We start from the raw sequence: 55,620 nt of genomic DNA on the forward strand, positions 1-55,620 counted from the left end.
AACTCCTTGCTCAATAATTCTTTGGGAATCTCCATAAAATTTACATTTTTCAAATTTAATAAATAAAAAAAACTACAAGTAACAATACCTGTAGTTTTTCATTTACACAATTTTATGGACAGTGTCGTCGGCTGTTTTTATTATATAGGTATTAAGCCTTTTATTTTATATTTTCCAGTGCTTCTTGCGCCGTAGCATTTGACGGATCGATTGACAATATCTTATTCCAGTATGATTTGGAACTGTCCATATCCTGTTTAAGATAATAGTAATAAGCCAGATAGCGATAAGATTCTGTTAATTCATTCCGATATTTGTCTTTATTTTTTTCCAGCATAGGAATACAGGTCTCATAATAGGGTTTAGCTAATCCCTGTTCTGTTTCCGGATCCAGTTGAGATTGTGTTCGCGCTTGCCATAAACTACCTAGATGACTGTCTGGTACACGTTTTTTTACTATGGCAAACAAGCTATCTGCTTTCGCTAAGTACTTACTGGCTTCTACGCTATCTTTTGTTGCTGCAGAATAATAGTATTTACCTAGTTGGTAATAATCGGCCGCTTCCGATTCTTTGCCTAATGACTCTATATATTGTGTATAGGCATTAATCGCCTCAGAATCCTTTTCACTATTACTGTATACTTCAGCAAGGTCTTTGTATATTTCTGTGTGAGCCGGGTTTTCTTTTATTGCTTTTAGCAATGCTTCTGCTGCTTTATCGTACTGTTTGTCTTTGTTGAGTAAACGACCGTAGTATAAGTAATCCTGCCATATGTATTTAGCATCCGGATCATTGAAGAAAGTACTGATTTCTTCAAGCCCTTTTTCATATGCCTTTGTTTCATAGTTATTATAAATGCATAGACGTTTCAACAGGAAATTATTGGGGTCGATTGCCTGACCTTCATTGATCACCTGACTTGCTTCTGCATATTGTTTGTTGAAGAATAGAGCAGATGCATAATGAATCAGGTTGTCAATAGAGTAAAGACCTCCTGCCATATATGTTTTATATGCAGCTACCGCTTTGGAGTATGTCCCCTGTAATGAATAAATATTGCCAAGTGCATTATAGGCGGGAAGATAATCCGGATAGTTTGTAATTACTTTTTGGAGCATTTCTATGGATAATGCCGGCTGGACACCTTGGTAAACATTTGCATATTTGAGATAGGCCTCTTTACAGGAGGGATCGAAGTGAAGGGCCTGTTCATATCTCCCGGCCGCATCCCCCGGCTTATCTTCGCTGATCAACATATCGCCTTCGTATATGTAAATTGCCGGATCATTGATTTTATACTTTTTGGCATTATCGAGGGCAGCCTTTGATTCGGAGTTCATACCATAGCTTGAATAGGCTCTGGCAATGGCTACATAAATCCGTACATTTTTTTTATCCACTTTGATTGCTGTCTCAAAGGCTTTTTGGGCTGCCGACTTGTCTGTTTTCAGTAATACTTTCCCTTCTCCCACCTTATTATATGCGTAATCGGAAGAAACAGCCCAACCTTTTTGATAGTTTGCCAGGGCATCGGTTGTTTTTCCGGCGTCGAAGGCTATTTCTCCCAGGTAATAGAGCGCTTCTGCCTGTTCTGCGGGAGAACCGTTTAACTGTTTATTGAAAAGCTGGCTTGCAATCGTCGGTTCACCGGCTTTATAGTAAGCAATTCCTTGTTGGTTATCAGCGTGGGTAGCTATCGCTACCAGGCTTAATATGAATATATATAAATTCTTTATCATAATGATTGATGTTTATAGGGTTTATAATTGATCTCTGACATTGACCAACCGGACAGGTTGTGTAGCCGGAAGAATTCCGGATTTGAGAATGATCCGTTGTCCCCGGTCACTGGTGATAAAGGTGGTAAAACCGGAAGCCAGTCCCATACGCGGTTCTGACAGGATCAGGTAAACAGACCTTGTCATCGGATATTCCTTTAGGGCTATGTATGCCTGATACGGTTTAAAGCTATTGGTAGCGGTCGCATTTCTATAACGACTGACTGCCATTACTTTTATATCGTCCAGAAAACTCATACACGTTGAATCCTGTGGGTTACTGATCCAGTTTACTCCAATGATACCCAGTGCTCCCGGAGTTGTGGATACATAATTCATAACCTGCCTGTTATCTTTCATAGCATGAAGATTACCACTTAACGGTTCTCCGCCGCAGATTGAATCGATAGCGTAACGAACAGTTCCTGAATTCGGATTGTCGAATACCACTTCTATTTTTCCAGACTTATTATCCGTAGTAAACTCATCCCAATCCTTGATCTTGCCTGTCAGTATATCTTTTAATACCGGAATGCCGATCAGAGAGTCTGTATTTTGTCTGTTTGTGATTAAAGCGATAGCATCGGTTGCGATATGAATACTTTTGGGAAATAGCTTTCTGCCGTTCATATATTCAGTTTCTTCCTGGGTCAGCGGTCGTGAAGCGATTGCCAACCGTGTACTGTCATGTAATAAGCGGTTGATCGTTTCGGTTTCACCGGAGAAGTAGGGAACTATACCAGCTTCTTTATAAAGACTTTCAAATACGGCGATCTCTTCTTCTATGATCGGAGTAAAGCAACCGTCGGAGGCAATTGCTATTACACCGCTCGTAGGAGTATCATCCGGCGAATTGCTATTCTTGCCGTTGCATGAAGCTAACACCGTTATACATATTATTATATACAATAGATTTTTCATCGTTTATTGTCTTTTACCAGCCTATATCCTCTGAATATTGTGTAACAAAAGAATAAGACACCAAATATCATCCGCATATAGAATGACATATTCTCGTTGAACAAGTTCGTGAAGATTAGAAGAAAAGACATGCCGAGGTATATCACAATCATGGATATACCCCAAACAAGCCTTGTATTTATACACTTTACCTCCATATTATTGCAACCTGAAGCGTACCGGGACTGTGAAATAGACCGGTACAGGTTTACCATTTTGTTTTCCCGGAACCCATTGCGGAAGAGACTTGATAACACGTATCGCCTCTTTGTCGCAGGATGGATCCAACTGTCTTAGGATTTCCACCTTGGTGACTTCGCCTGTCGGACTGACAACAAAACGGAGTGTGACTGTTCCTTCGATACCATTTTCAGCAGCGATTACCGGATACTTTAAATGGGTACTGATGTATTTCAGCAGTGCTTCGTTCCCACCGGGGAATTGCGGCATCTGTTCAACAGCTACGTAAGGAGTCGTTTCCTCCTCGATCACTTCTTTGTTATCTTTCAGGTCGGCGATGTCGATTGCATCTTCACTATCAGAACCTTTTACATCGGCGACAGAGATAGCCAACTTGGATGTAGTCAGCTCTTCCTGTGTTTTGATCTCCTCTTCATCCCTTACATCTTTGTCCGCTTTGATGACAGGCGGAGTAAATTTGATCGTACTTTTCAGTACGGGAGGAGGAGGGGCCTCGATATTACGAATTTGATTTTCTTCCGGCACCTTCGTTTCCATCTGCAGGTTAGAGAGTGTTGTAACTTCCAGTACCTGCTCTTTGGTATGTTGCGGGATGACAGATTTGATTAAAGACGGAACAGTCATTACCAGGATTGCTCCGATGGCAACGATTATCAGGGCACGAACATGTCTGCGGGAAGAATTTTTGCGTAGCTCGTAAGCTCCGTATTCTTTATTCTTTCCCTTGAAGATCAAATCGGTCCATTCCGGTGAGTTTAGATTTATATTATTAATATTAATCATGATCGTCATTTTTTATTCGCCTGGGCGATCTCCTTGGAAAGTTCGCCCCCGCTTTTTAGATTATCAACCAGGAATTTGTCTCCGTCAGTGATATCGACAATAGCATATTTGCCTATGTTACAAATCTGCATTTCGTCGAGTGCATCCACCAGGTCTTTGTAAGAAGCATCGTCAGTAGCTTTGATCAGTACGACCGGTGCGTCTTTACCTCCTTTTATTTCAGCGGCTTGCTTTTTGAACTCATCTTCGGAGATTTCTTTATTCAGCTTTTTTACCTTCAGTTCCGTGATCTTCTGTACGGCATCGGCGTTACGTTCCAAAAGAATGTTACGTAATCCGGTGGGAGAGAAGTCGGTAGTCTGCAGCGATTCAACATGTTCGTAATCCGGTTCGCCGAAATAGTAATACACCTTGCTGTCTTCACCCAATATAAGAGTGATGGCTTTGGAGGCTTTTACTTTCGTCTGTTCGGCTTCCGTCACATGGTCTTTCGACGGCATACTGATCTCCATGGTCTGCGGTTTGCTGAGCGAAGTACAGAGCATGAAGAAAGTAATCAGCAACATGTTCATATCCACCATCGGAGTAAAGTCCACACGGATATTCACCTTTTTCTGTTTACCTTTCTTGCCGTCGCCTTTACCTTTATCTGTATTTACTTCTGCCATAACGTTTGTTGTTTAGGCATTGTCAGGTACATTTTTGAGAGTGGTAATCAGGTTATACCTGTTTTCCCTCAAGTCCTGCAATGTGTTCATAATGTTCTTAATCTTCGGATAAGGAGTCTGTTGATCGGCTTTAATGGCAATCACCAGGTCACGGTTTACTTCGCGGGCATGTTGAACCCACGCTTTAAACTGGTTGTTGGTACTGTCGGCCGGGATTCCGTAGTTGACAATTAACCGGTCTTGTTCGGATCCCGGGAGATTCAGAAACTCCTGCATATTCTGGATAGGAACACCGAAGGAAGGAAGCAGACTGAAGTCATATATTTCTTTGTCGGTAAAGTCAATGCCATAATCTTTTCCCAGCATCTTCAATACATTTGCCTTGTCTTCCTGTTTATCCAGGCTCATAAATACTTTCCCGTCCGGGTCTACCAGGATTGAAAGAATATTAGTTTCCGGTATTTTGATTTCGGAAACAGACCCCGGTGTCGTTACCATAACCGGTTCTTTCTGAATAAAGGTAGATGTCAGCATAAAGAAAGTAAGCAGCAATACCGTTACGTCACTCATTGCCGTCATGTCAATGAATGTACTCTTGCGTTTTACTATGATCTTAGGCATATGCTTCAGTGTTTAGCGGCGAATGTCTGTACGATAGAGAAACCTATCTCGTCAATAGCATAGGTAATATTATCTATTTTACTGGTGAAATAGTTGTATGAGATGATGGCCATGGCACCGGTGGCGATACCTAAAGCCGTATTAACCAGTGCTTCAGAGATACCGGTAGACAAAGCGACGGAGTCGGGAGCACCCGCATTAGCCAAAGCGGCAAACGAACGGATCATACCTAATACTGTTCCCAACAATCCGAACAAGGTACCTAACGTTGAGATCGTAGCGATGACAGGCAGGTTCTGTTCCATAGTCGGTAACTCCAGCGCCGTACTTTCTTCAATCTCTTTCTGAATGATGACCATCTTTTGTTCTTTTGTCTGGTCTGCCCTTTGTTCTACATCCGCATAGCGTGTCAGTGCCGCATTTACGACATTGGCAACAGAACCCTGCTGTTCTTTGCAGGCCGCTTTTGCTGCATCCAGATTACCTTCTTCGAGGTCTTTCTTTATGGTTTGTACGAACCCCATCAATCCTTTTTTCCCTTTGGAGCGGCTGATAGCGATGAAACGTTCTACACTTAATGTAATAACAGTCAATAGAAGAGTGATTACAACAGGAACTATATAACCACCTTTGTAGATCGTACCTGCATAATTTCCGGGAAGCGGATGGTTGTCCGGATTATTATCCATGAAGTTTGATGGATTACCCAGGACGAATTCAAAGAAACATACTGCCAGGATAAAGCAAACGATAATAACGATACCGGCTGATACGCCGTTGGATGTTTTTAATATAACAGATTTATTTGTTTTCATAATTTTGATATTATATTGGAGATAATAAACAGAAAATAATAGTGTTAGTGCACAAATAAGGGAATGTGCATCCGGATCATACCTTACAAAAAAGATATAACCTGCGATTACAGTTGTTTAATCTATAATATCAAATAATGAGTTTTCGTAAAACGTAGATCCAAAGATTTCCACATTTACGAAGCGAAGAGTAGTTTATGGTTTGAATAGTAGATAAAGTTTCCGATACTTTATATTGTATAGCTTGCCCTTTCAGGTGTAAAAGGAGAAGGTTTTTATTGTTGTTCGATAATTTGAACAGTCGTTCGTAGTTATCAGAAGCCGGTTTAGTACGGGCTGTTATATCATAAGATTCAAGGGGAATTTTTCCTAATTCAAACCTCTTAAGCTCTTTATTCAGAGAAGAGGTGCTTGTGTTGTCATTTGCGCTACCTTGTTGAACTGTAATTCCACTATCTGCATTGAAGGCAACCTCCTGACCGATAAGGACCAGAATGAAGAGTGTCAATATGGATAGAATCTTTTTCATAACTCAACAAAACAAGACTTTTTATGTTAAAACACCTCGAAGAGGTAAATGGTTGAAACTTTTTAGGAAAAAATGTCAACCGTTACGAGTCGCAAATTTAGATAAAATATTGACTTGAAAAAGAAACTCTTCTATTTATTCATAGAAAAACTCTATAAGGACCTGGCAACAATCGGTGTGTAAACTTTGTTATATTTGTACTGAGTGAAAAATAATAAAGTACTAAATATTTAGGTTATGAAAATTGAAAAAGTAGTAGGTAGAGAGATTCTTGATTCCCGTGGAAACCCGACAGTAGAAGTGGATGTACTTCTTGAATGTGGTGCATTTGGCCGTGCAGCCGTTCCTTCCGGTGCTTCAACCGGTGAAAACGAAGCTATCGAACTTCGTGATGGCGATAAAAAGCGTTATAGCGGCAAAGGTGTTCTGAAAGCCGTAGATAATGTGAACAAAATTATCGCACCGGCAATTATCGGTATGAGTGCTTTGAACCAGCGTGAGATCGACCATAAACTGATCGCTTTGGACGGAACAAAGACAAAGTCGAAGTTGGGAGCCAATGCAATGCTGGGTGTTTCGCTTGCCGTGGCTAAAGCTGCCGCCAATTATCTTGACCAACCGCTTTACCGCTATATCGGCGGAACGAATGCTTATGTATTGCCTGTTCCGATGATGAATATTATCAATGGTGGTTCGCACTCCGATGCCCCGATTGCATTCCAGGAATTCATGATCCGTCCGGTAGGTGCGAAGAGTTTCCGTGAAGGCTTACGTATGGGAGCTGAAGTATTCCACGCATTGAAGAAAGTGCTGCACGACCGTGGCTTGAGTACCGCTGTTGGTGACGAAGGTGGTTTTGCTCCCGCTCTTAACGGTACAGAGGATGCACTGGGTTCTATTATGGCTGCAATTAAAGCTGCCGGATACGAACCGGGAAAGGATGTAACGATCGCTATGGACTGCGCCTCTTCTGAATTCTACGACAAGAAAGGTACTTACGATTATACCAAGTTTGAAGGTCCGAATGGTGCAAAACGTACAGCAACAGAACAGGTGTTGTATCTGACTGAATTAGTGAATAAATATCCGATCGACTCCATTGAAGACGGTATGGATGAAAACGACTGGGAAGGTTGGAAGAAACTTACCAAGGCTTTGGGCGACCGTATCCAGCTGGTTGGTGACGACCTGTTCGTAACTAACGTTGAATTCCTGAAGAAGGGGATCGAAGAAGGCTGTGCCAACTCTATCCTGATCAAAGTAAACCAGATCGGAACATTGACCGAGACACTGGATGCAATCGAAATGGCTCATCGTAACGGATATACTTCTGTTACTTCACATCGTTCGGGTGAGACGGAAGATGCGACAATAGCCGATATCGCAGTTGCTACTAACAGTGGACAGATCAAGACCGGTTCATTGAGCCGTTCAGACCGTATGGCTAAATACAACCAGTTGCTTCGTATCGAGGAAGAATTGGGTGACCTGGCAGTTTATGGTTACAAGACTTATAAGAAATAAGATAAACTCCATTAGGTGTGGTTTAAAATGACGAGAGGCCGTTCTGTAAAGGATGGCCTTTTGTGTTTTGTATCTGCTGTGCTGAGTGTTTTTTCATGCCGGGATCTAAGTCTTTTCATGCTGTATATTAAGGGAAAAGATGCCGATGTTTAAGCATTTTAGTCCTGATGTTTTTAAATGCAAGGCCTGCCTTGCTAAAAAGTAAGGCCAGCCTTACATTTATGTAGAGCTAGCCTTGCATATTTGTACTGCCTGCCTTTCGTTTTCCAAAGTCCAGACAAAAAAGTTTAATCTTAGTGAGATAAATCCTTATAAGTAAGGAGGTAGTTACTTACTCCTCCAGTTTAAACCATTCGCGTATGGCATCGATCAATACCTGATTCTCTGCTGTTGTCTGGGTAGACAGGCGGAAATAGGTTTCATCCAACCCGCGGAAGTTGGAAGCATCACGGATCAGGATACCGTAATTATTCCACAAGTATGTCTTCAGGTCGGCAGCTGTCCCTTTTTTCAGGCGGACGAGGAAGAAAGTTGTCGACGAAGGAATCACTTCGAGGTTGTCGAATTTATTCAATTGGTAGATCAGTTCGGCTGTTTCGCGTTGCCACTTGCGGATTGGCAATGTGAATTGTGCCGGATGGATCAGGATATATTTGCTCGCTTCCAGCGCGATAGCATTGATAGACCAGGGGATGATATATTTGTTTATCTCGTTTACAATTTCCGGAGAAGCAACGAGATAACCGATACGCAGTCCCGGGATGTTGTATGCTTTTGAAATAGACTGTATAAGGATCAGGTTAGGATGATTCTTAACGTCCGCAGGTTTCAGCATATCTTCGGTGGTAAAGGCAACATACGCCTGGTCAATGATGAATTTAGTGTTGCGATTGGCAGTGAGCAATCCCAGTATTTCCGTACGGTGAAGCAGTTTGCCGTCCGGGTTGTTCGGGTTGCATATCCAGCAGAAATCCTGTCCTTCCAAAGATAGTTCCGAAAGGTCGTCGGAGGTAGAGAAGAAGCTGATTTCGTGTTCATGCAAGCGACAGGCATCTTCGTATTCGGAGAAAGAGGGAACTGCTATCATCGACTTGGCCCCTTTCCATGCCTGTGCAAGCAGGTAGAAGGCGGTAATAGAACCGTTGGTTACCACTACATTCTCTTCTTTTATTTCATATCGACGGGCAAGTAACCGCTTGAGTGAAGCGGCATCCGGTTCCGGATAACGTGTCAGTTTACTGAATTGCTCGTTGAGATGTACCTGAAGCTTTTCAAGGTTGGCGCCGTGCCATACATTGGAGCTGAAGTTTATCTTTACTTCGTTTTGTGAGTTGTAAAAGTCGTCACCGTGTCCGAATAGCATACTTTATTTGTTTTAGTAATTAATGTTATTATAATAAGGTGTTGCAAAAGTACTAATCTTTTTGGCTTTTTCTATCAATTGCTTTATAGATTGCGTCTTGTATACGGGTTCGTATGTCCAGTGCTCCCAATTTACTGTTGGCTCGCGATGGGTTGACCCGGTTGCAAAGGAAGATGTAAAGCAGTTGATTATCGGGGTCTACCCAGAAACAAGTGCCGGTAAATCCTGTATGGCCGTAGACGGAAGGTGGTGTCAGGCTTCCACAGGGTGAGCCTTTATGCGTGCCGACGGCAGGTTTGTCGAAACCCAGTCCGCGACGGCTTGTCGGACTTTTGCTTTGAGTGAAGAGCCGGCAAGTTTCTGTCGACAAGTATTGTTCGTTACCGTATTTCCCCTGATTGAGGAACAGTTGCAACACTTTTGCCAGATCGTTGGCATTTGAAAATAATCCGGCATTGCCGGAGACACCTCCCTGAAAGGCGGCTGCCTCGTCGTGCACATATCCGCGAACCAGCTGGCGACGTACGAACCGGTCGTCTTCTGTGGGGACAATCTGTAACGTATCCATCACTTTCAATGGATTGTAAGTGGTATGGTGTGCTCCGAGACGACTGTAAAAGTTATTGTGGAGCAGTTGGTCCATCGGTTGCTTCATCAGGTTTTCCACCATCATCTTCAACATGATGAAGTTGACGCAACTGTACACATATTTACCGCGTGTACCGAGGCGCGAGTCTTTTATATCCTGTATGATACTGTCTTTGAAGGAGTCGTGCAGGTAGAAGTTGCGGGCCACTTCGGTGGTGAAGCCGGGTTTCTTTTTATCGGATACGAGGTCGGGCAGATACTTGAAATCGTTGCGGACGAAGGTCTTTGCATCGAAGCGTACCGGATGGGTAGCGTTCTTTTCGCGGCTGTAAAGACTTCCTTTATAACTGTCTTTGTCGATAGCATCCAGGTAAAAGTTGATTGTAGAGACAACGCCCGACTGGTGATAAAGCATTTCCTTTATATTCAGGTCTTTTTTATTAGAGCCTTTCAGTTCCGGGATATACTCCGATATCTTATTGTTGAGCGTGAACTTCTTTTCGTCATAAGCTTTCATGACGGCCAATAATGTTCCGGCTGCCTTTGAAGCGGAAGCCAGGTCGTAGACTGAATTTTCCTGTACCGGCTGACTTTGACTGTAATCGAAATAGCCGAACGATTTGTCATAAATAACCATACCGTCTTTGGCTACAAGCACCTGGCAGCCAGGGTAGGCATTCTCTTCCAGTCCTTCTTCAACAATAGAGTCGATCACTTCAAGGCGTATGGGGTTGGCTCCGACTTCTTCCGGCTCATGATATCCCAACCGGGTTTTTTCAGTAAAGAGACCGGTTCCCGCATAATAAAGTCCGGGGATGGTAACAGGTAATTTCCCTTTCGCTGCAATACCTCCGAATATTAACTGGGCTGCGTATTCCTGTGCAAGAGGAGTCGCTTCGTATCCCATCACGACTGCTTTCGCTTTCTGTATCGAGTTCTTATAATCCTTACAGAAATAGGGCAGGGTGAAAAAGGCGTACACCAGTTCTTTCTTTGTCGCCAACTGGCGGAGCAACTGACTTTCGGGAATACGTACTGTGTGTATGCTGCAAATAATAACATCATATTTCTCCAACTGTTTGTAAACCTGTTGTACCTGTGCGGCCGTAGAGCTGCGGCTGATACTGAAGTTTGCCACAGAGTCGTAACGGTTCAGCATCTTCTGGAAATCGTTTCCTACGGGAGAACCGATCGACAGGGCGGCTATCTTCTTTTTATCCAGTTGTTTGAGTGGAATGAAGTCTGCTTCATTCTTTAATAAAGTGATCGCTTCCGCATTCAGTTTGGCTGCCAGCCATTCTGCATGCGGTGAGTTCAGACGCTCACTTAAGCCTTTGATCTCTATTGGTTTGTAATTGTTTAGTCCGGTAATATATTTGTACTGAAGTATCTTTATACACTTGGCTTCCACCTCTTCAATATTAAGTATGCCTTCGTCTATGGCCTCTTTCACGGCTGTGAAGTCATTGATCGGGGCGGCAGGAGCCAATAGTATGTCATTTCCGGCCAGTAATGCTTTTACCGAAGGGTTATCCGATTTACTGGTGGTGGCACCTTTCATGGCCAGTGCATCGGTGAAACATAATCCTCTAAAGCCCAGTTTGTCTTTTAATAATCCGGTTACTATCGGGCGGGAGAAGGAAGAGGGCAGGTTCCGGGTCTTATCGAGTGCCGGGACATAGAGGTGTCCTGTCATAACCCCGGCGTATCCATCATATATATATCGTTTAAAAGGATATAGTTCCACACTGTCGAGACGGGCCAGATCATGATGGACGGAAGGTAGTGTGTTGTGTGAGTCTTCCGCGGTATCTCCATGTCCGGGGAAATGCTTGGAAACAGAGATAATGCCTTCCCCTTCCAGGCCACGGGCATAAGCGAGGCCTTTTTCTGCTACTGCCTGCGGATTCTCTCCGAAGGAACGTAATCCGATTATAGGGTTGTCGGTGTTACTGTTTACATCTATGTCGGGGGCAAAGTTGATCTGTATCCCCATCTCTTTACATTGACGGGCTACTTCTTTGCCATATTCGGTGATTAATCGATTGTCTTCTATCGCCCCTAGCATCATATTCTTGGGGAAACGAGTCGTACCGCTCAGACGCATCGACAATCCCCATTCTCCATCCAACGAGACGAACATGGGAACACGGGATGCTTTCTGCAACCGGTTGGTGACTTCTGCCTGTGTGACAGGATTTCCTTTATGGAAAAGAATTCCTCCGATCTTTATCTCATTCACATACCGCATGAGTCGTTGCATATTGCGGTTGTCCGATTTAGGGTCGGCTATTACCATAAAAAGTTGCCCGATCCGTTCATCGTAAGTCATCGAGTCGAATACCGAATCCACCCAGTGGTTCATTTTTGTCTGATCGACGTTACGGTACAAATTGGGAATAGTCTGTGCTTTGGCAGTTAATAAACACACACAGCAAAACAGCATTGTAAGTATCTTCCTCATCTTCACGTTGTCATTATTATCCACCAAAAATAGGAAAATAAGTTGAAAAGTCTAATACTATGCAGACTTTTATTACCTAAACTACTTGCGTATAAAATAAATCTTTCGTTACTTTGCATCCGCTTTGCGTAATCTCTGTCGGGAGAAGTAGCCCGTTATATTGCGTTTCGTTTAAAATTACAATTAAAAAGCTATAAAACAATGGATTTAATTAAGATTGCAGAAGAAGCGTTTGCTACAAAGAAGGAATATCCTAAATTCCAGAGTGGTGACACTATTACAGTAGCTTACCGTATTAAAGAAGGTAACAAGGAACGTATCCAGCAGTACAGAGGTGTAGTTATCCGTATCTCAGGACACGGTGACAAAAAACGTTTCACAGTTCGTAAGATGTCTGAAAATGTAGGTGTAGAGAGAATTTTCCCGATGGAATCTCCGTTCATCGACAGCATCACTGTAAACAAACTTGGTAAAGTACGTCGCGCTAAATTGTATTACCTGCGTGCTCTTACTGGTAAGAAAGCAAGAATCAAAGAAAGAAGATTCTAATCCTTTGGGATTTAATTACCATAAAAAAAGGTTACTCATTGCGGGTAACCTTTTTTTATGTCCTTTTGTCTGCTGCCCGTAAAATGTTCGATGAATAAGACAGGCGTTTCGCCGATGTTTTTGTCCGTTTCGTCGGTTTATATACTTTTGACTTCCTGGGATACTTATCTTTGTAGTCACTAAATAAATCCTTTATGCGACATTCCGTAAAGAACGATCTATTGATTGGCTTCATCGTATCGGCATTGTTGAGTCTGTTTGTCAACTTCTCGATGCTGATGCGTAAGTATGATTATTTATTCTATTTTCCGCTTGTGTGGTTCTTTCTGTTTGCTTTCCTTCTTTTCATTGTAAATATGCAGATGTATAAACTGGGGGATAAGATATTTAAGCAAAGGGAATATAAAGTAGCGATATTTGCCGGTGGAGTAAGTGTGATGGTGGGATTGGGACTGCTGGCTGTATATCCGATCGTGCAGAAAGCAATATTTGAAGTCGCTGAAGTTCCCACTGTTCATGAAACCGTGATTATGGAAAGGCGCTCGGATAAGATCATTCCTGGATATGGAAGGCCTATATCCAAAGCCAGAAAAAATATGGAGGTGCGACCGGATCGACCGGAGGGGGATATTCTCCTATCCAGATCTATTGCTTTTCATCCGCAGATGACGGAACATCTGTTTGTCCTGTTAACCGTGCTGCTCAGTGTGTTACTGATACGTTTGATAAGCGGCAAACAACAAATGATGCTAGAGTATGAAAAACTAAAAACGGAGAAACTGCAAACTTCCTATAATGCCCTGATGGGGCAGATCAATCCCCATTTCTTCTTTAACTCACTCAACGGACTCAATTCTCTGATCCGTAACGGAGAAAAGGAACATACATTGACATACTTGGATGAACTGTCGAATGTTTTCCGGTATATCCTCCAGAGTAACAAGAAGGAAATGGTCACTTTAGCAGAGGAGTTACAGTTTGTAAAGGCCTATACTTATCTGCTTGGTGTGCGTTATGAAGGCAAACTTTTTTTCTCTATACAGGCCGAACCGAGACTGTTACTCTGGTCTTTGCCTATCCTTAGTGTATTGCCATTAATTGAAAATGCAGTAAAACATAATGTAATCAGTAAGCAGTATCCACTACAAATTGACATTTATACTACAAAGGAGAACACTTTGGTGGTATCCAACAAAGTACATCCGAAGGTAGAGGAGGGGCATAGCAGCGGTATCGGACTTAAAAATCTTTGGGGACGTTATCGTTTGCTCACTGGAAAAGATATCAATATATCCAACCGGAAAGAATATTTTAAAGTCTCCCTTCCGCTGTCCGATCTGTCCGTTTAGGTCTAATTTAATTGTCAATTAATTAATTATCCGTATGAATGCTGTAATTATTGAAGATGAAACTGCTGCGGTAAGCTCCTTGAAAGCGATACTGGCACAGAATACGATTATACCGATCGAGGTAATAGCCGAACTGGAGAGTATAGAGGAAAGTGTAGCCTACTTCCGTTCCTTCCCTCATCCGGATGTTATTTTTATGGATATTCATCTGGCAGACGGTAGCGCTTTTAAGATATTCGAGCAGGTTGAGGTTGAAGCCCCGGTCGTTTTTACAACGGCTTATGATGAGTATGCGCTGCAGGCCTTTCAGGTTAGCAGTATCGATTATCTATTGAAACCGGTCACAGTGACCTCTTTGGAACGGGCGTTGAGTAAGTTGCGGCTGTTCAGTCCGGAAGAGCGGCTGGCACATATCCGTCAGACGAACGATACGATACAAAAGCGGCATGTCATCAAAAGCCTGCTTATCATGCTCAGTGATAAGTTCTACCCTTTGCAGGTAGATGATATCCTTTATTTCTATACGGCAAACGAGAGAGTAACGGCTTATACCTCCGATGGCAAACAGCATCCGGTGGACCGTACGCTTGATACCTTAGGCGACCAACTTGACGGAAAAGACTTTTTTCGTGCCAACCGTCAATTTATCATTGCCCGTAAAGCCATAAAGGATATCGACCTTTGGTTTGGCAGCCGTTTGTCGGTTAATCTGACTTTACCGGTTCCGGAGCGTATTATCATCAGTAAGACAAAAACACCGGTATTCAAGAAATGGATACTGATGGAATAGCGACCTGGCGAAAATACTGCATCCGGAAAGCAAGTTTTTTCACCCTGCCTCCTAAGGCGATTCACCGATCAAGTTGTACCATTTGTCGGTGGTTAACTTTTGTTCACCGAATATTCTTATTTATTTGTAGTGTAAACTAAAAAGAGACTCTAGTATGTTGAAATGCATTACTTTCGATGGAGATGCTTCTACGTTGAACACCCTGATGGGGTATTTTGAGAAGTTGGATAAAGCACTCGCTGATGTGCATGAAGTCTTGCACAAGGAACAAACTGAACAACCTGTTTTTGTTCGGGAAGGAAGTAAGATCATTCGCCTTCGCAGGGAGGAAATACTTTTTCTGGAAGGCTATGGCGATTACGTCAAGATCCATCGCACCACGGGGAAGCCGCTGCTCTCGCAGGTCAGCCTGAAGCGGTTTGAAGAAAATCTCACCAACGGGTTATTCTGTCGTGTGCACCGTTCTTATATCGTTGCCCTTTCCCATATCAGTTATATTGAACGGAAAAGGATACGTATCGGCGATGAACTGATTCCTATCAGCGATTCGTATCTACCGGTTCTTATGGGGAGGTTGGCTTTACAGGAATAAGTTGATCCTACTCCTGATAACTAAAAAGATTCTATAAAAATCTAATTAAAGGAACAAAGCCGTAATTCTGTCTGTTTGGTTGAAAACTTAAAGCAAATAGACTATGAATTACGGCATTAGTGTTTTATTCAGGGCGATCCCACTATTGATGGCTCTGTTCTGTTTCAGTTATGGTTTATTCGTTTATGAATATGGAACAGACCCTGGCAAATTTGTGGCGGGCCCGGTTGTTTTTTCCCTGGGGATGATCTGTATTGCACTCTTTTCCACGGCGGCAACGATTATCCGGCAGATCATAAATACTTTCGGGATGGTGAGTCGGTACGCACTGCCGGCACTCGGTTACTTATCGGCACTTCTGACTGTGATAATCGGAGTCCACATAATGGAGTCGCCTGATTCGGCTTCGTTCGTAGCCGGGCATGTTATCTGTGGAGTTGGACTTATTACCGCATGTGTAGCAACTACAGCAACATCTTCTACCCGTTTCACGATGATCACGGTTAATTCGAAGAAAACAGACCATGATGTTCCTCCCGAAGCATTTACACGGGCACAGGGGCTGACTCTAATTGCCATTGCCGGAGGAATAGCATTGGTTGCCTGGATATGGGCATTTTGGTTATTAGCGAATGAAGACCATAGTTCCAAATATTTTGTAGCTGGACATGTGATGATTGGGTTGGCTTGTATCTGTACCAGTCTGATAGCGTTGGTTGCTACCATTGCCCGTCAGATCCGGAATATATTTTCTCCTAACGAACGTTTTATATGGCCGGTTATGGTGTTGATCATGGGAAGTTTATGTGTCATTTGGGGAGTTATTCTTATTTTTGGGACAATTAATCCGGCCAATGGTGTTACAGGTTATATCATGATCGGGTTAGGGTTGGTTTGTTATAGCATATCCAGTAAGGTGATCCTGCTTTCAAAAATATGGCGGCATGAGTTTAAGTTGTCTAACCGTATTCCGTTGATACCGATCTTCACGGCATTGACTTGCCTGTTCCTTTCGGCTTTTCTGTTTGAGCTGGGTTCCGTTCATGATTACTACTTTGTCCCGGCACGTGTCCTGGCCGGATTAGGCGGCATTTGTTTTACATTGTTTTCTATTGTGAGTATTCTGGAGAGCGGAACGTCTTCTAAGTAAATGATTTATATCCTTGATGTATTGTAGGGACAGGTTTCTTCAATCTGTCCTTTTTTATGAACTATCAGTTTTTATCAAAAGTTCTCAATTCTCTTCTTATTAAGTCCGATACGAATTAAGTATACTAAATATTTTTGTTTGTCGATTAGTTTCTGATTATTTCGTTACCGGACATGTGTTGATTTAAATTACCTTTTATCCATTGGCTGCCCAAGAAACAATTTGACAGGATTCTACATCTCTTAGGAAAAGATTGGGCTACGGGTGACTATATGAACCTACTCACTCAAAAGCAAATTATTTCCATTTGTAAAGAAGCAGGAGCAACAAATTGCTCTGTCAAATGTAACTGGTTTTTCGGATTCGTAATGGACTTTTCAGTCATTATTCGTAAGTAAAGAAAACGTCTGCACTGATTAATAGAGTGCAGACGTTCGTTTTTTATCATTAACCATTTACAATTTCATCTTATAAAGTAACTCGCTTAACGTATAAGTAACCGTTATCCCTGTAACGTCTTTTTGGAAAGTATTGTTCTTCAGTTGTGTCCGTTCATGGAAAATGGCAGTGTTGAAATGTCCGTTCAGAACAGGTAATCCCATACCTATGCTTGCCCGCCACGAAAGGCCGGATTGTCCGCTTATGTTCATATAGGGAGTCGAGACGTTGATACCAGCCTTGTAAGACATTCGTTTCCAGTAGCTACTGGAAGAATATCCGTTCGGAAAATAACAGACTCCGGCACGTACTTCGTGTGCATCTTTAAATGTAACCCTGCTGTCGCCCGATGACAGAGAGCTGTATTGCTGAAACTTATAGTCGAGGGCATACGTCCATTTTTGATAGATCAATGATCCCCCGATCCCCATGTATTGAGGTAGATGTTGGGAGGAACTCTTTTCGTTCTGCTCTGTCTCCACATTACCGTTTGTTATGATAATGGAATTGTCCATTTTCAAACGTTGCTTGTATCCATAGACTGCTCCAATCGTAATCGATTTGTCCCTGGCCAGATTCCGGTGATACTGAATTCCGAAGTCTGCATAGAAAGCATTTGTGTACATTTTGTTTTCAACGGTCATGCTGCCTTGATTTTCTGTCGATTTTATATTTCCGAATATATAATTCAGATTGACCCCAATCGATAAATAGGAGGAAAGCATGAAAGCATTCGACAGATACACTTTTGAGAGTCCGCCATATCCTTCGAAGGTACTGGTATAGTAGGAACCGGGTGAACCTTCGAGCGGCTGTGTGCTCTGAAAGTAATAACCGACCGAAGAGTAAGGAGTGAGACCGGCCGCCATATACCAGCGGGGCATGATTCGTCCGGCTAATGTAAAGGCCGATATATTTCCGGAGAACGCGTTGCTACTTCCACTCTTCGACTTATAAGATTCGCCTTTTGCGAAAGCAGAAGCTTCGGCAAAGAGCCTGCATGAGTCGAGTCCCGAAAGTCCGGCCGGATTTTCCATGTTTATCAACCATGAATTTCGCATTCCGGTGGAAACGCCCCCCATGGCTGAATTGGAACCATATAGTCCGGTTACGATCTCGCCGATACCAAACATCGAATAAGGTGAAGAGGTCATGATGTTTTGTGCGTCCGCTACTGTTGCTGTCAACAAGAGAGAGGAAAATATATACTTAATAACTTTCATATATTTTGTAGATTAGCTGTAAAACGATGGGTGACTTGCTTTGCCTGTCGCCGAAAGTCATATTTTTGAATGTTTTGGTGTAGCTGTCTTCGTTCAGAACCAGTTGCAGGTTGTGTTTATTTATCCCGATTGTGCCGAGTTCCTGCTGCATGAAATCGGTGACATCGAAATAGTAATAAGTATTTTCATTGAATACATCGTCTTTTACAAGTGTACCGCCTTGTACCTGTGTGCCGAGGTAATCCGTTACAGCATCGGTAACGACATTGTTCTCGTCGGCAATGTAAAGATAGACACTGTCGGGAAGTGCATTTGTTTCCGAATAAGTACCGAGTTCCGGATATAGTTTGAGCATGGCCGATTCTATGACCACTCTTTCCCCCAGCTTCATGATATCGTTGAGATAAGGAAACTCCAACCGGGCGAACCAGCCTAAGCCGCCAAATAATACACCCCGGTTATCCAGCGATTCGGAAGGTATTTCAACTTGTTTCGTGGGGAAAGGTTCCATCAGTGTACCTGTCCTGTCATGATCGATATGGTTGAATTGTGTGGATGTGTTGGGAGAGAATACCAACTGTTGTTCATTTACTTGTTCCTCAACAATATGGTAATGTAATACGATAGTCGACATTGTATCGGCCACCTGGAAAGAGAGCATCGAATGGTTGTCTGAACCGTCGGGGATGATGACTATTCCTTTGAAATAGTCCTCGAAGCGTTCCGACGATACGGCCTCGTCCCGTTGGTGAAAACGGGTCAATAGATTCTGTCCCAGTTCATCGGGGAGACGGATCTCCAGCCTGTCCACTCCTTGGGGGCGGGGTCTGAACCGGCAGGTTGCCATTGGCTCGGTTTCGTAAGAAAAGGAGGAGGTATTATATAAGTAGTTGTTGTCATTCAATACAACTTTCTCTTTTAGCCGGTGAACCGAGAATTGCTGGTATTGTAAAGTATCCCCTACATAATAGCTGCCGTAAGCCAGTGACAGGACAAGCGAATCGAGTATGACAACTTTGTCGATGTCCGTACTGTAACTGGGGCGCGTATAAGGAATATATCCCGACGATTTCATGGTTCCCCAGATCGAATGTGTATATTCTCCGACTAGCGCCACCCCTTTTCCTGATGTTTCCAGTGAATCGATCAGAACGGATGTAATGACGACTGTTGAGGTATCGGTACTTATATTACGAAAAACCGAATCGACCAGACCATTGCCGTATTTATTACTTTCATCATAGCAGGATGAAAAGAGGCAACAGGAAAGGCATACCCAAAAAAGAAAAAGATTCTTATTCATATACATTATATATATTAGTAATAGAGTCTGTTGATCAGGCAAAGAACCACAATCGCCTATTCTTATGCAAGAATAACCTGTCAAATCCCGATATTGCTCCACTAACAGTGGTATTTGGTAGATCAGCCTGTCTGCCGGCTGGGATAATGGGTTTTACCTTCTTTTTTCGGGCATTCACCGAACAAGAGAACCTGTTTGCCGATTTAATTTGCCGGTAAACAAAAAGCCCTGTTCTTTTGTGTTCGTAAAACAGTAACACGCTATATGATGACACAAAAAAGATTATTTCTATTCCTGATAGCACTGCTTCCTCTGGGGATGATCTCCTGCAGCGATGATGATGACGATGATTTACAAGGTAAATGGTATCGTGTTTCCGATTTCGATGGGCTTGCCCGTAGTTATGCTTCTTCATTTACCATTGGGAATAAAGGATATTTGGCTTGCGGGTATAATGGAAAGAAACGCCTCTCCGATACTTGGGAATATGATATGGAACGAGATACATGGACGCAGAAAGCCGACTTTCCCGGTACCGCCCGTAACTCGGCAGTAGCAATGACTGTCGACCGGAAAGGTTATTTGGGCACAGGTTACGATGGCGAGAATTATCTGAATGACTTTTGGGAATACGATCCTGTATCCAATAGCTGGACGCAAAAAGCCGATTTTCCCGGTTCGGCCCGCTATGACGCCGTAGCATTCGGGGTTAGTGGTAAAGGATATTTAGGTTCCGGTTATGACGGTAATTACCTGAAAGATTTTTACTCCTTCGATCCTAACGCTAACAGTTGGACACAGATAGTCAGCATCGGCGGAAGCAAACGCCGGGGTGCCACCAGTTTTGTGTACGATAATATGGCTTATGTTTGCTGCGGGGTGAATAACGCTGAATACGTAGATGACTTTTGGAGGTTTAACCCCTCTGACGGGTCATGGACACAACTTCGCGATATAGCAAACACATCCGACGATAGCTATGACGACGATTATAGTATAATACGGACCAACGGCGTAGCCTTTGTAATCGACGGGGCGGTCTATCTGACCTGCGGCGAGAGCGGGGGAGTACGCTCCGATACCTGGAAATATTATCCTTCAACCGATTTGTGGGAGAATGTAGCCAAGTTTAAGGGATCGGCCCGTAGTGCTACGATTTCTTTTTCAAATGGTGAGAAAGGTTTTGTGGCAACCGGCGGTAGCAGTACCTATTATTTTGATGACATTTGGGAACTTCACCCTTATGAATACGATGATGATGACTATTAAAGGTAAAAAAGCCCTGTGGTGGCTATGCATACTGCCGGTATTTATTCTCTTTGTTTACATCTGTTCCGGAGAAAAGGGGTCTCCGGGCGGCCGGCAACCGGAGTTGCAAACGTATCGATTGGGGAATGGCTGGGGATACCGTATCCTGATGAATGAGAAAGTGTTGATTGATCAACCCACCATTCCTGCAATTGATACATTAATGTCTTTCCCCGATGAGGCGAGTGCCCGTAAGATCGGATTGCTTGTCAGGGACCGGATTGCCAATAACAAAGATTTTTCGATAACGAAAGATGATATTCAACATTCACTCTCTGATTAGAAACAAACGATAATTCAACGTGAACGTCGAAAGGGTGGCCAGTGATGGTCACCCTTTCTTTTTAGCAAGATAGGACAAGAACCTTCTCTTTCCGGGGCTTATCTTTGTATCGAAATACAAACGACATGCAACAAAGACCATCGACAACAGAAGAGTATCAGCGTAAGATGAATATTATCGTAGAGTATATCTACAATCATTTGAGCGAAACAATTGATCTGGATATACTGGCAGAGATGTCCGGTTTTTCGCCCTGGCATTTCCACCGGATCGTAAAAGCATTCCTGGGAGAGAATATCGGTGCTTTTATTGTCAGGATGAGGGTCGAGACTGCAGCTCGGTTACTACGTTACTCTGATATGTCGGTACAGGAAATATCCTGGCGCGTAGGTTATGATGTGCCGTCTTCCCTGTCGAAGGCCTTTAAGCAGTTCTATGGTATTTCACCTAATGATTATCGTAAAAACAAAGATTACATTATTATGAGACCTGTTGAAGTAAGACACGATTTAAATATAGAAACTGAAGTAAAAGAATATCCCGGTCGTCAGATTGCCTATGTCCGTTTGTCGGGAGCTTATATGAATCTCGATTTTTGCGGGGCCTGGCAGAAACTGTGGGCCTTTGTGAAAGAACAGAACCTGTATTCGGAAGGGATCGAGCATATTTGTATCTATCATGACGATCCAAAAGTGACGGAACCCGACAAATTGCGTACTTATGTTTGCCTGGTTTTGCCGAAGACTGCCGAACCGAAAGGGGAGGTTGGAGTAAAGCAATTACCTGCAGCTAAATATCTTATCTTCCGCTATAAAGGTTCGTATGAACATTTGAAATCAGTATATGATACGATCTACCTGCATCTGATTCCCGAGGGTGGATACAAACCTCTTGATGCGCCGGGATATGAAAAGTATCTGAATAATCCGGCCAACACAGCCCCTGAAGAGCTGGTAACTGAAATCCATATTCCGATTGAATAAATTCGTATATTTGCCGGCATGGAATCGTTTCAGATAATGTTACCATCGCCGGCACTTGCTCCTTATGTCAGGCATTACTGGTTGTTGGAGACGGATAGTCTTATAGAAAACACGGAGCGCATTATCCCGACCGGGAATGTGCAGATGCTTTTCTATCGGGGAAATCCAATATTGTTGTCTTCCTCACAAGACAGCCGCCGTGTAAACAGCCAGTCTATTTTATGTGGGCAGTATGTCGGTTACTCCGAACTGAGCTTTTCCGGAACGATCAGGATACTGGCCGTTGTTTTCCATACGCACTCGGTTAGTGCATTTTTCCGGATGCCCGTCAGTGAGTTTTGTAACCAGAAAGTTTCCGCCGATGAGTTGGGCGACCGCGAATTGAAGGAACTGGAAGACCGTATATTATATGAAGCAGACGACAGGAATTGTATCTGCCTGGTCGAACATTTCCTTCTGTCCCGTCTCAATCCACCGAAAGAACATAATCTCGATCGGATGTTTTCTGCCATTCGGACAATCAACCGGCGGGGAGGAGAAGTGCGTATCTCTGATCTTGCCTCATCCGTTTATCTGAGTACAAAACAGTTTCAACGTATTTTTACCGGACATATCGGGATTAGCCCGAAGGAGTTCCTGCGGATTGTCCGTTTCCAGCATGCTTTATATGTACTGCAATCTACTCCAGGCATGAGCTTTTCCCAATTGGCTTATGAATGTGGCTTTTATGACCAGCCTCATCTGATTAATGAGTTTAAAGTATTTTCCGGATATACCCCGAAAGAGTATCTGAGTGTTTGTGCTCCTTACTCCGACTATTTTTCTCGGGAGAATGACTAATGTCCTTTTTTTCCAAGTTTGGGCTTTTGGCATACTCTATCTTTGCATTGTCAAAAGACAGAAACTATTTATCAAAAAAAGTGAACATGAAAAAGTTAATTTCTTTCTTCGAGATTCCGGCCTCCGATTTCGGAAGAGCCGTGAAGTTTTACGAAACAGTGTTGAATCTGAAGTTGAGTATGATGGAGTGCGACGCAGAAAAGATGGCTTTCTTCCCTGATGAAGATGGCTTGACTCCAGGAGCTGTATCATGGGCTGCTGATTTTCTCCCGTCAAAGGATGGTGTGCTTATCCATTTGCATGTAGACAATATGGAAACAACACTCTCCCTGATCGAATCCAATGGGGGAAAGGTTCTTCGGAAAAAGACAAAGATCGAAGCTGACTGTCGTGGATATTTTGCTCTGTTTTCCGATAGTGAAGGAAATACGATAGGACTGTATTCCGACAGATAAAAAGATTATTTGTCATTGAACGGAAGGGACGGCAGGAGTGTCGTCCTTTTTTATTTTTCATTTTCTGTCGTTTTAGTAATCATAATCAGGAAAAACGTTTACATTTGCAGCTGTTACAAATAATCCGATTATTCAACTTATGAAGTGTCAACTCTGTATATAGCGTAGTTTCCTTTGATATAAGACGAAGATCCTCTTTGTCTGCATTTCGCTATCCTATTACTATACAGGGTACAAATCTTTTTTTATAATTAATTGTCGTGATGCATTCTTCTGAAAAGAATGTATAGTGACGCATATATATTAAGTTGAATTATGAATTTCACATACAAACAAATATGGCTCATCAACTTTCCTGTGATGATGAGTATTCTTATAGAGCAATTGATTAATATTACAGACGCTATCTTTCTGGGACACTATGGAGAGGTTGAGTTGGGAGCTGCAGCATTGGCGGGTATGTATTATCTGGCTATCTATATGCTGGGATTTGGTTTCAGTCTGGGATTACAGGTGATGGTTGGCCGTCGTAACGGAGAAGGAAATTATAATGAGACGGGGAAAGTATTCTATCAGGGACTGTCCTTTCTTATTGTATTGGCCGGATCTATGTTCGTAATGTCCTGGTTGTTTTCTCCGATCTTGTTATCTAAACTGATCACATCGGAAGAGGTGTATAAGGCTGTAATAAAATATCTGGACTGGCGTACGTTCGGTTTGTTCTTTACTTTTCCGGCTTTGGCTTTCCGAGCCTTTTTTGTCGGAATAACAAAGACACGAATATTGACAACGGGTGCGGTCGTAATGGTAATCACTAATATTGTATTGAATTATCTGTTGATATTCGGAAACTTCGGGTTCCCTCGGCTGGGTATATCCGGAGCCGCATTAGCTTCCACTATTTCTGAACTTTCTTTTCTGATCGTTTTGGTAGTATACGTTTGCCGCAAGGTAGACAAACGTTGTTATGGATTGCGCCCTGTATACGATTGGCAATTGCAGCTTCGACTATTTAAGCTTTCGGTATGGAGCATGATGTATTCTTTTACAGCCGTGGCTCCCTGGTTCTTATTCTTTGTAGTGATTGAACATTTGGGAGAGGAGCAGTTAGCCATTGCTAATATAGTCCGTAGTATCTCTACTGTATTTTTTGTAATAGTCTGTTCCTTTTCAACAACGACAGGATCTTTGGTCAGCAACCTGATCGGTGCCGGAGAATATCGTAATATCATGCCTTTATGTCGGAAGATGATGGGATTGAGTTACCTGCTGGGAATTCCATTGCTTGTATTCACCTTCTTTTTTTCAGATGAGGTATTAGGTATTTATACAAAAAATCAGGAGTTGATCCGGAATGCATTCTGGCCTTTTGTAGTAATGCTCTCCAATTATTTCCTGTCGGTTCCGGCGCATATTTATTGTAATGCAGTAACGGGAACGGGCCGAACACGAACCGCTTTTGTTTTTGAATTGATTACGATCCTGATTTATCTGGCCTATCTGTTTTTGGTCTTGGTACAGTTTGATGTCCCGCTGATGGTTTACTGGACCGCCGAGCTTTTATATGTTTTTGTGCTTTTTGTCCTTACTTATGGCTATATGAAGGTTCGTTACTTCAAAATATATGCTCCTGAGGTATAAACAATTCATTAACTGTACGGTTTTATAAAAAAGATATTAAAGAAAAAAACTTATGGAATGTCGTATAGAAAAAGATACGATGGGAAACATAAAAGTTCCCATTGATGCCTATTATGGCGCACAGACCCAACGTAGTGTTGAAAACTTCAGGATTGCACAGGATATAAACCGGATGCCGAAAGAAATTATCCAGGCATTTGCTTATCTGAAAATGGGAGCGGCCCTGGCAAATAAAGATGCCGGTGTTTTATCTCCGGAAAAATGTGACCTGATTGTGCGTGTCTGTGATGAGATACTGGATGGAAAACTGGAGGGCTCTTTCCCTCTGGTTGTATGGCAGACCGGTAGTGGAACGCAAACCAATATGAATGTAAATGAAGTAATTGCCTATCGTGGACATGTGTTGAATGGAGGAAAATTGACGGATGAGATAAAGATATTGTCGCCTAACGATGATGTGAATAAATCGCAGTCATCGAATGATACTTTCCCTTCGGCGATGCATATTGCAGCATATAAAATGCTTAGGGAAAATACGATCCCGGCTCTTGAAATGCTGCATAAGACTTTGATAATGAAAAGTCGTGAGTTCATGCCGATCGTAAAAATTGGACGTACCCATTTTATGGATGCCACACCGTTGACACTTGGACAGGAGTTTAGTGGCTACGCTGCTCAATTGGAATATGGTATTCATGCCTTGAAAAGTACTTTGCCACATTTGGCAGAGCTGGCATTAGGCGGCACTGCGGTCGGTACGGGTATCAATACACCTGATAATTTTGGGGAGAATGTTGCCCGTAAAATAGCACAACTGACCGGGTTACCGTTTGTTACCGCTCCGAATAAATTTGAAGCATTAGCTACTCACGATGCAATTGTGTCTACTCATGGTGCATTGAAAGGTATTGCCGTCAGTTTGATGAAGATTGCAAACGATATCCGTATGCTTGGTTCCGGTCCTCGTGCCGGGATAGGCGAGATCCATCTTCCGGAGAATGAGCCCGGTTCTTCTATCATGCCAGGAAAAGTAAACCCAACCCAAAGTGAGGCATTGACGATGATCGCCGCGCAGGTGATGGGAAATGATGTGGCTATTTCGGTAGGCGGAGCGAATGGGCAGTTCGAGCTGAACGTATTTAAACCGATGATTATTTATAACCTCCTTCATAGTGCCCGCCTGATTGGTGATGGGTGCAGGAGCTTTAATGATAATTGCGTTATCGGCATCGAGCCTGTGAAAGAGAATATAAAGAAACATTTGGATGATTCGCTTATGCTGGTTACAGCTCTAAATCCAAAGATCGGTTATTATAAGGCGGCTGCTATTGCACAGAAAGCATTCAGGGAAAATAAAACGTTGAAACAAGCAGCTGTCGAATCAGGTCATATAACTGCAGAAGAGTTTGATGCCTGGGTCGATCCGTCAAAAATGGTAGGTAAGATTTAACTCGAATAAAGATAAAATTCAGACAGATAGTTCACGGGATGCAGCTTTTTCAGAATGCGTAAAAGCTGCATCTCTGTTTTGTTGAAAATCATTTGGATACATACCTCTGAAATAACTAATTAAGTTTAATGCAAGTCAGTAATTTATTAGGCTGTATTAGACTGGTGGATATGTAAACATTAACGGCGAAAATGTGTGTCGTTTATAGTGTAAAAGATTATACTTTTGCTTCATGTAATGAATATAATGCCTTTTATACTGTAAATGGAAGACCCGGCCGTTAATGCTATCCTCGATGGATATGCATGAGAAAAACACTAATGTTAGAATTTTTAAAATAGGGGGTGTAATGATAAAATTACTTTATTTGGAAGAGCATGTATCTTGCAGGGAATATTCTCCGAATATTTTAGTCGGGTTTAAGCATCGGATATTAAATGAGGAAAACGATCTGAGAGAACAAGATAGGGATTATCATCATTTGATTTTTTTTCTGGAAGGAGAAGCCGTCATTTGTTGTAATGAACAGAGAAATAAGATAATCAGATCGGGAGAGTTTATTCTGATACCTAAATCCGCTGATTTTTCATGCAGGATATTGTCTGCATCGAATGTTGTTATATTTACATTTGACCGTTTCCCTGGGGCTTGTAATAAAATGGAACTTCAATCCCTGGCTCCCCTGTGTAATAAGATACAGTATGATTTTGAACCAATTGTGATCTATCCTCCCTTGAAGTCTTTTCTGAATACGCTGATCGAATACATGGAGTGTCAAATGAATTGCAAACATCTACATGAGATAAAGTCGTTGGAACTGTTTTTGCTGCTTCGTGGTTTTTATAAGAAAGAAGAGTTGGCTTATTTGTTCCATCCGATTGTTGGGAAGTCGCTGGATTTCCGTTCGCTTATACTGGAAAATTATCTGAAGGTAGATCATGTGGATGATCTGGCAAAGATAGCGGGGATGGGACGTACGAATTTCAATAATAAGTTTCGGGAAGAGTTTGGCTTATCTCCCCACCAATGGATTTTGAAACAGAAAGCAAAGCATGTCCGTTTCAAACTAGCTGAGCCGGGGAATACCTTGAGCGATATAATGAGGCTCTACAAGTTTAATTCGGCTACCCATTTTACTCGTTTTTGTAAGCAACAGTTTGGTTGTACTCCCTCCGAACTTCTACGTCAGTTAAAATCGGAATAATAATCTTATTAGCTGGAAATATGGGGCTTTTGAACAAAATGGTTATCTTTATGCTTATATAAAGAGTAAAAAACTATATGGAAGAAAATAAAGCGTCATCACCCGGGATATGGAAACGTTTATCATCATTGATAAATTGGTTTTCGAAAAAGGAGGTAAAAGATATCAATGTCTATTTTATTTCCGGGATGTGCTATAATTGCAAGGTCTTCGATAAACTGCGTCTTCCCAAAGGATTTAAGAAAGTATATATCGAGTGGTATATTCCCAGACCTGATGAGACACTATCAGAATATGCCCGTACAATGGCGAAAGCCATAGATGCGACTTCTCCTTTTATCCTGATAGGTTATTCTTTTGGTGCAGTGATTATGCAGGAGATGACTCTTTTCCTGAAACCTTCGAAATGTGTTATCATTTCTTCCTTTAAAAGTAAAAAGGAAATCCCGATCCTCTTTCAGGCAGTCAGGAAAGTAAACCTGATGGAATTTATGCCTAAGCGACTTTTTTCTTCCACCGATTTTATAACAAATGCTTTCAACCGACTAGTTTATAATGCCTCCAATTCAGATCTGGCAGAATATATGACTGTAACAGATCCTGTCTATATAAAATGGGCTCTTGAACAGATTACCGATTGGATACCAGACAATAAGAGTGAACACTTGTATCATATTCATGGTACGGCTGATCAGATATTTCCTTATGACCGGTTGGAAAATGTATTTCCTGTTGAGGGAGGAGATCATTTGATGTTAGTAAAGAAAGCCGGTACTGTCAACTCCATACTCGATAGTATCCTATTGCGCAAAGAAGATTAGCAACTGTTTTAGTAGGTTAAATAGTAGTCTGCACGTAATCTTTATAGCCGTGAAGCTGGTTATTAGGGAACAAATCCCCTAGATGAATGATTATGATAAAAGAATCCAACGACAGATTAACAACAGAAGAACGTAAGGAACTTCCTTCGTCTGATTTCGGACTTCCTGAAACCCGTGAGTTTCCTATGCCTGATGGTGTCCATGTACGGGCAGCCGAGGCTTATTTCAGATATGCACCGGAAGATAAAAAGCCATTGCTGGCTTACCGTATCCTGCAAAAAGCACGGGAGTTTGGTGTGGATGTAGAAAGCCCGGTGATACATAGCTGGGCAGAACGCTATGAAAGCTGAGATAAATAAATGTCCGGACTCCTCTCAGAAATCCGGACATTATTTTAACCGCTAAAAACTTTAGTTGTTTTTATTTATTTTACTTCTTCTCCTTTGTCGTTAAAGATAACAGTGCTTTCTGTTCCTTCTGCTGAGGTGATAACCAGTTTGTACGTTTTTGCCCCATCCTTTTCTGCAACAGAAGCTTCTTTAATTGTTTGTCCTTCATAGGCTTTTTCTACAGCAGCCTTTACCGCATCGGGGACTTCTGATACTTCAATCTTAGTATATTCATCTTGTGTAGACAGGCAACATGCTACTGAATCAACACTTGTTTCTGCAGCGAATGCACTGAAACTACCAACTCCCATCATCATTGCCATTGCGACTAATACCTTTTTCATGACTTTAATTTTTAAATTAAACAATCTTTATAACTAATACACTTAGTATAATCCAATATGTGTGCCAGAAAAATGCATGACGGGTTATGTTGTTGTATATCATAGGTATTATTGCTTTGTGCCCTTATGCCGAAACTGGGGTGGGGTGTGGATAATTGTGGGAATGTGATGAAAATTTCCTCAACAACATCTCTTATTTGTCTGTTTTGGATATATAGCTTACAGTAAAAATTGAAAGAGAAAATGGCAGATAACATGGAGAAGTTAAAAAATCATGAGGAAATTATTTTAAGAGATTTTCTTGCACTTGAAAGAACCAGATTGGCTAATGAGCGGACGCTCTTTTCTTATATACGTACTTCTTTATACCTTTTGACGGTGGGAATGGGGATATTTGAGATCGAAATTATCCAGCATCTGAGAATGGTGGCATGGATCTGTTTAGTTTCAGGTATAATCCTGTTTATTGTAGGAATTTATAGGTATTATCATTTAAAGAAGTATTTGAAATCGTATATTACTGAAAATACGGAATCTCAGTCATAGGTATTTCATCAATACGTAAATCGTTTTGGAATAGTATATTTGCAACAGTAATAAAAATATTATGGGAAAGAAATTATCAGCTCGATTCTTTCAGCGGGATGTTTTAGAGGTAGCTCCGGATTTGCTTGGAAAGATACTGGTGAGGAAATTTGATAGTGGCAATGAACATCGTTTTCGTATCACAGATGTGGAAGCATACCGTGGTGAAGAAGATAAAGCTTGTCATGCCTCCAGAGGTCGTACGGCTCATACGGAATTGTTATATGGTGAAGGAGGTAAAATTTATGTTTACCTGATTTATGGAATGTACTGGCTACTGAATTTTGTGACAGGAGATAAAGATAAACCACAGGGAGTGATGGTACGTGCAGTCGAAGGAATATATGGTCCAGGAAGGGTCGGTAGGGCGCTTAAGCTGGATCGTTCTTTTCGTGGAATATCTGTCGAAAGTGAGATATTGTGGGTAGAAGATTCGGGTGAAAAGCCTGAATATGTTACTGTTCCCCGTGTAGGCATTGATTATGCACAGGAGTGGAAAGATATCGAATGGCGTTTTATTATAAAAGATCAGGTAACAGAAATTAAAAGCAGCCGGGATATATGAAAAAAGCAGTTACAAATAAATGTAACTGCTTGATTTTTAGTGGTGCCACCAGCAACCGAAAGTCGGTTTGTATGGCACTATTTCTCAATAAGTTATATCTTTATCACGATGTTAGTCCCTTGAATAAGGTTTTCACAGCTTTGCACCGTTCGACATCAGTTTGTATCTTGGGTACGATTTCTGAATGCAAAGATACATAAATATATTTAAGAAAATTACTTGTTTTGGCTTTTAGTATATGTTTGGAGAAGATTCTTTAAATATTCCATATATTTATGCGCTTCTTTATCGTATTTATTTATTTGTATAATATAGTTGGTTTTTCCTAATAAATGATATAAATATACTAATGGAGGCTGTGAATAATTGATTCTATTTAGGTGGTTCTCTAAACCGTATTTTATTATATAATATATTTCTTGACGTAGTTTGTTCCTGTATAAGCGGGGAACTTGTATTTTTTTATTAACAACTATTCCTGTAACTTGTTGGGATCTACCTTGTGAAATAACTTTTGTTTTCTTTTGATTGATAGAGAATCCAAATCTATTTAATATATTCGTTGTGAAAGAAATAAGTAATCCTACATTAATATCTCCGGAAAAAGACAGGTCATCAGCATATCTTGTATACATTATTTTATGCTCTTTGCAGAAATCAAATATTTTAGAATCGATCTTATTAAAGATCAAATTAGAGAGCATTGGACTTGTTGGAGCTCCTTGCGGTAGACTATTCTGTAACGTACATAAGTTGCTTAACAAGGTTGATACAGATTTATTATATCCTAAATGCCTAAATATGGAATATACTTTTTTATATGATATCATTCCAAAAAAATCAACTATGTCTAAACAGACAAGTATTTTTTTGTCTTTGTGGAATCGAGCATTTTCTCGTATATTACGTTTGCTTATATAAGCTTTTGCTACAGGAGATACAAATTTTTCAACAGAGTTATTAAGAATTTCTGTTAAAATCCAATTTTGCATTTCTTTTAAGCTAGGAAATGGCTCATCTATGGTGCGAAACTTGCCGTTTTTTTTAGGTATGGTATATTCTTTATAAAAAGAATAAGGTGAATTACACACTTTAAGTATATAATCATAATCATAACCTACTAATTTTGAAAAATGAAGCTGATCAAAAATAATAGGAAGATTTTGTGTGTTAAGCTTTTCTGCATAGTTCAAATAATAAGTTATTTCTTCAGGAGAAAAACCTAACATTTTTGCTTCTATTGAAAAATTGCTTGCATATTTACTAAAATCAATCATAAATGTAAAATTAAGAAAGAGAGCTTTTTACTTAATTATCTTCAGATTACTTGTAATCTGACGGCAAACAAGCTATGCTTGTGCAGCCGAAAGTTAGATATAAAAATCTGCTTTCTCCTGAAAGCAGATTTTTATATCTAACTTTCAGGCTAGAAAGGGAGTTCATTGTCGATTGATGACTCATCAATCTTCACATTTTCATGTGACAAACTAAAAAGCTCTGCTTTCTTAACTTTCCGCAAAGGTATATAAATATTTTCAATATTCATCTTTGTGCACCTATTTTCTAAACATGGAGATATATATTTATATAATCCTTTTCGTTTTAGTTCTTTATTTAATAGATCTAAATAGGCTTCTCCCTTTTGAGTTAGTACAAGCTGGTTCTTAGTTGTTGTTGTTATTTTTTCTCTATCAAACTCTCTTAACATATTGATTATGGTTTTATGGTCACATCCATTTATTAAAAGATGGTTGATATCTCCGTTGAATTTTATTATCTGTAATAATAGAATGATTATCTCTTTATCTTTCATATGGCGCATTTTTTTTTGTATACCAATATATCGGAAAAGTATTATTTGGACATCTTTCCATACACACTAAAGCTTCTGATTGTTCATATCCAAATTTAAATTCAGGTTTTAGTTTCTTAAGTTGAGATTCTATCTCATTCATGTATTGTCTAGCTTCAACAAGGGCATCTCCCATATATTTGTCAGAGATCCCTTTCTTTATTATATGCGTTGTGTATACTTTTACTCCAAAACTAGATAAAAGATGAATACCTTCTTCTTGGGCAACAATTGATAGAACTGCTATTTGAGCATTATCCTTAAGATAAGGTAACTCTTTTCTGGCATAATTTACTGCATCTATAGCAGTTTTTCCCGTACCGATAAAATCATCAACTAGGACTATCATTTTATTTTGAAAAGATGTTATCTGCTTTAAACTTGAGAAGTCGTTAATTACACTAATTGATATATTTTTGAAATCCACTTTTTGTTTTAATGTTGTTCCTTTGAATTTATATAGTACAGTTGCTGAACTTTTAATATGACCTTGTTCGTCTTCAGGTAAACAGCATGTGAAATATAAGGTGTTTTTAGGATAATCATCAATGAGATTACTAAAGGCAGGTATAAGATTATCTGTATAACAATCACCTGGTATATGTAAAAAATCTCTTGAAAGTTGCAGAAAAAAATTCTGCTGCTCATGATTTAGATCCTCTAAAGTTCTGTAATATCTCTCAAAGATTCCTGTATTAAATCCTTTGTCAATATCCCAGCCTTTGTATTCGAACAGTTGATATAGTTTAGAATAAGTATCTACTGTGATAGTACACTTTTTGGTTTCTTTTGTCATAATTTTATATCTGATTAATTAGATAATATCCACCTGTTTTTGGCGCACCTCTAAACTCAATTATTTTTTTATCATTAAGAGATTTAAGGTATCGTTTAGTCATTCGCAAGCTCTTAGATATTCTTTCAGCAATTTCAATAGCATTTAGTCCTTCCTCTTTTTTAATTAAGTTTAAAACGTGTTGTTCATTCTCATTTATAGTGCCATTTACAGTGCCATTTACAGTGCCATTGATGACACTGTTAGTTTTTCTTTTAAACACTACCGTAAACATCCCTTCCGTATGAAATTCCGGTTCGGGCAGATTCGCCTCTCTCATAGCTTCCTGCATACGGGGAATACCGGATGCAACTCTTTCAACCAAGTGCATACGGGTAAATAAACCGAAAATTAGCGGATTACGTGTCATACTTTTATGTCCGAAATCTTTAGCCACAACAGGTAGAAGTCCTCCGGGATTGGAAATCTCTACCCGGTCGTCAAACATTTCTATCATAATGCTTGCGCCTTGTTCGTAATAATCACGGTGCGACAGGGCGTTTATAATGGCTTCTTTAAATACGGTCAGAGGTATTTCCCAGATCTCCTCTCTTGGTCCTACACCCTCTATTTTATAAGCTACTTGCAGTTTGCTTTCCAGCCAAGACATAGCCTGTAAATATTGTTGGTACAATGAACCTCCGAAAGTTTTATCATCTATAATATAGACTTTATTTGTTCCCTTGAAAAGAACACATCTTGTAACAGCGTGTGGAAATTTTCTTTCAGGTTGTTTTCCGAAGAACATCGCTGCTCCGTTCTTTGCCGTTCCATTTTCGGTAAACAGTTCCAAGTTCTCAAATATTTGTTTGTCGGGTGTGGACGGACTTAGTTTTGCTTCTGTTCGAAAGTCTTTAATCATTTGTTCGTCTGCATCCGTGTAGATATTGAACCAATGACAGGGTATATGGTCGAAAAAGATTTTGTTACACTCCTGAAAGAAGCTACGCATTTCTTCGGCTGTGCGAAGTTTCTGTGAGTTTGCCCCCTCACGCACATAGATAGAGCAGGAAAATATATAAGGTTTATCTTTGCCGGACGGAACATCAATTACCCAAACAGTTTTATTCCCAACATTTACGGAATACAATTCACAGTGGAGTGCAGGAGATATTTCGCTGATAGAACCTTGAATGGCAGAACGTTTATCGTTTTCTAAATTAGTATCTACTACTTGCCCGTTATCATCTACTCCAATAAGCAAATATCCTCCGTCTGCATTGGCGAAAGCACATATTTCCTCTGTCAGTTCACGAACTTTTGAAGGAACACGGACTTTAAATTCCACATTGTAGCTTTCTCCGCTATCAATGAGTGATTGTATGTTTTCTGTATTTAACATGAACTTTTATAATAGTGCCACAAAAATAGTTATTTGTTACGATTGTAAGTTGTTAGTTTCATTTTATTTATGGCAAAACACCCCTCTTCTCGCTTTTATCAATGCTGCATTTATTGAACAAGCCCAGTCTTTGAGCGAAGTTGACAGCTTCAATCGTATTGTTAGCTTTTAATTTTTGTAATATATTCTGTCTATGACTATTCACTGTATTAATGCTAACTTTTAATGCCTCTGCTATCTCTTTACTTAATAAGCCTTTCTTCATAAATCGTAAAACATCTAATTCCCGGTTTGTCAAAGGTTTATCCAGTGTGTCAGATAAATCTATAAATATCTGCTCTCCAGTTTTAAAGTTATATAGGTGGCTTTTAATAATTTCCGATTCATGGCTTGCATCAACATCAATAACCGATAGCATAAGCCAAATATTTCCTGATTTATCTAACTCAAGAACTTGTTCTTGTTCTATTATGCGTATGTATTCACCCCGCATATTTCTTATCCTCATTTCATGAATGGCTTTATAGTTCCTCTTTTCTTCATTGGAGAATGAGCGTAATATCGAATAGATTTTCTTTCTTACAAGTACCCCATAATCTATATCGTCCGGATGTATAACCTCAATAACTGGCTGATGTCCATGAATAAACAACCTACGGGAGTCAAGTCCATATAGTTTAGGAATATTATCAGAAACAAAAACGAATTTATTAGTGTAGCAATCAAATACCAATACGATACTATGCGTAACTTCTGAAAGTTTAATCCAGTCATTTTTCCTCTTTTCAAGAGTGGAATAATCAATTTCATCGAACTCTATGCTTGATGTTGGTAGTATATTTATGACTTTCTTTTCTATTTCATTAATTATCATGCTCGCTATGACGTTTATTGTTAAATAGTTAGGTTGCATCTCATTATAAATGACTATTGTCTTTAGAGTATCTTACATCTAACTTTGCACAAAGTTAATAAAAAGAGCATAAGTGTAAGGTTAATAGATGTTTAATGTTTTAATTATTCCTATATGATAAAAAAGATTTGTTTAGTGACACGGAGAGGTAAAAGAGTTATGGGGCGCAAAGTTGTAGTGACATCAGTATTTGAAACTGACATTGAAAATATTTGGCGCAAGATTCAAGATATTGAAACGCTAAGGGAACTTTGTAAACCCAAAGCAAGTTTTATATCTTATGGCAATATTCCTCCTGTTTGGAAAGAGGGGGAAACATTTTATTTTAAGATGTTTCTTCATCGATTTATTCCTATTGGAAAACATACAATCAACGTAATTAAGATTGATAAAAAAACAAGAGAAATAGTTTCAAATGAGTATAATAAAAGAGTAACTATATGGAATCATTATATTCAAATGGAAAAGATTACCGAAAATGTTACAAGATATACCGATAGTGTTGAATTGTATGCTGGTTATCTAACCCCGCTTGTTGCTTGGTGGGCTCTTAAATTTTATAAACACAGACAAAAGAAATGGCAGAAAATTGCAAAGAACTTATAAAATGTTCACGATAGCTACTTAAGTTAATTATGGCAAACTGGAATTTAGCAGAAAAACAGATATATAAATTATTAAAACATCCTTTCCAAAAGGAAAAATCTGATATAGAAGCTATTACTGCTGCATATCTTGAATTTGTAGAAGAATTGTTCGATTACCTTAATAAAGAAAATGATAACAAAACACGTATTAGGCAATTAAATATGAGTTATATAGATTTTGGTACAATTAAGGCTTTAGAAGAAACTTCACCTACGGAAAATAGCAAGTTAAAAATTATATATCTTGACAAACTGTTATCTTTACTAAATATGGAGCAAGAACTAATCTATCGGCAAATGGAATACCCCAAATTTTTCATTAATATTGAATCAGATTGGAAATCTCCCTTTTATTTAAACAGTGAGGTAATTAAATTTATAGATATAATGGAATTAGTTTGTGGTATTTTTTATATCAAAAATGGTATTATTCGCATTGATAACAAGGATATTTTTCTAAGTGATATATCACGTATTTTTGAGAAAATGTTTAATATCAGTTTTGGTGATATATACAAAAAAGAAATAGCAGTTATTAAACGAAAACCTACTAAAATCACAGATTTTTTAGATAGGTTGAAATTAGCTATTATTAAAAAGAGTAAAGACAATGGCTACGATTGTTTTTAAATATTTTTATTTGATAATCAATGAGATATAAATAATTTATAGGGGAGTGGATGTACCATTCCCTTATTTTCTTTGCTCTCGTTTTCTGAACTTTGCTTCATCAATCGATTGACAAACCATAATGTATAATCAGAAAAATGAAGCAATCATGTATATAGACAATGACGATTTCAGCGTATGGATGCAGAAGCTGTACGCCAAACTGGAAGAACTCTGCAAGGATGTACGCGTACTGCGCAATGCCGACAGGGTACTGCCCGAAGATGACAACCTGCTGGATAATCAGGACTTGTGCCTGCTGTTCAAAGTGAGTATCAAGACCCTGCAACGCTACCGGGCTATCGGTGCGCTGCCATACTTCACAATCAGCGGAAAAGTGTACTACAAGGCTTCCGATGTCCGGGAGTTCATCAAGGAACGGTTCAGCGTTACCACGCTACGCCAGTTCGAGAAAGAACACTGCACGAAGAAAAAGAAGTGAATTTGAAAGCCGGGGCGGTTCTGCTCCGGCTTTGCTTTGGTTTATGGTTTGCCCAACTTATCGGCTTTCTCCTTTAGCTGCTCGGCTTGCTCGTTTAACAGCCTTGCCCGTTCCAACGCTTCCGCCTGTTTCCTGCTACGGTATTCAAAGCCTTTCACCGAATCGGTCAGGCTTCGGATGAAAGCGTTATCCCGTTCCCGGCTGAACTTCGTTTCCAGCAAATCAAGGCTGCTGCCGTCTGCTTTTCCTTTCATCAGGATATAGCGGTATTTCATATCATTGTCCTGTAACCGTTGCATTTTTTGTACAAAACGTACATTTAACACAAGCGACACAAGACAAATGATTATCCCTGCTGAAAGAAGAAAGAACTTAGGTTTCAAATAGGGAGTTACCCGGTATATCAGTTTGCCGTACCATGAAACGGGTGTTGTTTCCCCGGGCGTTGTATCATCAGCCGAGAACAACACCTTTAACCGTTCCTTGAAATATCGGTGCGAGGTCACGATAAGCCCCTTTATATCTTCAAGGTCTTGTTTTGGGTTCTCGGACTGTCCTTTTCCGATACTGCCGATTTGGTTCAGAATTTCCTGCACCATGTTTTCAGTAATGCCGGATTTACCTTGCATTTCCGAAATGCGCTGTTCGATAACGTCCAGCCTATTAATCGTTTCCTCCCGGCTGGCTGGCGTTACCTGCTTCTCCTGCCGTTCTTTCAGTTCCGTGACTATAGAGAGAAGCCCCTCCAAAATTAAATTATCTTCCATGTTCCTATAATTTTAAGTGTCGTTTCTTTTTCCTCTTTTTTCTTTCACCGGGATTGTCGGGCGTTTCATCAGCCGGAGAGGACGGGGCGGAGAACAGACCACCCAAACCAGCCAGTAACGGACTGTCGGCTTTAAACGGTGTCCGTGTTGGTTCTTGAACAGGTGCAAAAATCGTTTGTCGGTTGCTTTCGGTGGTATTCAACCCCGCATTCCCGAAACATTTATCCAGCTTGGAGAAACTGAAACTGCGGTCTATCTCCGAACCCTTGAACGTGTATTCGCCTTTGGAAAAGGATATGCCCCGCACTTCGCCAGTCTGTCCCCTGTACTTGAAATGAATCCCGATACCCTTTTCTGCCAGCCGGGTTTGTAACTGCTGCCAGTTCTTGGACTTCCCGATTTCATTCTTTACAGCGTTGAAAATCTCGTATTTGGATTTGTCCGGTTCTCTTAAACGGTGCTGCTTTACATGCTCCTTACCTTTAGCGAAATAAAGTCCGTGTTTGGCTTTCAGCTTCTTGCATACCTGCTCGTTGCGATACATGTCGTTCCTGTCCGAAATGGTCTTGCCGTTGTTGTCTATACGGTTGAACACGATATGCACGTGCGGATGTTCCCGGTCTTGGTGGCGCACGATGATGTACTGCGTATCGGTGATTTTCATTTCACGCATGTACTCCTGCGCAAGCTGTACCATTTTCCCATCTGTCAGCTTGGGTGCGTCCACAGGGGAATAGTTTAGCGCAATATGTCCGACAGGCTTTTTCAGGTCGGGATTCATCCCGGCTTGCAGTATGAAACTGCGTATGATGTTCCGGTTGCTTTCGGCTAACACTCCCTCCGCATGAAGCAAGGCTGCCTGTTCCTTGCCGAGTACATAGTTCACACAGCCCTTAAAGCCGCTTCCCTTTTTTATTTTCCCAATCATCCGACAGTTGGTTTATGATTTCGACAATCCTGTTTTTGAGTTTCACCAGTTCCACCGCCACCAGTGCGAACCCTCCGGCATTCGCCCGGTGCGCCAATTGGTTGATGTTGTTGGCTTCGCCCGCAAGCTGGCGGATAGTGTCCGCATCCTGCCTGTTCAGCCGGGGCGTCACCTCTGCCGAAACGATCGCCTGCCGGACGTACTCGCTAACGTGCAACCCGGCTTCGGTGGCTCGCTTCCTGATTGCGTAGAACTGTAACTCGGTCAGTTTCGTGCTGACTACCTTTTGATATTTGTTTACTCGGTTCTTCGCCGGGCGACCTCCCGGTTTGTTCCTTGTCTCTGTCATGTGTTTTTGCTTTTAGGTGGTATCTTAAAAATTGCGACCAACGGGAGAAATTTTCTTTGCGTTTAGCAAAGCAAGGTGTTTCGGTAGACCGAAACATAACCTTGCTCTCCCTAATCACACAGCCTGCCGTCTGTTCATGCCGCCAGTCTTGCAGGTCACATCCTTAGTCCTCTCTTTCTTTTTTCACCCGGATTTTGTCTGTTATCCTGCTCCGGCTGGGGCTTGTCGGTAACTGTCAAGTCTTGGGATTGTTTCACTTTAAGGCTACGCAAATAGTCGTTCAGGTCATTGTGACCGCTGTACAGGTGTGATGCGTCACGTACACGCCATTTGTATTCCTGCCTTATGGCTTCAACCGCTTTCCTCCCGGCTTCGTCATTGTCAAGCATACAATGTATATGCCCGTAATCAGCCAACGGATATAAGGCTTTATCCGTGTTGGCGGTGGAGTTCAGGATAACGTAGTCCTGCCAGTCGGTGCAGGGCATATCCGGGCTTTTCTGTTGCCGGATAGTGAGGAACGAGAGGAAATCCAAAAATCCCTCGAACACGAAACAGGTATCTCTCGGCTCTCCCTGTTGCCGTATATGGGTGATGTCTTTCGATGTGCTGCCCTTGAAACGGGGATTGCGGAGTTCATAACCTCCTGAATCATTCCTGAACGCCAGCGCAAAATAAGGCTTTCCACCGATACGGTAATACATTTCCTGCACGTATGGGGCTGCCGTTCCGGGAGAAATCCCCCTTTCCTGCAAATAGCGCATGAGTGCCGGATTCTGTAACGGCTGTATTTTGCGTATTTCTATCGGGCTGGCTGCTTGCCTTTTCGTGTCCCTTTCGGGCAGGTCTTTCCCGTGAAAGGAAAAAGAGGCGGTGTTGCCCTGTTCCAGTCGGCAGATAGCGCCGTAGGCGTTGCACCCGTGCTGCTTCATCACAAGGTCGATGAGCGTCCCGCCCTCGCCAGTTCCGTAGTCACACCACAAATTGGCGTTGTAATCCACCTTGAAACTTGGCGTGTTGTCCTCCCGTAAGGGGCTGCGGTACATTCCGTAATTCCCTTTTTCCGTGACGGGCTGGATTCCCAAAGAGTTCAGGTAGTCTTTGATACTGATATTGTTGGCTTCCTTGTAGGTCATAATCTTTATTTTTTGATGTTGATAAATTGCAGTAGCACAGTAAGAAGTCAGTAAGAAGAAAAGTTACTATGTTTCTGCGCATAATTCTTTTTCTTTCAGCGGATTATCCCTTATGCAGTAAGATAAGTAAGTTCTTTCTTCAAAAGAAGATAGAAATATAACCTTGATATTTTCTGCGTTTTTTCTTTTTCCAAACTTTTCCAAAAGTTTACGGTTTTATCTTACTGCTTACTGTGTCACTGTTAAATGTTTGATATACAGACTATAAAGTAAAAACGCATCTTACTGTGGCGGTTACTGCGTTGCAGTAATAACCAATCGTAAAATGACCGTGCTAACCGTAATCGTCATTTGTAGAGGATGCCGGGACTGGCTTTATTCTGTACCCATATACCGAATAATTCTGTTTGTTGATGCGTTTCTGTACCCGTTTGAACCCGGCTTTACGCAACGCTTCCCCCAGCCGTTTTTCAGATAGCTGCATGGCGCATATATCCCGTAAACGTGCCAGTATTTGCGCTGTTGTCATAAAAAAATGGGGTTCTTCTTCCTCTGTCGGCTTCTCAAAATATTGCGTCAGCATTTCAAACTCGATTGTCTGCACCTCAAATTCCGCATTGTTCAGGTGCAGTTCTCCAATCTCCGCATCATTGAACCAGTAGCGCACGCCCTGACGGTACAGGTACATGATTTCGGAATAGACGTTATCCATGTGAATACTTTCTGCCGTGGGCTTGTCTATGTGCAGGACTTCAAACGGCAAAAAACGCCTGCTGCCTGTCGGGTCGGTCAGGAACTCGTTGCCGTTCACCGAAGCCATGAAGCTGGCGAGGTGGGGGTATTCCTCTATGTAAACGTCATACGGTCTGCGGTATTTCACTGCCGGGGTGGTGATAAGGTTCTTCAAGGCGTTCTCGTTTTGCTTGTTGAGTTCCTTTAGCTGGTCGTCAATGTTGATGAACAGGTATTCGGCTATCAGTGTCAGGATGTCTTTGCCCTGCGGGTCTATCTTCCCGGTGAACAGGTAGTTCTTAAGCGGTGTCGGGCAAAGGTTGTCCAGCCACCACGATTTGAACTGTCCCTGCTTGTCCCCGGTCAATACCAGACAGGTATGGTTCTGACATCCCGTGTCGTTCATCGCGTTGGCTACCACACCGATAAGCCATTTCGTGAAATATTCCTCCCATTTGCCGGGGTTGGCTACCTGTACCGTGTTCAGGAGCCTGCCGATATGCCCGTGTTCGGTTGGATTAAGAAGCGGCAGGGCGTTGAAGTATTCCCGTATGGGATGTACCTTTCTTGCGAAATCGCTTTCCAGTATGGTACGGATGTTCTCGGCAGAGGTGACAATACAGGCGGTCGCATCCAGCCTGCGCCTGAACGAGTTCAGAACAAATTTTGTAACGGGCTGGTACAAGCCCGAAGGACTTGCAGCCCGGTATTCCGTCCGGCTCTTTACGGTATTGAACCGGAAATCGTACAGGACGTTCAACAGGCTTTCGATGCGCTTGTTCTTAGACTGCCAGCCCTCGATGTGCCGTGTATCATCACTTCTTTTCTTTTTCATCGGGAAGTCTGTTAGAAGCCGGGACATACTGCTGCTGCATCCACTTTTTGAGTTCCTCCATGTCGAAACGCAGGGTACGCCCACGCTTGACACACGGTATCAGTCCCTTGCTGGCTAAGTGGTACAGGTAATTGACCGAATACCCGGTTATGCCGCTGGCAACGGATATTTTGACTAACACAGGCTCTTTCCCGTCCTGCCGTTCTTCGGGCTGTGCGCCCATAACCGGGGCAATCATCTTTTCGATGTTCTCCAGCCGTTTGAAAATTTCTTCGAAAGGATTATTCATGAGTGCTTGTTTTTTGAATTAGCACCACAAATAAAATAAGAAAAATCGGTAAAAAACAAAGCGTCAGCCGTTTGGAATCGCTTTGCTGCGCTCTGCACCAAATTAATGTCGGCAAATAGAAAACGGCTTTGTGTTCATTACCTTACTTATTTAAGGAGTGGAGAAAAAACAGTTTTTTTGTTATCGGTTCGTTTCTTTCGTGTTGTTCTTGGGGTGGCGGTGGACATTTTCGGACACGCAAGGTCATTTTCGGACAGGAAGAAACAACCTGTCATTCAGTCTTATATATTTGCACCAGTGAAGAAAAACGGAGTATTGACAATAATAAATATATCGGTTATGGAAATAGTGACGATTGAAAAGAGAACCTTTGAACTTTGGAAACAGAGGTTTGAAAATTTTGTGGGGCGTGTGGATGCGCTCTGCGTGCCTTTACGCAGGAAGCGTGACAAGTGGCTGGATAACTGCGAGACCTGCCGTTTGCTGAATGTTTCAGCCCGGACGATGCAGACCTACCGTGATACGGGGAAACTGCCTTATTCGCAGATTAACAATAAGATTTATTACAAGGCTTCGGACGTGGAAACATTTCTGCTCAACCAAGTAAGGGACAATTCTAAAAAGTAGGCATATGGATTTGATAACGAAAGATTCCGATACTACGCTGGTACTGTTTTCCTCCCTTGACAGGGTGCTGGAAAACGTGGAGTACGTGGTAATGAACTATCGCCCTGTATTGAACGGTGAACACTACCTGACGGGCGAGGAAGTATGCAAGCGGCTTTGCATCAGCAAACGGACTTTGCAGGATTACAGGGACACGGGGCTGCTGGGGTACGTGCAGCTTCCGGGAAAAATCATCTACCGGGAAAGTGACATCATGGATTTGTTGGAAAGGTTCTATCAGAAATGAAATCTTGAAAACATGGAATCTTGTTTTCTTGTTTTCTTGCTGTCTTGAAATATTGAAGTATTGAAATATAGCTGTCTTGTTTTCTATATTGTTTGGTTGAAAGCCTGCAATCACGGTTTCTTGAAAACTGTGTTGCGGGCTTTGATTATTCAAAAGTTTAACCTTGTACTTCTAAATATATTTAATTGAATTTGTATCTTTGCTTCCATTTAACTTTGTAGTATTTATGGGAAATTCAATCAAATTATTTATTTCATATAGTTGGACTAACCAAGACCATGAAACTTGGGTGCTTAACCTTGCAAAAGAATTAGTCGAAAATGGAGTTCATGTTGTAATTGATAAATGGGACTTGAAAGAAGGACAAGATTCCTATTCTTTTATGGAAAAAATGGTTAGTGATACAGAAATTCAAAAGGTTTTAATTATTTCTGATAAGAAATATGCAGATAAAGCGAATGGAAGAGATGGGGGCGTTGGTACTGAAACACAAATAATTTCTGCTGAAGTTTATAAAAATAGGCAACAAGAAAAATTTGTTGCTGCTGTCGTTGAACGAGATGAAACTGGTGAAGCTTATCTGCCAGTATATTACAAATCAAGAATCTATATAGATTTTTGTGAGCCAGAAAATTATGCAGATAGTTTTGAAAAATTACTTCGTTGGATATATGATAAACCTTTATACAAACGTCCTCCTATAGGGAAACAACCTGCATTTCTTAATGAAAGAGATGATATTGCTTTGGGAACCTCATTTCTATCTAAAAGGGTGCTATTGGGATTGAAAGAAGCAAAACCGTATGTAAATGGTGCAATTGAAGAGTATTTGGTTACCCTCTCAACAAATATTGAAGCTTTGAGAATAGATTGTAAACCAGAAGAATATGACGATAAGCTGATTGAGAAAATAGATGCTTTTATACCTTATCGCAATGAATTTATTCAAATTTGCATTTCTGTTTGCCAATACTCTGATGATATAAAAGTTGATAAATTTTATCATTTCTTTGAAAAATTAATACCTTATTTTAAAAAACATGGAACTGGTAGCTTTTATGAACATGAGTTTGATGTCTTCAAGTTTATAGCTTATGAACTGTTTTTGTACTATGTCGCTATACTATTGAAATATGAAAAATTTATAGATTTGGATGAGTTTTTAGATAAACAATATATGGGAAGTGAAGATAGTTATGGCTATGATGTAGAGGGGTATTTGATATTCTATAATTATTTGAAGTCATTAGATTATAGAAATAGGCGGCTAAATTGCCGGAAATTGTCTTTGTTTGCAGATATAATAAAAGAAAGAGCAAAACATTTGAGTATTGATTTTTCTGATTTGATGCAAGCTGATTTTGTACTTTTTTTGAGGGCGGAACATTTAATACACAATGATTGGAGAAGATGGTATCCTCAAACATTGATATATTCGGAATATAGAAGAAAACCAATGGAAATTTTTTTTAGAGCTCAATCTAAGAAATATTTTGAAAAAATGAAATGCGCTATTGGTTTTGATGATGTACAAGAATTAAAATCTTTTATAGAAGAATATTATACAGAAAAAAGGGAGATTCCAAGGTGGCAGCATTGTTCTTTCAGTCCTAAAGGATTGGCTAATAGTGATAATTTATGTTCAAAAAGATAGAGGGGGGGAGAAGATGAATAATAGTTCTTCTTCCCCTTTGGATGTTTAGAGTGCAAGCTGTTCCTCGACGGCTTGCATATCCCTTAATATCGTTTGGTCTAATACCTTTGCGTAGTGCTGTGTCATTCGGGTGGATGAATGCCCCAGCATTTTAGCCACATTCGGCAGTGACACGTTGTTAGCCAGTGCGATAACCGATGCGAAACTATGGCGGGCTGTGTGCGTGGTCAGGTTCTTTTTGATACCGCACAGGTCGGCAATCTCTTTCAGGTAGCTGTTCATCTTCTGATTGCGGGGAACGGGCAGCAAAGTTCCTTTATCCATGCAGTAGGGGTTATCCTTATACTTTTCAAGTATCTGTTTGGGAATGCTCAAAAGCGGGATGTTACAGAGGTTGTTTGTCTTTTCACGGGGTTTCACTATCCACAGATTGCCGTTGCTGTCCTCTGAAATATGTTCGGGGCGCAGGTTATACACGTCTATGAATGCCAGTCCGGTATATACGCAAAAGATAAAAACATCCCGTACCAGTTCCAGCCGTTCAATCCTGAACTCTTTTTGCCATATCCGGTTTATCTCGGCTTGGCTTAGGAACTGTTTGTTTACCTCTACCTCGTGAAACTTGATTCCGGCAAACGGGTTCTTTGTCAGCCACTCGTTGGAAATGGCAAGGTTTATCACTTTCTTGAAGCATTTCATGTACCGGATAACGGTGTTCTGTGCGCAATGTTTCTCCGTCTTTAGGTATAAATCGAATTTACGCACCAGTTCCCCGTTTACCTCACGCAGTAGCATATCATCTACCTTGTAGTCACGTCTAACCAGTTCCATGAGATATTTAAGGCAGTTATCGTAACGTCTTACGGTAATATCGGCGTAGTCCGTCCCGATTAGCTTCCGGCAGTTGTCGTTATGCTCCTTGAACACATTGTATAATGTCTTGAAAGTCTCGTCCTTTCCCTGATAGCGGTTCACTATGGCACGTGCGGAGATAATCTTTCCCTCCAGTTCCAAGTCTTGGTAAATCTGATAGAATTTCACACGCAAGGCGTCAATGTAATGGTTAAGTTCTACGGAATTTCGGTCTTTGCCTGTCGATTTCTCTTTTTCCTGCGACCAAAGTGGGACTTTTACGCTCCGCTTTAGTTGAAGTTCCACATATAGGCGGTCATAAGTGACACGCACACGCACGGGTGCTTCCCCGTTTTTTAACAGTTTGCTACGCTTGATGAAGAACAACACGCTGAATCTTTTTCTTTCCATACGGCTCAATTTTTAATGATACAAAGTTAGGAAATCGAACCGGGAACCCTGTTGTGTAAAATAGCGCAACAAGCTGTAAAAGAATGAAGTAAATACCTCGTAGTGGAACATTTTGGGCTTTTAAAAACAGTCCCTTGAATAAGGACGTATAGTTTGCTCCAGTCCCACTAATTTTGCCTATTCTTGGAAATGAAAAATCCCCGAACTTCTTTGAAATTCAGGGATTTACATCGTTTTTCTTTCTTGAAAAGTGGTGCCACCAGGAATCGAACCGGGGACACAAGGATTTTCAGTCCTTTGCTCTACCAACTGAGCTATGGCACCGTTGTTTTGTTTAACGGGTGCAAAGGTAGGGAAAGTTTTGAATACTCCAAATCTTTTGAGAGAAAAATATCAAGAAATTTTAGAAAGTAAGTGCTCTGTTGTTTTTTTTTACTGTTTTCTGTAAAAAAAAATGCCAGAAATGTTTGCAAGTTCAAAATTAGTTGTACCTTTGCAGCCGTAATCAAAAACGGGATGTAGCACAGTTGGTAGCGCGCCACGTTCGGGACGTGGAGGTCGGAAGTTCGAGTCTTCTCATCCCGACTACAGATGAGGTAAATCAGATAATGGTTTACCTCTTTTTTTGTCTTTTCTGAAGCTGTTTTACATATATTCTTCCTGATAAAAAGTTTTGCCAATGCGATGGCAAAAGGTTTTATCCAGAACAAGATATGTTTTTAGATTTACTAAAAGTAAAGAATGAATGGTTTAAAAACAACAAAGGCTGTCAATTTTTCAATTAACAGCCTTTGGAGCGGAAGCGGGGGGATTCGAACCCCCGGTACCCTTACGAGTACGTCAGTTTAGCAAACTGGTGGTTTCAGCCACTCACCCACACTTCCATGTGTTCTGTGCTTCTTCCTTAGAATTGCGCTGCAAAGATAGAGGTATGTTTTTAAATAAACAAAGCTTTTTGCATCTATTTTCTAAGAAAAAGATGCTACTTTTGTTGCCGATTCTGATACTCAGGATTTTATTTGATAAAAAATGAATAAGAAAAAACAGTCGAAACGAAATATAATAGCGGGAATAGTCCTCTTTTTTGTCCTTTTGATGGTAGGTGTGGGGATTTGGGGCTATCGCCTGGCCTGGGCTCCGAACTTTGTGCCAAAGGAAACGGTGTATGTTTATGTAGGGAAGGATAAAAGCTTTACCGATTTATGCCGGCAACTGCAGGACTCTGCTGGTTGTCACCGGATAGGCAGTTTCAAGCAACTGGCTGGTATGCTGAAATACCAGGCAAATATGAAAACCGGACGGTATGCCGTATCACCCGGGATGAGTAATCTGGAGCTGCTGAATGATTTGCGGCGTGGGCATCAGGTGGCTATCCGTTTGATTTTTAATAATATTCGTTTTAAGGAAGACCTTGCTGAGCGAATGGATGAACAGTTGATGCTCGATAAGGAAGAGTTGTTATCCTTACTCAAGGACTCTGCTTATTGTGATTCTTTAGGATTTACAACGAAAACGATCATCTCTCTTTTCATTCCTAATACGTATGAGGTCTATTGGAATATTCCGGCAGATAAATTGATGCAACGCATGAAGCGGGAATATAAGGCCTTCTGGACGGATGCCCGCCTGGAAAAAGCGAAGGCGATTGGCCTGACTCCCGTAGAAGTGGCTACACTGGCTTCTATCGTGGAAGAAGAGACAGCAGCGTCTGATGAATATCCGATTGTTGCAGGTCTTTATCTGAACAGACTTCATCGGGGGATACCTTTACAGGCCGATCCGACAGTGAAGTTTGCTATCGGCGATTTTAGCTTACAGCGTATCCTGTTCGAACACCTAGGAATCGATTCTCCGTATAATACATACAAATATGCCGGATTGCCTCCCGGTCCTTTGCGCATCCCGACTATTAAAGGAATGGACAGCGTATTGAATTATATGAAGCATAATTATCTTTATATGTGTGCCAAAGAAGATTTTTCGGGGCGTCATAATTTTGCGGCGACATTGGCAGAACATAACCGTAACGCAAACCGGTACAGAGCTGAACTTAACAGGAGAAAGATTAGATAAGTTTTTTACTTTTTCTTTGTGGTAAAAGCTGTATCTTTGGCAGTTGGTATTACATAAAAATCAATTTAAGAAACAAATATACATGGAAAAACAACTATTCTTAGGGGATGAGGCCATTGCACAGGCTGCGATTGATGCCGGTATATCCGGTGTTTATGCCTATCCGGGTACTCCCTCAACTGAAATTACCGAGTATATACAAGGATCAGCTGTTGCGAAAGAGCGTGGGATACACAGCCGTTGGAGTGTAAATGAAAAAACAGCAATGGAAGCAGCATTAGGTATGAGTTATGCCGGAAAGCGTTCACTTTGCTGTATGAAACACGTAGGTTTGAATGTCGCTGCCGACTGTTTCATGAATGCAGGAATGAGCGGTATTAACGGGGGTATGATCATTATTACTGCTGACGACCCATCTATGCACTCTTCACAGAACGAACAAGATAATCGCGTATATGGTAACTTTGCTATGATCCCGATGTTGGAACCTTCCAGTCAGCAGGAAGCATACGATATGGTTTATGAAGGTTTCGAACTTTCTGAAAAACTGGGATATCCGATCCTGATGCGTATCACTACCCGTATGGCTCACTCTCGTGCTGGTGTAGTTACCCGTCCGATGAAGGATGAAAACCCCAAGAACTGTCCGGCAGACGGACGTCAGCGTTTTATTCTCCTTCCGGCTTTGGCTCGTAAACGTTTCAAAGTCTTATTGGAAGCTCAGAAACAGTTTGTCGATTCATCTGAAACATCAAAATACAACCAGTATTTCGATGGTCCTAATAAGGATCTCGGTATTATTACGACTGGTATTGCCTTCAACTATCTGTCTGAAAACTATCCGGACGGATTCGAACATCCGGTCTTGAAGATCAGTCAGTACCCTCTTCCCCGCAAACAGATGGAGAAACTAGTAAACGAATGCAAGGAAATCCTGGTATTGGAAGAAGGCTATCCGGTAGTAGAAGAACAACTGAAAGGATATATGGGAACAGGCATTAAGGTGCACGGCCGTCTGGACGGAACTTTGCAACGGGATGGCGAATTGACTCCGGATGCCGTAGGCAAAGCTCTGGGTAAAGATATTACCAGCTATTATGCTATTCCTGAAGTGGTGGAACAACGTCCGCCTGCATTGTGCCAGGGGTGCGGTCACCGTGATATGTATGAAGCTCTGAATGAAGTATTGGCTGAATATAACGAACCGAAAGTATTCGGTGATATCGGTTGTTATACGTTGGGAGCTTTGCCTCCGTTCCGTGCAATCGACACTTGTATTGATATGGGAGCTTCCATTACGATGGCGAAGGGTGCTGCCGACGCAGGTGTATTCCCGGCTGTGTCTGTAATAGGTGACTCTACTTTCACTCATTCCGGCATGACAGGATTGTTGGATTGTGTAAACGAAGAAACAAATATCACGATCGTGATTTCCGATAATGAAACAACGGCAATGACCGGCGGACAAGATTCGGCCGGAACAGGACGCCTGGAAGCTATTTGTGCCGGTATCGGTGTTGATCCGGCTCATATCCGTGTGATGATTCCGTTGAAGAAGAATTACGAAGAAATGAAAACGATTATCCGTGAAGAGATCGAATACAAGGGGGTATCCGTTCTGATCCCGCGTCGTGAATGTATTCAGACATTAACAAGAAAGAAAAAAGCAAGTAAGAAATGAGAGCAGATATTATATTGTCAGGTGTAGGAGGACAAGGTATCCTCTCTATTGCCGCCGTTATTGGAGAAGCCGCATTGAAAGAAGGTCTGTATATGAAGCAGGCTGAAGTACACGGAATGAGTCAACGTGGAGGCGATGTGCAGTCGAACCTGCGTTTATCTGACCAGCCGATCGCTTCCGACCTGATCCCCAAAGGACACGCCGACCTGATCATTTCATTGGAACCGATGGAAAGCCTTCGTTATCTTCCTTATCTGAAAAAAGAAGGATGGCTGGTTACTAACTCTCAACCGTTTGTAAATATCCCTAACTATCCGGACATCGACAAGGTGAACGAAGAACTGAATAAGTTGCCTTACAAGGTGATCCTGGACGTGGAAGCAATTGCGAAAGAGGTAGCTACCGTGCGTGCTGCCAATATAGTGATGCTGGGAGCTGCAGCTCCTTTTATCGGGATAGAATATAATAAGATAGAAGACGGTATTCGTCGTATTTTTGGCCGTAAAGGTGAAGAAGTGGTTGAAATGAACCTGAAAGCACTGAAAGCCGGCTATGATGTTGCCCAAAGTTTAAAATAAAGCGTATGAACAAGTACTTCTTAACCGCCATTCTAACTATCTTTGCTTTTATAGCCCGTGCACAAAGTGACGGCGATATCATAAAGGTAGGAGATCAAATGCCGGTATTTACCATCGTTTCCGATAACGGAGCGAAAATGTCGTCAGCAACATTGAAAGGAAAAGTTGTTCTGGTCAACTTCTTTGCAACCTGGTGTCCGCCTTGTCAGAAAGAACTGGCAGACGTGCAGCAGAAACTCTGGCCGAAGTATAAGGACAATAAGAACTTTCAGCTGTTGGTGATCGGTCGTGAACACACGGATGCTGAATTGGAAAAATACAATGAAAAGAAAGGATTTTCTTTCCCGTTGTATCCGGATAAGAACCGTGCAATCTTCGGAGCATTTGCAAAAAATCTGATTCCGCGTAGTTATTTGATAGGGAAAGATGGTAAAGTAATCTATGCCGGCAAAGGATACACGGAAGAGGAGTTTGCTGAATTGATGGAAAAGATCGAGACTGCTGTAAAATAAATAGTATGCAATATCAGAATATACATTTGATTTATTTTTCTCCGACACATACTTCGGCAAAGATAGCATACGCTATTGCCGAAGGGCTGGGAGGAGATACATTGTCAGAGTCGGATATCACGCATGAAGCGTTGAAAGAAACACTTCATATAGAAGATAACGAACTGGTTATTGTGGCTGTCCCTGTTTATGGCGGACGTGTTGCAGAAACGGCCATGGAGCGTATTCGTATGTTTCAGGGAGAAAAGACCCCGGTTATTCCGGTTGTCGTATATGGTAACCGCGACTACGAAGATGCTTTGAAGGAGTTGAGTGATGCATTGGTTGCTCAAGGCTTCGTACCTGTCAGTGCGGGGGCTTTTGTCGGTGAGCATTCTTTCAGCCGGAAAGATATGCCTATTGCTGCCGATCGCCCGGATAAGGAAGACTTGGTGAAGGCCTCTAAATTCGGTCATGAAACATTGATAAAACTGGATGTTGTATCAACTTTATCGGGATTACCATCATTGGAAATAAAAGGAAACTTCCCATATAAGGTGAAAGGACCTTCTACGCCACAGGCTCCTGTTACAGACGAAGAGTTGTGTACGCAATGTGAATATTGTATCGACGTATGTCCGGTGGCTGCTATCTCAATCGTAGACGACCGGATGTTCAGTGATCCTGCTCTTTGCATCAAGTGTTGTGCTTGCGTAAAGGAATGTCCTGAAGGGGCACGTACTTTTGATACTCCTTATACGGCTATGCTGCATAAGAACTTTAGTGCACGCCGCGAACCGGAATTGTTCGTTTGATCATTTTAAATAATCAGCTTATAGCCGATCCCCCGGAGATTTACAATCTGAACCGAGGGGTCGGCTTTTAGTTTTTTACGAAGCTTGGTAATGAATACATCCATACTGCGGGCATTGAAAAAAGAGTCATCACCCCATAGTCCCATCAGGACGGGTTTACGGTGTAGTACATCATTGGCATGTAGGCATAATAAGCGTAATATTTCTGCCTCCCGGTGAGATAATGTTTCGGTTTGGTCGCTGATCTGTAAGGTTTGATGTGGGTAATGGAAGGTATATTGCCCGATTGTAAACACTTCCTGGCTTTTGGGGTCGGAAATGGATATAGGACGGTTTAATAAAGCCTGGATGCGTACGATCAACTCTTCCATATCGAACGGTTTTTTCAGATAATCGTTTCCTCCCAGATGAAAACCGGTAACCAGATCATCCACCGATGAACGGGCTGTGAGGAAGAGTATCGGTGTCCGGGTGTCGATTTGGCGGATCATTTTGGTGAGCGTGAAGCCATCCATTTGGGGCATCATGACATCCAGTACCAGGATATCCGGTTTTTGTTTCTGATAGAGCTTTAACGCTTCGTTTCCGTGGGAAGCCAGCGTGATACGGAATTCGTGACGGCTTTCGAGGCTGTCTTTTATGATTTTTGCCAGTGCAATTTCATCTTCTGCCAATAGTATATGTATCATTTTTTGCCGGGTATTATAATAGTAAATGTGCTTCCTTCCTTTTCTCTGCTTTCGACGGTTATAGAGCCGTCGTGTCGTTCTACGATATCTTTCACATAGCTAAGGCCAAGGCCAAAACCTTTCACATCGTGGATGTTTCCTTTCGATACACGATAGAAACGTTCAAATATACGAGTCTGCTGCGTCGGAGAGATTCCAATGCCGTTGTCGGTGATGCAGACTTCAAGTTGGCCAGCTGTTTCACGGACCCGGACACTGATTTCGACAGTCGTTCCGGAATATTTGATCGCGTTATCCAGCAGGTTACTGATTACGTTTGTGAAATGTAGCTTATCGGCATAGACTTGTATATCTTTGGGAATTATCTCCATACTGAATCTTACAGGTTTATCAGCCTTCAGTTTGAATTGTTGTATCAGACTTTCTATGACAGACAGAGGTTGGAAACTCTCTTTTTGTAAGCGGAAATTCTTCCGTTCGTCTACGGCCATACTAAGTATTTTTTCCACAAGTCCGGATAAATGCTTTAGTTGTTGACGGCAAAGTGTGAAATATTCTTCCCGCGTTTCCTTTTGTTCCACGAAGTTGAATGTCTGTAAGGCGTCGATAGCTGAGTAGGTGATCGTAATCGGAGTCTTCAGTTCGTGTGTCATATTATTGACGAAGTCGTTTTTGATCTCCGCGATCGTTTTCTGTCTCAAAATGGTGCGGATCAGGTAGATATAGCAAGCAGTCGTTATGATGATCAACAGAAAGGATGCGAGAAACATAGGTCCCATTTGTTTGAGTACGGCTTGTGATGGAGCAATTATAAAACCTTGTAAGCCAATACTGTCGTCTATATTTAATCCGGCTTTATGGGTAGGCAGCAGATCGGTCGGGTTTTGGTCGTCCGGCAAAGACGAGGCCAGAAGCGTATCTGTTCCTAATGTAAAATCGATGAAATGTGAATTGTATATACCTCCGGTTTCGAGAAGCGATGACCATATACTATCGACCTGTACGACATCGACAGGTGAAAGGCGGTTGATCGCTTGCCATATACCTTTAAATGCAGTTCTCATTATAGGTGTATTTTCCGGCTTGAATGCTTGAAATACCACACTGTCATTCTGGTTTTGTGTTTGAAGTTTTGTGCGCGAATAAACTTGTCGTGGTTTTTGTTTGGAAGCTGCATGTGAAGTACTGTCCAGAGAGAAACCGAATTCTATTTCTCCGTGAGGCGCATTGGTTGCCGTATCTTTTTTTAGCGCATCCATGCGAAATGTAAGATCCTCATTTATGGCCTGCTGTAATGTCTCGTTGATTGTTCTTTGGAAATGTTGTTTTTCAATCTTGTAACTGTTCCACAACCAATAACCCTGGAAAAAGAATATTCCCAGAACTGATAAAGAAACGAAAATCAATATGAGGCGCATTTGTAATTTCATATTACAAATATAATCTGATTTTATCTCCGCTCATTCTGGTGGTAACACTAAATAACAGTAGATTGCAAAGTGCTAACTATTGTCGTCTGCTATTTGGCTTATATTTGTCATATCTTATTAATCAAAGAAAGAATATGAAGACATTTGTAGCCTTATTGTTTTTCTCCGTGTCATTTTTTCAATCGGTTAAAGCTCAGGAAGCCGATTGGCAAATTGGGGATTTAATCAATCAATCCGACTGGTTCAGGCTGGAAGAAGAATATCCGAAAGTGTCCGGACAACTTCAGTCTGTTGCGATAAAAGCTTTGTCGGAAGTGATGATCGGTACTTATTTTAATAAGCCGGTTGAGACGATAGATCTGATCGATTCGTTATTGGAACATCACCAGGAGGATTTGGGTTTCCCGAACGTCAGTAGTTTGGTTGCTCTTCGTTCAAAAATGCTGGGTGAAATAGGACAGTATAAAGAGAGCGCAGATCGTTTATATGATTTTTTACGTCAAATAGAAGCTTTTGCTAAGAGAGAGGATTTCCCTTCTCATCAGCAATTGGCAGATTATTATAATACTTTGCGCAATGAAGCCGCTCCTGTTGTTGACAGGCCGAATAAAGAGACGGAAATACCCATGGCAATCGAAGAAGCCGGCCGTGGTGTTTTAATGTTTGTTCCTGTACAGATACACGGAAAAACGTATAAATTTATTTTTGATACAGGGGCGGGAAGTACTTTTGTTTCCAAAATGTATGCGGATGAAATAGGCATTTGTGTTATCCGTGATTCGATTAATATTACAGGGGCTTTTGCTACGGGTACCGGCAAGTCTGGAATTTTAGATAGTATGATGATCGGTGATATTGCATTTAAAAATGCGATCATAACGATTGCGGATCCCAATCCGGCAGTAGATACCGTCTATCAGGTAGATGCTGTATTGGGTACTGATTTTATGCGATTGGTTGGAGAAGTAAATATATTTCCACAAGAAAAAAAGATTTGCTTTCCGGTTAATCGGCATTCGCTTCCGGAAACCGGAAGGAATATGTGGATGTATGATGGTGGTTTGCGCTTGAAAGTGTTTTCAGGAGAAGAGCGGTTGCGTTTTGTTTTTGATACAGGAAATGTAAGAGCAGATATGTTTTATCCGTATTATCAAAAACATAAGGAATGGATTGATAAAGAAGGAGTAAATGAAACAATTACCGGTGGTGGGTTCGGTGGTGTGCGAAGTCTGGAAGTTCTCCGTTTGTCATCAATACCGATGCGTATAGGATCTACCTCTTTTGAAATGAAAGATATTCAGGTGGAATATGAACCACCCACGGAGATGTCTTTTCAGAATGGTGAAGATGGTTCGTTAGGAATGGATTTTATTAATTTATTTCAGCGGGTTATAATTAATTTTGATGATATGTTTTTAGAATTAGACGGAAAGGATTGATTGAGACAATTATAATAGTATCTCATTTTTTTCCTGCCGACTTATTCGTTTGATATATATCAAATGAATAAATGACATATGTGTTCCTTTCGTTTGATGATTGTATATTATTCGTTTGATAATTGTCAAAAGAAAGAAAGTAAGGGATGTCCTGTCCTAAAAAAAGTTGACAACCCCCCAAAGTAAACTTATGTCAGAATCGGGACATGTAGGTTGTATCCGTTGTTTTTCCTTTTTGACAGTATTCTCTATTACGCCCGTACATTATATTACAAAGCCTTTGAGGGAAAAATAATTAAA

Annotated in this window: 56 protein-coding genes and 3 tRNA genes; 31 read left to right on the forward strand and 28 right to left on the reverse strand. The window is 41.3% G+C overall.

Features of this window, described 5'->3' with window-relative positions; translation table 11 throughout:
- Positions 1-160: 160 nt before the first annotated feature.
- The 7 genes from M1P97_RS24915 to M1P97_RS24945 all read right to left on the reverse strand — a co-directional run bounded on the left by M1P97_RS24915 (position 161) and on the right by M1P97_RS24945 (position 6,357).
- Positions 161-1,741: a tetratricopeptide repeat protein gene (locus M1P97_RS24915; RefSeq protein ID WP_195373281.1), complete on the reverse strand. Its 1,581-nt coding sequence runs from the start codon at positions 1,739-1,741 to the stop codon at positions 161-163.
- Positions 1,742-1,762: 21 nt separating this feature from the next.
- Entirely contained in the window at positions 1,763-2,701 is a 939-nt protein-coding gene (locus tag M1P97_RS24920; protein WP_195373280.1) for a PstS family phosphate ABC transporter substrate-binding protein, read from the reverse strand.
- A gap of 198 nt (positions 2,702-2,899) precedes the next feature.
- Positions 2,900-3,715 carry an energy transducer TonB gene (locus M1P97_RS24925; protein WP_195373363.1) on the reverse strand — a complete coding sequence of 272 codons (816 nt, stop codon included), beginning with the start codon at positions 3,713-3,715 and terminating at the stop codon, positions 2,900-2,902.
- A 14-nt stretch (positions 3,716-3,729) separates the two neighbouring features.
- Positions 3,730-4,392: an ExbD/TolR family protein gene (locus tag M1P97_RS24930; RefSeq protein WP_075558829.1), complete on the reverse strand. Its 663-nt coding sequence runs from the start codon at positions 4,390-4,392 to the stop codon at positions 3,730-3,732.
- Positions 4,393-4,404: 12 nt separating this feature from the next.
- Entirely contained in the window at positions 4,405-5,013 is a 609-nt protein-coding gene (locus M1P97_RS24935) for an ExbD/TolR family protein (RefSeq protein WP_195373279.1), read from the reverse strand.
- A 5-nt stretch (positions 5,014-5,018) separates the two neighbouring features.
- Positions 5,019-5,828, reverse strand: coding sequence for a MotA/TolQ/ExbB proton channel family protein (locus tag M1P97_RS24940; protein WP_122357152.1), 810 nt, complete (start codon positions 5,826-5,828; stop codon positions 5,019-5,021).
- Between the two features lie 130 nt (positions 5,829-5,958).
- Positions 5,959-6,357 carry a hypothetical protein gene (locus tag M1P97_RS24945; RefSeq protein WP_195373278.1) on the reverse strand — a complete coding sequence of 133 codons (399 nt, stop codon included), beginning with the start codon at positions 6,355-6,357 and terminating at the stop codon, positions 5,959-5,961.
- 237 nt (positions 6,358-6,594) lie between these two features.
- On the opposite strand from M1P97_RS24945, the gene eno reads away from it, so the two are divergent.
- Positions 6,595-7,881: a phosphopyruvate hydratase gene (gene eno / locus M1P97_RS24950; RefSeq protein WP_195373277.1), complete on the forward strand. Its 1,287-nt coding sequence runs from the start codon at positions 6,595-6,597 to the stop codon at positions 7,879-7,881.
- Positions 7,882-8,212: 331 nt separating this feature from the next.
- Here the strand turns inward: eno and M1P97_RS24955 are convergent, their stop codons facing one another.
- Positions 8,213-9,244: an aminotransferase class I/II-fold pyridoxal phosphate-dependent enzyme gene (locus tag M1P97_RS24955; protein WP_195373276.1), complete on the reverse strand. Its 1,032-nt coding sequence runs from the start codon at positions 9,242-9,244 to the stop codon at positions 8,213-8,215.
- A gap of 52 nt (positions 9,245-9,296) precedes the next feature.
- A complete protein-coding gene (locus tag M1P97_RS24960; protein WP_249390483.1) occupies positions 9,297-12,296 on the reverse strand; it encodes a glycoside hydrolase family 3 N-terminal domain-containing protein in 3,000 nt (999 codons plus the stop codon).
- 201 nt (positions 12,297-12,497) lie between these two features.
- Between M1P97_RS24960 and rplS the strand changes: the two genes are divergently transcribed.
- The 5 genes from rplS to M1P97_RS24985 all read left to right on the forward strand — a co-directional run bounded on the left by rplS (position 12,498) and on the right by M1P97_RS24985 (position 16,726).
- Entirely contained in the window at positions 12,498-12,845 is a 348-nt protein-coding gene (rplS, locus tag M1P97_RS24965; protein ID WP_195373274.1) for a 50S ribosomal protein L19, read from the forward strand.
- Positions 12,846-13,039: 194 nt separating this feature from the next.
- Complete coding sequence (locus M1P97_RS24970) at positions 13,040-14,194, forward strand: sensor histidine kinase (RefSeq protein WP_249390484.1); 1,155 nt, start codon at positions 13,040-13,042, stop codon at positions 14,192-14,194.
- Positions 14,195-14,228: 34 nt separating this feature from the next.
- Positions 14,229-14,984 carry a LytR/AlgR family response regulator transcription factor gene (locus M1P97_RS24975; RefSeq protein WP_195373272.1) on the forward strand — a complete coding sequence of 252 codons (756 nt, stop codon included), beginning with the start codon at positions 14,229-14,231 and terminating at the stop codon, positions 14,982-14,984.
- 154 nt (positions 14,985-15,138) lie between these two features.
- A complete protein-coding gene (locus tag M1P97_RS24980) occupies positions 15,139-15,576 on the forward strand; it encodes a LytR/AlgR family response regulator transcription factor (RefSeq protein WP_249390485.1) in 438 nt (145 codons plus the stop codon).
- A gap of 103 nt (positions 15,577-15,679) precedes the next feature.
- Positions 15,680-16,726 carry a DUF2776 domain-containing protein gene (locus tag M1P97_RS24985; RefSeq protein WP_249390486.1) on the forward strand — a complete coding sequence of 349 codons (1,047 nt, stop codon included), beginning with the start codon at positions 15,680-15,682 and terminating at the stop codon, positions 16,724-16,726.
- A 455-nt stretch (positions 16,727-17,181) separates the two neighbouring features.
- Here M1P97_RS24985 and M1P97_RS24990 read toward each other — a convergent pair whose 3' ends face one another.
- On the reverse strand, positions 17,182-18,387 hold the full coding sequence (locus M1P97_RS24990; RefSeq protein ID WP_249390487.1) for a hypothetical protein: 1,206 nt from the start codon (positions 18,385-18,387) through the stop codon (positions 17,182-17,184).
- Positions 18,374-19,690: a DUF4270 family protein gene (locus M1P97_RS24995; protein WP_195373267.1), complete on the reverse strand. Its 1,317-nt coding sequence runs from the start codon at positions 19,688-19,690 to the stop codon at positions 18,374-18,376. The genes M1P97_RS24990 and M1P97_RS24995 overlap by 14 nt, the downstream gene beginning before the upstream one ends.
- 267 nt (positions 19,691-19,957) lie before the next feature.
- Here M1P97_RS24995 and M1P97_RS25000 point away from each other — a divergent pair, with 267 nt between their 5' ends.
- The 10 genes from M1P97_RS25000 (at position 19,958) to M1P97_RS25045 (ending at position 29,025) form a co-directional block, all read left to right on the forward strand.
- On the forward strand, positions 19,958-20,959 hold the full coding sequence (locus tag M1P97_RS25000) for a Kelch repeat-containing protein (RefSeq protein ID WP_195373361.1): 1,002 nt from the start codon (positions 19,958-19,960) through the stop codon (positions 20,957-20,959).
- On the forward strand, positions 20,934-21,281 hold the full coding sequence (locus M1P97_RS25005) for a DUF4907 domain-containing protein (RefSeq protein WP_195373266.1): 348 nt from the start codon (positions 20,934-20,936) through the stop codon (positions 21,279-21,281). Before M1P97_RS25000 ends, M1P97_RS25005 begins: the two co-directional genes overlap by 26 nt.
- Before the next feature lie 125 nt (positions 21,282-21,406).
- Positions 21,407-22,264 (forward strand): AraC family transcriptional regulator, encoded by an 858-nt coding sequence (locus M1P97_RS25010; protein ID WP_195373265.1) that lies wholly within the window; start codon positions 21,407-21,409, stop codon positions 22,262-22,264.
- A gap of 18 nt (positions 22,265-22,282) precedes the next feature.
- A complete protein-coding gene (locus M1P97_RS25015) occupies positions 22,283-23,104 on the forward strand; it encodes a helix-turn-helix domain-containing protein (RefSeq protein WP_195373264.1) in 822 nt (273 codons plus the stop codon).
- 86 nt (positions 23,105-23,190) lie between these two features.
- Entirely contained in the window at positions 23,191-23,559 is a 369-nt protein-coding gene (locus M1P97_RS25020) for a VOC family protein (protein WP_195373263.1), read from the forward strand.
- Between the two features lie 315 nt (positions 23,560-23,874).
- Entirely contained in the window at positions 23,875-25,200 is a 1,326-nt protein-coding gene (locus M1P97_RS25025) for an MATE family efflux transporter (RefSeq protein ID WP_249390488.1), read from the forward strand.
- 52 nt (positions 25,201-25,252) lie between these two features.
- Complete coding sequence (gene fumC / locus M1P97_RS25030; RefSeq protein WP_249390489.1) at positions 25,253-26,650, forward strand: class II fumarate hydratase; 1,398 nt, start codon at positions 25,253-25,255, stop codon at positions 26,648-26,650.
- A 349-nt stretch (positions 26,651-26,999) separates the two neighbouring features.
- Positions 27,000-27,854: a helix-turn-helix transcriptional regulator gene (locus M1P97_RS25035; protein WP_249390490.1), complete on the forward strand. Its 855-nt coding sequence runs from the start codon at positions 27,000-27,002 to the stop codon at positions 27,852-27,854.
- A gap of 77 nt (positions 27,855-27,931) precedes the next feature.
- Entirely contained in the window at positions 27,932-28,675 is a 744-nt protein-coding gene (locus M1P97_RS25040) for an alpha/beta hydrolase (protein WP_195373259.1), read from the forward strand.
- A gap of 92 nt (positions 28,676-28,767) precedes the next feature.
- A complete protein-coding gene (locus M1P97_RS25045; RefSeq protein ID WP_129732118.1) occupies positions 28,768-29,025 on the forward strand; it encodes a hypothetical protein in 258 nt (85 codons plus the stop codon).
- Between the two features lie 74 nt (positions 29,026-29,099).
- On the opposite strand, the gene M1P97_RS25050 is transcribed toward M1P97_RS25045, so the two are convergent.
- The gene (locus M1P97_RS25050) at positions 29,100-29,408 is read right to left on the reverse strand and encodes a hypothetical protein (protein ID WP_249390491.1); all 309 of its coding nucleotides are present in this window, start codon (positions 29,406-29,408) and stop codon (positions 29,100-29,102) included.
- A gap of 255 nt (positions 29,409-29,663) precedes the next feature.
- Here M1P97_RS25050 and M1P97_RS25055 point away from each other — a divergent pair, with 255 nt between their 5' ends.
- Positions 29,664-29,954: a DUF202 domain-containing protein gene (locus M1P97_RS25055; protein ID WP_229058540.1), complete on the forward strand. Its 291-nt coding sequence runs from the start codon at positions 29,664-29,666 to the stop codon at positions 29,952-29,954.
- A gap of 61 nt (positions 29,955-30,015) precedes the next feature.
- Complete coding sequence (locus tag M1P97_RS25060) at positions 30,016-30,558, forward strand: DNA-3-methyladenine glycosylase (RefSeq protein ID WP_249390492.1); 543 nt, start codon at positions 30,016-30,018, stop codon at positions 30,556-30,558.
- A gap of 215 nt (positions 30,559-30,773) precedes the next feature.
- Here M1P97_RS25060 and M1P97_RS25065 read toward each other — a convergent pair whose 3' ends face one another.
- From M1P97_RS25065 to M1P97_RS25085, 5 genes are all read right to left on the reverse strand, one after another.
- Positions 30,774-31,835, reverse strand: coding sequence for a reverse transcriptase family protein (locus M1P97_RS25065; RefSeq protein ID WP_249390493.1), 1,062 nt, complete (start codon positions 31,833-31,835; stop codon positions 30,774-30,776).
- Positions 31,836-31,984: 149 nt separating this feature from the next.
- Positions 31,985-32,371, reverse strand: coding sequence for a type 1 glutamine amidotransferase family protein (locus M1P97_RS25070; RefSeq protein WP_249390494.1), 387 nt, complete (start codon positions 32,369-32,371; stop codon positions 31,985-31,987).
- Positions 32,361-33,206, reverse strand: coding sequence for a uracil phosphoribosyltransferase (locus M1P97_RS25075; protein WP_249390495.1), 846 nt, complete (start codon positions 33,204-33,206; stop codon positions 32,361-32,363). Before M1P97_RS25075 ends, M1P97_RS25070 begins: the two co-directional genes overlap by 11 nt.
- A gap of 4 nt (positions 33,207-33,210) precedes the next feature.
- Positions 33,211-34,587 carry an ATP-binding protein gene (locus M1P97_RS25080; protein WP_249390496.1) on the reverse strand — a complete coding sequence of 459 codons (1,377 nt, stop codon included), beginning with the start codon at positions 34,585-34,587 and terminating at the stop codon, positions 33,211-33,213.
- Positions 34,588-34,654: 67 nt separating this feature from the next.
- The gene (locus tag M1P97_RS25085) at positions 34,655-35,461 is read right to left on the reverse strand and encodes a LuxR C-terminal-related transcriptional regulator (protein WP_249390497.1); all 807 of its coding nucleotides are present in this window, start codon (positions 35,459-35,461) and stop codon (positions 34,655-34,657) included.
- Between the two features lie 153 nt (positions 35,462-35,614).
- Between M1P97_RS25085 and M1P97_RS25090 the strand changes: the two genes are divergently transcribed.
- The 3 genes from M1P97_RS25090 (at position 35,615) to M1P97_RS25100 (ending at position 37,258) form a co-directional block, all read left to right on the forward strand.
- Positions 35,615-36,106, forward strand: coding sequence for a hypothetical protein (locus tag M1P97_RS25090; protein ID WP_249390498.1), 492 nt, complete (start codon positions 35,615-35,617; stop codon positions 36,104-36,106).
- A 29-nt stretch (positions 36,107-36,135) separates the two neighbouring features.
- Positions 36,136-36,777, forward strand: a complete 642-nt coding sequence (locus M1P97_RS25095; RefSeq protein ID WP_249390499.1) for an RteC domain-containing protein — start codon at positions 36,136-36,138, stop codon at positions 36,775-36,777.
- 148 nt (positions 36,778-36,925) lie between these two features.
- The gene (locus tag M1P97_RS25100) at positions 36,926-37,258 is read left to right on the forward strand and encodes a helix-turn-helix domain-containing protein (RefSeq protein ID WP_005645903.1); all 333 of its coding nucleotides are present in this window, start codon (positions 36,926-36,928) and stop codon (positions 37,256-37,258) included.
- A gap of 41 nt (positions 37,259-37,299) precedes the next feature.
- Here the strand turns inward: M1P97_RS25100 and M1P97_RS25105 are convergent, their stop codons facing one another.
- From M1P97_RS25105 to M1P97_RS25130, 6 genes are all read right to left on the reverse strand, one after another.
- Positions 37,300-38,025, reverse strand: a complete 726-nt coding sequence (locus M1P97_RS25105) for a hypothetical protein (protein ID WP_249390500.1) — start codon at positions 38,023-38,025, stop codon at positions 37,300-37,302.
- Positions 38,026-38,029: 4 nt separating this feature from the next.
- The gene (locus tag M1P97_RS25110; protein ID WP_249390501.1) at positions 38,030-38,953 is read right to left on the reverse strand and encodes a relaxase/mobilization nuclease domain-containing protein; all 924 of its coding nucleotides are present in this window, start codon (positions 38,951-38,953) and stop codon (positions 38,030-38,032) included.
- Positions 38,919-39,302 carry a MobC family plasmid mobilization relaxosome protein gene (locus tag M1P97_RS25115; RefSeq protein ID WP_249390502.1) on the reverse strand — a complete coding sequence of 128 codons (384 nt, stop codon included), beginning with the start codon at positions 39,300-39,302 and terminating at the stop codon, positions 38,919-38,921. Before M1P97_RS25115 ends, M1P97_RS25110 begins: the two co-directional genes overlap by 35 nt.
- 155 nt (positions 39,303-39,457) lie before the next feature.
- Positions 39,458-40,438 (reverse strand): toprim domain-containing protein, encoded by a 981-nt coding sequence (locus M1P97_RS25120; protein WP_249390503.1) that lies wholly within the window; start codon positions 40,436-40,438, stop codon positions 39,458-39,460.
- A 334-nt stretch (positions 40,439-40,772) separates the two neighbouring features.
- Complete coding sequence (locus M1P97_RS25125) at positions 40,773-42,005, reverse strand: VapE domain-containing protein (protein ID WP_249390504.1); 1,233 nt, start codon at positions 42,003-42,005, stop codon at positions 40,773-40,775.
- Positions 41,986-42,294 carry a helix-turn-helix domain-containing protein gene (locus tag M1P97_RS25130; protein ID WP_008657135.1) on the reverse strand — a complete coding sequence of 103 codons (309 nt, stop codon included), beginning with the start codon at positions 42,292-42,294 and terminating at the stop codon, positions 41,986-41,988. Before M1P97_RS25130 ends, M1P97_RS25125 begins: the two co-directional genes overlap by 20 nt.
- Before the next feature lie 339 nt (positions 42,295-42,633).
- Between M1P97_RS25130 and M1P97_RS25135 the strand changes: the two genes are divergently transcribed.
- The 3 genes from M1P97_RS25135 to M1P97_RS25145 all read left to right on the forward strand — a co-directional run bounded on the left by M1P97_RS25135 (position 42,634) and on the right by M1P97_RS25145 (position 44,861).
- Complete coding sequence (locus M1P97_RS25135) at positions 42,634-42,921, forward strand: helix-turn-helix domain-containing protein (RefSeq protein WP_008657134.1); 288 nt, start codon at positions 42,634-42,636, stop codon at positions 42,919-42,921.
- A gap of 4 nt (positions 42,922-42,925) precedes the next feature.
- Positions 42,926-43,207: a helix-turn-helix domain-containing protein gene (locus M1P97_RS25140; protein ID WP_249390505.1), complete on the forward strand. Its 282-nt coding sequence runs from the start codon at positions 42,926-42,928 to the stop codon at positions 43,205-43,207.
- A 226-nt stretch (positions 43,208-43,433) separates the two neighbouring features.
- Entirely contained in the window at positions 43,434-44,861 is a 1,428-nt protein-coding gene (locus tag M1P97_RS25145) for an SEFIR domain-containing protein (RefSeq protein ID WP_249390506.1), read from the forward strand.
- Positions 44,862-44,906: 45 nt separating this feature from the next.
- On the opposite strand, the gene M1P97_RS25150 is transcribed toward M1P97_RS25145, so the two are convergent.
- Together M1P97_RS25150 and M1P97_RS25155 are read right to left on the reverse strand one after the other, a co-directional pair.
- Complete coding sequence (locus M1P97_RS25150) at positions 44,907-46,124, reverse strand: site-specific integrase (protein WP_249390507.1); 1,218 nt, start codon at positions 46,122-46,124, stop codon at positions 44,907-44,909.
- Between the two features lie 251 nt (positions 46,125-46,375).
- Positions 46,376-46,448 (reverse strand) — tRNA-Phe (locus M1P97_RS25155).
- Between the two features lie 188 nt (positions 46,449-46,636).
- On the opposite strand from M1P97_RS25155, the gene M1P97_RS25160 reads away from it, so the two are divergent.
- Positions 46,637-46,709, forward strand: a tRNA-Pro gene (locus tag M1P97_RS25160).
- 212 nt (positions 46,710-46,921) lie between these two features.
- On the opposite strand, the gene M1P97_RS25165 is transcribed toward M1P97_RS25160, so the two are convergent.
- Positions 46,922-47,008: transfer RNA gene (locus M1P97_RS25165), tRNA-Ser, on the reverse strand.
- Positions 47,009-47,153: 145 nt separating this feature from the next.
- Here M1P97_RS25165 and mltG point away from each other — a divergent pair.
- The 5 genes from mltG to M1P97_RS25190 all read left to right on the forward strand — a co-directional run bounded on the left by mltG (position 47,154) and on the right by M1P97_RS25190 (position 51,762).
- Positions 47,154-48,197 carry an endolytic transglycosylase MltG gene (mltG, locus tag M1P97_RS25170; protein ID WP_195375290.1) on the forward strand — a complete coding sequence of 348 codons (1,044 nt, stop codon included), beginning with the start codon at positions 47,154-47,156 and terminating at the stop codon, positions 48,195-48,197.
- 82 nt (positions 48,198-48,279) lie between these two features.
- The gene (locus tag M1P97_RS25175; protein WP_195375289.1) at positions 48,280-49,878 is read left to right on the forward strand and encodes a thiamine pyrophosphate-dependent enzyme; all 1,599 of its coding nucleotides are present in this window, start codon (positions 48,280-48,282) and stop codon (positions 49,876-49,878) included.
- On the forward strand, positions 49,875-50,456 hold the full coding sequence (locus M1P97_RS25180; RefSeq protein WP_195375288.1) for an indolepyruvate oxidoreductase subunit beta: 582 nt from the start codon (positions 49,875-49,877) through the stop codon (positions 50,454-50,456). The genes M1P97_RS25175 and M1P97_RS25180 overlap by 4 nt, the downstream gene beginning before the upstream one ends.
- A 5-nt stretch (positions 50,457-50,461) precedes the next feature.
- Positions 50,462-50,968 (forward strand): TlpA family protein disulfide reductase, encoded by a 507-nt coding sequence (locus M1P97_RS25185; RefSeq protein WP_195375287.1) that lies wholly within the window; start codon positions 50,462-50,464, stop codon positions 50,966-50,968.
- A gap of 5 nt (positions 50,969-50,973) precedes the next feature.
- Positions 50,974-51,762, forward strand: coding sequence for a 4Fe-4S binding protein (locus tag M1P97_RS25190; protein ID WP_195375286.1), 789 nt, complete (start codon positions 50,974-50,976; stop codon positions 51,760-51,762).
- A gap of 5 nt (positions 51,763-51,767) precedes the next feature.
- Here the strand turns inward: M1P97_RS25190 and M1P97_RS25195 are convergent, their stop codons facing one another.
- Together M1P97_RS25195 and M1P97_RS25200 are read right to left on the reverse strand one after the other, a co-directional pair.
- Positions 51,768-52,451 carry a response regulator transcription factor gene (locus tag M1P97_RS25195; RefSeq protein ID WP_195375285.1) on the reverse strand — a complete coding sequence of 228 codons (684 nt, stop codon included), beginning with the start codon at positions 52,449-52,451 and terminating at the stop codon, positions 51,768-51,770.
- Positions 52,448-53,881 carry a sensor histidine kinase gene (locus M1P97_RS25200; protein ID WP_229058708.1) on the reverse strand — a complete coding sequence of 478 codons (1,434 nt, stop codon included), beginning with the start codon at positions 53,879-53,881 and terminating at the stop codon, positions 52,448-52,450. The genes M1P97_RS25195 and M1P97_RS25200 overlap by 4 nt, the downstream gene beginning before the upstream one ends.
- A 134-nt stretch (positions 53,882-54,015) precedes the next feature.
- Between M1P97_RS25200 and M1P97_RS25205 the strand changes: the two genes are divergently transcribed.
- A complete protein-coding gene (locus M1P97_RS25205) occupies positions 54,016-55,320 on the forward strand; it encodes a retropepsin-like aspartic protease (RefSeq protein WP_249390508.1) in 1,305 nt (434 codons plus the stop codon).
- Positions 55,321-55,620: the final 300 nt, after the last annotated feature.

Source organism: Parabacteroides leei (assembly GCF_023369805.1).
GTDB lineage: Bacteria > Bacteroidota > Bacteroidia > Bacteroidales > Tannerellaceae > Parabacteroides > Parabacteroides leei.

Coding starts and splice junctions, on each gene's coding strand:
- M1P97_RS25175 (WP_195375289.1), top strand. CDS start 48,280: ATGGAAAAACAACTATTCTTAGGGGATGAGGCCATTGCACAGGCTGCG.
- M1P97_RS25180 (WP_195375288.1), top strand. CDS start 49,875: ATGAGAGCAGATATTATATTGTCAGGTGTAGGAGGACAAGGTATCCTC.
- M1P97_RS25190 (WP_195375286.1), top strand. CDS start 50,974: ATGCAATATCAGAATATACATTTGATTTATTTTTCTCCGACACATACT.
- M1P97_RS25035 (WP_249390490.1), top strand. CDS start 27,000: ATGATAAAATTACTTTATTTGGAAGAGCATGTATCTTGCAGGGAATAT.
- M1P97_RS25060 (WP_249390492.1), top strand. CDS start 30,016: ATGGGAAAGAAATTATCAGCTCGATTCTTTCAGCGGGATGTTTTAGAG.
- M1P97_RS25185 (WP_195375287.1), top strand. CDS start 50,462: ATGAACAAGTACTTCTTAACCGCCATTCTAACTATCTTTGCTTTTATA.
- M1P97_RS24920 (WP_195373280.1), bottom strand. CDS start 2,701: ATGAAAAATCTATTGTATATAATAATATGTATAACGGTGTTAGCTTCA.
- M1P97_RS24915 (WP_195373281.1), bottom strand. CDS start 1,741: ATGATAAAGAATTTATATATATTCATATTAAGCCTGGTAGCGATAGCT.
- M1P97_RS24995 (WP_195373267.1), bottom strand. CDS start 19,690: ATGAATAAGAATCTTTTTCTTTTTTGGGTATGCCTTTCCTGTTGCCTC.
- M1P97_RS25005 (WP_195373266.1), top strand. CDS start 20,934: ATGAATACGATGATGATGACTATTAAAGGTAAAAAAGCCCTGTGGTGG.
- M1P97_RS25195 (WP_195375285.1), bottom strand. CDS start 52,451: ATGATACATATACTATTGGCAGAAGATGAAATTGCACTGGCAAAAATC.
- M1P97_RS25025 (WP_249390488.1), top strand. CDS start 23,875: ATGAATTTCACATACAAACAAATATGGCTCATCAACTTTCCTGTGATG.
- M1P97_RS25050 (WP_249390491.1), bottom strand. CDS start 29,408: ATGAAAAAGGTATTAGTCGCAATGGCAATGATGATGGGAGTTGGTAGT.
- M1P97_RS25040 (WP_195373259.1), top strand. CDS start 27,932: ATGGAAGAAAATAAAGCGTCATCACCCGGGATATGGAAACGTTTATCA.
- M1P97_RS25075 (WP_249390495.1), bottom strand. CDS start 33,206: ATGACAAAAGAAACCAAAAAGTGTACTATCACAGTAGATACTTATTCT.
- M1P97_RS25010 (WP_195373265.1), top strand. CDS start 21,407: ATGCAACAAAGACCATCGACAACAGAAGAGTATCAGCGTAAGATGAAT.
- M1P97_RS25090 (WP_249390498.1), top strand. CDS start 35,615: ATGATAAAAAAGATTTGTTTAGTGACACGGAGAGGTAAAAGAGTTATG.
- M1P97_RS25145 (WP_249390506.1), top strand. CDS start 43,434: ATGGGAAATTCAATCAAATTATTTATTTCATATAGTTGGACTAACCAA.
- M1P97_RS25125 (WP_249390504.1), bottom strand. CDS start 42,005: ATGAAAAAGAAAAGAAGTGATGATACACGGCACATCGAGGGCTGGCAG.
- M1P97_RS24985 (WP_249390486.1), top strand. CDS start 15,680: ATGAATTACGGCATTAGTGTTTTATTCAGGGCGATCCCACTATTGATG.
- M1P97_RS25095 (WP_249390499.1), top strand. CDS start 36,136: ATGGCAAACTGGAATTTAGCAGAAAAACAGATATATAAATTATTAAAA.
- mltG (WP_195375290.1), top strand. CDS start 47,154: ATGAATAAGAAAAAACAGTCGAAACGAAATATAATAGCGGGAATAGTC.
- M1P97_RS25130 (WP_008657135.1), bottom strand. CDS start 42,294: ATGAATAATCCTTTCGAAGAAATTTTCAAACGGCTGGAGAACATCGAA.
- M1P97_RS25100 (WP_005645903.1), top strand. CDS start 36,926: ATGTATATAGACAATGACGATTTCAGCGTATGGATGCAGAAGCTGTAC.
- M1P97_RS24970 (WP_249390484.1), top strand. CDS start 13,040: ATGCGACATTCCGTAAAGAACGATCTATTGATTGGCTTCATCGTATCG.
- M1P97_RS25045 (WP_129732118.1), top strand. CDS start 28,768: ATGATAAAAGAATCCAACGACAGATTAACAACAGAAGAACGTAAGGAA.
- M1P97_RS25055 (WP_229058540.1), top strand. CDS start 29,664: ATGGAGAAGTTAAAAAATCATGAGGAAATTATTTTAAGAGATTTTCTT.
- M1P97_RS24945 (WP_195373278.1), bottom strand. CDS start 6,357: ATGAAAAAGATTCTATCCATATTGACACTCTTCATTCTGGTCCTTATC.
- M1P97_RS25150 (WP_249390507.1), bottom strand. CDS start 46,124: ATGGAAAGAAAAAGATTCAGCGTGTTGTTCTTCATCAAGCGTAGCAAA.
- M1P97_RS25065 (WP_249390493.1), bottom strand. CDS start 31,835: ATGATTGATTTTAGTAAATATGCAAGCAATTTTTCAATAGAAGCAAAA.
- M1P97_RS25015 (WP_195373264.1), top strand. CDS start 22,283: ATGGAATCGTTTCAGATAATGTTACCATCGCCGGCACTTGCTCCTTAT.
- M1P97_RS24930 (WP_075558829.1), bottom strand. CDS start 4,392: ATGGCAGAAGTAAATACAGATAAAGGTAAAGGCGACGGCAAGAAAGGT.
- fumC (WP_249390489.1), top strand. CDS start 25,253: ATGGAATGTCGTATAGAAAAAGATACGATGGGAAACATAAAAGTTCCC.
- M1P97_RS24955 (WP_195373276.1), bottom strand. CDS start 9,244: ATGCTATTCGGACACGGTGACGACTTTTACAACTCACAAAACGAAGTA.
- M1P97_RS25120 (WP_249390503.1), bottom strand. CDS start 40,438: ATGACCTACAAGGAAGCCAACAATATCAGTATCAAAGACTACCTGAAC.
- M1P97_RS24935 (WP_195373279.1), bottom strand. CDS start 5,013: ATGCCTAAGATCATAGTAAAACGCAAGAGTACATTCATTGACATGACG.
- M1P97_RS24980 (WP_249390485.1), top strand. CDS start 15,139: ATGTTGAAATGCATTACTTTCGATGGAGATGCTTCTACGTTGAACACC.
- M1P97_RS25200 (WP_229058708.1), bottom strand. CDS start 53,881: ATGAAATTACAAATGCGCCTCATATTGATTTTCGTTTCTTTATCAGTT.
- M1P97_RS24990 (WP_249390487.1), bottom strand. CDS start 18,387: ATGAAAGTTATTAAGTATATATTTTCCTCTCTCTTGTTGACAGCAACA.
- M1P97_RS25105 (WP_249390500.1), bottom strand. CDS start 38,025: ATGGAAGATAATTTAATTTTGGAGGGGCTTCTCTCTATAGTCACGGAA.
- eno (WP_195373277.1), top strand. CDS start 6,595: ATGAAAATTGAAAAAGTAGTAGGTAGAGAGATTCTTGATTCCCGTGGA.
- M1P97_RS25080 (WP_249390496.1), bottom strand. CDS start 34,587: ATGTTAAATACAGAAAACATACAATCACTCATTGATAGCGGAGAAAGC.
- M1P97_RS24960 (WP_249390483.1), bottom strand. CDS start 12,296: ATGAGGAAGATACTTACAATGCTGTTTTGCTGTGTGTGTTTATTAACT.
- M1P97_RS24940 (WP_122357152.1), bottom strand. CDS start 5,828: ATGAAAACAAATAAATCTGTTATATTAAAAACATCCAACGGCGTATCA.
- M1P97_RS25000 (WP_195373361.1), top strand. CDS start 19,958: ATGACACAAAAAAGATTATTTCTATTCCTGATAGCACTGCTTCCTCTG.
- M1P97_RS25140 (WP_249390505.1), top strand. CDS start 42,926: ATGGATTTGATAACGAAAGATTCCGATACTACGCTGGTACTGTTTTCC.
- M1P97_RS25115 (WP_249390502.1), bottom strand. CDS start 39,302: ATGACAGAGACAAGGAACAAACCGGGAGGTCGCCCGGCGAAGAACCGA.
- M1P97_RS25135 (WP_008657134.1), top strand. CDS start 42,634: ATGGAAATAGTGACGATTGAAAAGAGAACCTTTGAACTTTGGAAACAG.
- rplS (WP_195373274.1), top strand. CDS start 12,498: ATGGATTTAATTAAGATTGCAGAAGAAGCGTTTGCTACAAAGAAGGAA.
- M1P97_RS24975 (WP_195373272.1), top strand. CDS start 14,229: ATGAATGCTGTAATTATTGAAGATGAAACTGCTGCGGTAAGCTCCTTG.
- M1P97_RS25085 (WP_249390497.1), bottom strand. CDS start 35,461: ATGATAATTAATGAAATAGAAAAGAAAGTCATAAATATACTACCAACA.
- M1P97_RS25070 (WP_249390494.1), bottom strand. CDS start 32,371: ATGAAAGATAAAGAGATAATCATTCTATTATTACAGATAATAAAATTC.
- M1P97_RS25205 (WP_249390508.1), top strand. CDS start 54,016: ATGAAGACATTTGTAGCCTTATTGTTTTTCTCCGTGTCATTTTTTCAA.
- M1P97_RS25110 (WP_249390501.1), bottom strand. CDS start 38,953: ATGATTGGGAAAATAAAAAAGGGAAGCGGCTTTAAGGGCTGTGTGAAC.
- M1P97_RS25020 (WP_195373263.1), top strand. CDS start 23,191: ATGAAAAAGTTAATTTCTTTCTTCGAGATTCCGGCCTCCGATTTCGGA.